Source organism: Shewanella scandinavica (genome assembly GCF_031932065.1).
GTDB lineage: Bacteria > Pseudomonadota > Gammaproteobacteria > Enterobacterales > Shewanellaceae > Shewanella > Shewanella baltica.
Map to the genome: position 1 here is coordinate 57,672 of NZ_JAUOES010000017.1, position 45,479 is coordinate 103,150.

At 42.7% G+C, this 45,479-nt stretch carries 33 protein-coding genes and 1 pseudogene (1 of these 34 only partly in view); 17 read left to right on the forward strand and 17 right to left on the reverse strand.

The window, feature by feature from the left end:
* Both Q4Q50_RS14845 and Q4Q50_RS14850 read right to left on the reverse strand, forming a co-directional pair.
* A protein-coding gene (locus Q4Q50_RS14845; protein WP_311899975.1) for a hypothetical protein crosses the window boundary here: on the reverse strand, positions 1–493 show its start. The gene continues 1,046 nt to the left of window position 1, outside the view; the window shows 493 of its 1,539 coding nt (coding positions 1–493); the start codon lies at positions 491–493; its stop codon lies off the left edge, out of view.
* A gap of 225 nt (positions 494–718) precedes the next feature.
* Positions 719–1,705, reverse strand: coding sequence for a TerC family protein (locus Q4Q50_RS14850; RefSeq protein ID WP_311899977.1), 987 nt, complete (start codon positions 1,703–1,705; stop codon positions 719–721).
* A 685-nt stretch (positions 1,706–2,390) separates the two neighbouring features.
* Here Q4Q50_RS14850 and Q4Q50_RS14855 point away from each other — a divergent pair.
* Positions 2,391–4,010 carry a peptide MFS transporter gene (locus tag Q4Q50_RS14855; protein WP_311899978.1) on the forward strand — a complete coding sequence of 540 codons (1,620 nt, stop codon included), beginning with the start codon at positions 2,391–2,393 and terminating at the stop codon, positions 4,008–4,010.
* A gap of 38 nt (positions 4,011–4,048) precedes the next feature.
* Here Q4Q50_RS14855 and Q4Q50_RS14860 read toward each other — a convergent pair whose 3' ends face one another.
* The 6 genes from Q4Q50_RS14860 to Q4Q50_RS14885 all read right to left on the reverse strand — a co-directional run bounded on the left by Q4Q50_RS14860 (position 4,049) and on the right by Q4Q50_RS14885 (position 11,369).
* Entirely contained in the window at positions 4,049–4,285 is a 237-nt protein-coding gene (locus Q4Q50_RS14860) for a DUF3624 domain-containing protein (RefSeq protein WP_259520934.1), read from the reverse strand.
* Between the two features lie 105 nt (positions 4,286–4,390).
* Positions 4,391–5,536 (reverse strand): 2-alkyl-3-oxoalkanoate reductase, encoded by a 1,146-nt coding sequence (oleD, locus tag Q4Q50_RS14865; RefSeq protein ID WP_311899981.1) that lies wholly within the window; start codon positions 5,534–5,536, stop codon positions 4,391–4,393.
* 149 nt (positions 5,537–5,685) lie between these two features.
* Positions 5,686–7,575, reverse strand: coding sequence for an olefin beta-lactone synthetase (oleC, locus tag Q4Q50_RS14870; RefSeq protein ID WP_311899982.1), 1,890 nt, complete (start codon positions 7,573–7,575; stop codon positions 5,686–5,688).
* Entirely contained in the window at positions 7,575–8,483 is a 909-nt protein-coding gene (locus Q4Q50_RS14875; RefSeq protein ID WP_259529671.1) for an alpha/beta fold hydrolase, read from the reverse strand. Before Q4Q50_RS14875 ends, oleC begins: the two co-directional genes overlap by 1 nt.
* 170 nt (positions 8,484–8,653) lie before the next feature.
* On the reverse strand, positions 8,654–9,703 hold the full coding sequence (locus tag Q4Q50_RS14880) for a 3-oxoacyl-ACP synthase III (RefSeq protein ID WP_006081078.1): 1,050 nt from the start codon (positions 9,701–9,703) through the stop codon (positions 8,654–8,656).
* A 253-nt stretch (positions 9,704–9,956) separates the two neighbouring features.
* Positions 9,957–11,369 (reverse strand): methyltransferase, encoded by a 1,413-nt coding sequence (locus Q4Q50_RS14885; RefSeq protein ID WP_311899985.1) that lies wholly within the window; start codon positions 11,367–11,369, stop codon positions 9,957–9,959.
* A 164-nt stretch (positions 11,370–11,533) separates the two neighbouring features.
* Between Q4Q50_RS14885 and Q4Q50_RS14890 the strand changes: the two genes are divergently transcribed.
* Complete coding sequence (locus Q4Q50_RS14890; protein ID WP_006085323.1) at positions 11,534–11,767, forward strand: DUF1289 domain-containing protein; 234 nt, start codon at positions 11,534–11,536, stop codon at positions 11,765–11,767.
* A gap of 55 nt (positions 11,768–11,822) precedes the next feature.
* Here Q4Q50_RS14890 and Q4Q50_RS14895 read toward each other — a convergent pair whose 3' ends face one another.
* The 3 genes from Q4Q50_RS14895 to Q4Q50_RS14905 form a co-directional block, all read right to left on the reverse strand.
* Positions 11,823–12,185, reverse strand: a complete 363-nt coding sequence (locus Q4Q50_RS14895) for a YajD family HNH nuclease (RefSeq protein ID WP_006081075.1) — start codon at positions 12,183–12,185, stop codon at positions 11,823–11,825.
* Between the two features lie 174 nt (positions 12,186–12,359).
* Positions 12,360–14,336 carry a BCCT family transporter gene (locus Q4Q50_RS14900; RefSeq protein WP_006081074.1) on the reverse strand — a complete coding sequence of 659 codons (1,977 nt, stop codon included), beginning with the start codon at positions 14,334–14,336 and terminating at the stop codon, positions 12,360–12,362.
* 396 nt (positions 14,337–14,732) lie between these two features.
* On the reverse strand, positions 14,733–15,314 hold the full coding sequence (locus tag Q4Q50_RS14905; RefSeq protein WP_311899987.1) for a DUF502 domain-containing protein: 582 nt from the start codon (positions 15,312–15,314) through the stop codon (positions 14,733–14,735).
* 187 nt (positions 15,315–15,501) lie between these two features.
* Here Q4Q50_RS14905 and Q4Q50_RS14910 point away from each other — a divergent pair, with 187 nt between their 5' ends.
* Both Q4Q50_RS14910 and Q4Q50_RS14915 read left to right on the forward strand, forming a co-directional pair.
* Positions 15,502–15,897: a VOC family protein gene (locus Q4Q50_RS14910; protein ID WP_006085321.1), complete on the forward strand. Its 396-nt coding sequence runs from the start codon at positions 15,502–15,504 to the stop codon at positions 15,895–15,897.
* Between the two features lie 484 nt (positions 15,898–16,381).
* The gene (locus Q4Q50_RS14915) at positions 16,382–16,978 is read left to right on the forward strand and encodes a tyrosine-type recombinase/integrase (RefSeq protein WP_006083692.1); all 597 of its coding nucleotides are present in this window, start codon (positions 16,382–16,384) and stop codon (positions 16,976–16,978) included.
* A 288-nt stretch (positions 16,979–17,266) separates the two neighbouring features.
* Here Q4Q50_RS14915 and Q4Q50_RS14920 read toward each other — a convergent pair whose 3' ends face one another.
* Complete coding sequence (locus Q4Q50_RS14920; RefSeq protein WP_311899988.1) at positions 17,267–18,205, reverse strand: diguanylate cyclase; 939 nt, start codon at positions 18,203–18,205, stop codon at positions 17,267–17,269.
* Positions 18,205–23,094, reverse strand: a complete 4,890-nt coding sequence (locus tag Q4Q50_RS14925) for a PAS domain S-box protein (RefSeq protein WP_311899990.1) — start codon at positions 23,092–23,094, stop codon at positions 18,205–18,207. Before Q4Q50_RS14925 ends, Q4Q50_RS14920 begins: the two co-directional genes overlap by 1 nt.
* A 111-nt stretch (positions 23,095–23,205) precedes the next feature.
* Here Q4Q50_RS14925 and Q4Q50_RS14930 point away from each other — a divergent pair.
* Positions 23,206–24,280 (forward strand): annotated as a pseudogene (locus Q4Q50_RS14930) (IS3 family transposase).
* 202 nt (positions 24,281–24,482) lie between these two features.
* Here Q4Q50_RS14930 and Q4Q50_RS14935 read toward each other — a convergent pair.
* Genes Q4Q50_RS14935 through Q4Q50_RS14945 form a run of 3 tightly spaced genes read right to left on the reverse strand, consistent with a single transcriptional unit; the run spans position 24,483 to position 30,197 of the window.
* On the reverse strand, positions 24,483–25,922 hold the full coding sequence (locus tag Q4Q50_RS14935; RefSeq protein ID WP_006083689.1) for a sigma-54-dependent transcriptional regulator: 1,440 nt from the start codon (positions 25,920–25,922) through the stop codon (positions 24,483–24,485).
* An 8-nt stretch (positions 25,923–25,930) separates the two neighbouring features.
* Positions 25,931–29,350: a PAS domain S-box protein gene (locus Q4Q50_RS14940; protein ID WP_311899992.1), complete on the reverse strand. Its 3,420-nt coding sequence runs from the start codon at positions 29,348–29,350 to the stop codon at positions 25,931–25,933.
* Complete coding sequence (locus Q4Q50_RS14945; protein ID WP_006083686.1) at positions 29,295–30,197, reverse strand: phosphate/phosphite/phosphonate ABC transporter substrate-binding protein; 903 nt, start codon at positions 30,195–30,197, stop codon at positions 29,295–29,297. The genes Q4Q50_RS14940 and Q4Q50_RS14945 overlap by 56 nt, the downstream gene beginning before the upstream one ends.
* 321 nt (positions 30,198–30,518) lie before the next feature.
* On the opposite strand from Q4Q50_RS14945, the gene Q4Q50_RS14950 reads away from it, so the two are divergent.
* From Q4Q50_RS14950 to Q4Q50_RS15005, 12 genes are all read left to right on the forward strand, one after another.
* Positions 30,519–31,757 (forward strand): SpoIIE family protein phosphatase, encoded by a 1,239-nt coding sequence (locus Q4Q50_RS14950; RefSeq protein WP_006083685.1) that lies wholly within the window; start codon positions 30,519–30,521, stop codon positions 31,755–31,757.
* On the forward strand, positions 31,750–32,145 hold the full coding sequence (locus tag Q4Q50_RS14955) for an ATP-binding protein (RefSeq protein ID WP_006083684.1): 396 nt from the start codon (positions 31,750–31,752) through the stop codon (positions 32,143–32,145). The genes Q4Q50_RS14950 and Q4Q50_RS14955 overlap by 8 nt, the downstream gene beginning before the upstream one ends.
* Before the next feature lie 284 nt (positions 32,146–32,429).
* Positions 32,430–32,786: an STAS domain-containing protein gene (locus Q4Q50_RS14960; RefSeq protein WP_006083683.1), complete on the forward strand. Its 357-nt coding sequence runs from the start codon at positions 32,430–32,432 to the stop codon at positions 32,784–32,786.
* A 23-nt stretch (positions 32,787–32,809) separates the two neighbouring features.
* On the forward strand, positions 32,810–34,051 hold the full coding sequence (locus Q4Q50_RS14965; protein WP_006083682.1) for a polysaccharide biosynthesis/export family protein: 1,242 nt from the start codon (positions 32,810–32,812) through the stop codon (positions 34,049–34,051).
* 13 nt (positions 34,052–34,064) lie between these two features.
* The gene (locus Q4Q50_RS14970) at positions 34,065–35,480 is read left to right on the forward strand and encodes a GumC domain-containing protein (protein WP_006083681.1); all 1,416 of its coding nucleotides are present in this window, start codon (positions 34,065–34,067) and stop codon (positions 35,478–35,480) included.
* Positions 35,435–36,688: an O-antigen ligase family protein gene (locus tag Q4Q50_RS14975; RefSeq protein ID WP_006083680.1), complete on the forward strand. Its 1,254-nt coding sequence runs from the start codon at positions 35,435–35,437 to the stop codon at positions 36,686–36,688. Before Q4Q50_RS14970 ends, Q4Q50_RS14975 begins: the two co-directional genes overlap by 46 nt.
* A gap of 211 nt (positions 36,689–36,899) precedes the next feature.
* The gene (locus Q4Q50_RS14980; RefSeq protein WP_063883078.1) at positions 36,900–38,240 is read left to right on the forward strand and encodes an oligosaccharide flippase family protein; all 1,341 of its coding nucleotides are present in this window, start codon (positions 36,900–36,902) and stop codon (positions 38,238–38,240) included.
* Entirely contained in the window at positions 38,237–39,292 is a 1,056-nt protein-coding gene (locus Q4Q50_RS14985; protein WP_063883077.1) for a glycosyltransferase family 2 protein, read from the forward strand. The genes Q4Q50_RS14980 and Q4Q50_RS14985 overlap by 4 nt, the downstream gene beginning before the upstream one ends.
* 277 nt (positions 39,293–39,569) lie before the next feature.
* Entirely contained in the window at positions 39,570–41,507 is a 1,938-nt protein-coding gene (locus Q4Q50_RS14990) for a WecB/TagA/CpsF family glycosyltransferase (protein ID WP_311899996.1), read from the forward strand.
* A 10-nt stretch (positions 41,508–41,517) separates the two neighbouring features.
* Positions 41,518–42,963, forward strand: coding sequence for a sugar phosphate nucleotidyltransferase (locus tag Q4Q50_RS14995; protein ID WP_006083677.1), 1,446 nt, complete (start codon positions 41,518–41,520; stop codon positions 42,961–42,963).
* Between the two features lie 2 nt (positions 42,964–42,965).
* Positions 42,966–43,397, forward strand: a complete 432-nt coding sequence (locus tag Q4Q50_RS15000) for an adenylyltransferase/cytidyltransferase family protein (protein WP_006083676.1) — start codon at positions 42,966–42,968, stop codon at positions 43,395–43,397.
* A gap of 8 nt (positions 43,398–43,405) precedes the next feature.
* Complete coding sequence (locus Q4Q50_RS15005) at positions 43,406–44,653, forward strand: CDP-glycerol--glycerophosphate glycerophosphotransferase (protein WP_006083675.1); 1,248 nt, start codon at positions 43,406–43,408, stop codon at positions 44,651–44,653.
* On the opposite strand, the gene Q4Q50_RS15010 is transcribed toward Q4Q50_RS15005, so the two are convergent.
* Entirely contained in the window at positions 44,646–45,083 is a 438-nt protein-coding gene (locus Q4Q50_RS15010; protein ID WP_006083674.1) for a hypothetical protein, read from the reverse strand. The two genes, Q4Q50_RS15005 and Q4Q50_RS15010, sit on opposite strands and share 8 nt — an antisense overlap.
* Positions 45,084–45,479: the final 396 nt, after the last annotated feature.

Sequence of the window (45,479 nt, forward strand, 5' to 3'; positions counted from 1 at the left end):
GGATAAATTCCCGTCCACTCATGGGATCATAGGTTTGGTAGGGAATATGATACCAAGAGCGTACCTTGTTATTACACAGATCCCAGTCCTTACTGATATCACCTTTGTCGATATTTCCCTCTTGGATGTACTTCATCACAGCCCAAAGGTATTTCCACGCTTGGGTATTTTTATCACTTTCACTCAGATTTTTATCGAAGGGATTAAATTCAAGCCAAGGTGCAGCACTATCTGGTTTGGCACTCGCATAAGCATCGCTCAAGCTAAAAATAGGTCCCTTCCAGCCCGAATAAGCTTGGTTGATGATGACTTGATTGTCCCACATACCTGTTTTATTGAACGCGGGGTCTTGGAAGTAACTTGGATAGGCTCCAGTACAGGTTGAATTTGCATTAGATGTAATGTTCGTCGATTGTTTATCTGCAGCTTTTACGTTGACAGTAGTGAACGAACAAACGGTGAGCATAAGTATGGCGGCAATGTTAAGTTTCATAATATCGTCCTTGAAGAGTATTAGTCCTAAAAACTCCCTTTGTGAGCCTCGGCACCAGCGGCGACTCAAAGTAAGCATAGACTAATTTTTAATATCCTCATTTTTTAACATTCGCTGTAAAGCATAACGATTCGGATAGTAAGAATATAAAAAGGCCGTTTAGCATTAGCTAAACGGCCAAGAGATTCGTTATTGGACTCGCCACGAGTCACGCAAACTATTTCCCTATTTATCGATTTCTTGGCCGCGCGTCTTCCACAACGAATACAAGACCCCGGCAACTAACAGGCCGAACGTCACCCCAAGAGACAGTGCGGTTGGAATAGTAAAGTCCACGATTCCCTCGTGATTGAAATACACTAAGCCCACTTTTACCCCGATAAACACTAATACCACCGACAGCGCGTATTTAAGGTACTCGAAACGATGCACCATGGCCGCCAAGGCAAAATACAAGGCACGTAGCCCCAAAATCGCGAAGATATTCGAGGTATAAACGATGAAAGGATCTTGGGTAATCGCAAAAATGGCTGGAATACTGTCGACAGCAAACACTAAATCTGCGGTTTCCACTAAGATCAACGCTAAAAATAACGGCGTCGCCCACCATCCTTTTGATAACTGATGGTCTTCACCCCGTACCCAGAATTTCTCCTGATGCAGTGTCGGCGTAAAACGCATCTTAGTGCGTAACCATTTATAAAACTTATTATCTTGGATATCACCGTGCTCATCGTTTGAGAAGAGCATTTTCACGCCAGTGAAAATCAAGAAGAGTCCAAATAACACAAGTACACCTTGATACTGGGCAACGAGCACGGCGCCAAGGCCAATCATAATCGCGCGTAGCACTATTACGCCCATAATGCCCCAGAAGAGCACTCTGTGTTGGTATAAACGTGGGATACCTAAGCTACTGAAGATTAACGCGATAACAAATACGTTATCCATAGACAGCGATTTTTCAATCAAATAACCCGTCAGGTATTCCATACCCGCGGTTGAGCCCTTATACCACCAGAGCCAAGCCCCAAACAGTAAGCCCATACAGATATAAAAGGCTGAAAGCTTTAAACTTTCGGCCACGGTAATTTCATGCTGTTCCTTGTGTAGTACGCCAAGATCGAAGGCCAATAACGCCAGCACAAAACCGAAAAACATCAACCAAACCCAAAGCGGGTAACCCACAAATAGGGTGGTAAAAAACTCCATAAGTCTCCTTAATAACCAACATAACGGCTGAGCGAAATCAGTACAATTGAGCAGATCGACATTAACTCATTGTAGAAATATAAACTGTGAAATCCTATATGAAAAATGCAACTATCAAGATTAAAATTCTTTTATAATCAATATGATTACGCTACTTATTTACACTTATACTCAGAATAAGGTCACAGTCAATCACAGCGCTTCCCTAAGCAAATCATCTACCCCATCCATTCGTAACATTCATTTAGAAAATGGCCTCGAACGAGTACGAAGATGTTCTCAAATAGTACAAAATCGCCACACCCTCTATAGAACGACGAACAACAGCGAAATCAAGGCTAAAGGCGCTAACATAAAACTGCCACAGTTGAATTCTGGCCACTATTTAGCACTCATTTCTTAACTGAAAATGAATTAATTGAGCCACTTAATCTGACTTAAAAGCAGGTTAACCACAGTTTCAAAGAACGGCAAAATGGTGAAATAAGCAAAATATTCATCAGTTTCAAGCCCCTTGGCTGTTCCATAGCATCCGAGTGTGATTAACTGCAGCTACTGCGGCGTCTTTTAGCAATCAACAAGGCTGCAATAACCACTAATAATGAAAAATAATTAATAAAATTCATGACGATAAAATGAATCAATCGATGCTCGGTGCATGAAGCGCCAGCAATGGGAGTCTTAAGTGTCAACAGAACAACATCCTCCACATGCTATGCAAGGCCCACAGGGTTCGCCCCCACCCGAAATGCTCTTTGGGCATCCTAAGGGCTTGTTTGTCTGCTTTTTTACCGAAATGTGGGAACGCTTTTCCTTCTACGGCATGAAGGCGTTACTGTTTCTTTATCTGATTAAATATCATCTGTTTACCGACGAATTTGGCTATAACGTCATTGGTGCTTACGGTGCCTTAGTGTACGCCATGCCCGTGGTCGGTGGTTTATTGGCCGACCGCTATATCGGCATGCGTAAAGCGGTGATCTTCGGTGGTATTTTGTTGGTCCTCGGCCACTTAGGCATGGCCTTTGAAGGCCATCAAGCGGTTATCGTCGCCGGTGAAGTTCAGCGCGATGAACAAGCACTGCAGGTATTCTATTTATCCCTCGCCTTGATCATTGTCGGTGTGGGCTTTTTAAAACCCAATATTTCCACCATAGTCGGTCAGCTGTATCCCGAGTCATCTCCAAAGCGGGATTCAGGCTTTACCATTTTCTACGCTGGCATCAATTTAGGCGCCACCTTGGCCCCGCTGATTTGTGCTTATTTAGGTGAAACCTATGGCTGGAAGTACGGCTTTGGTTTGGCAGGTTTAGGAATGTTAGCGGGTTTATTGGTGTTTATTCGGGGTAAGAAACATTTGCAGGGCTTCGCCGAACCCAGAGATCCCGCAAGAATTTTAAAGAAAACCGCCGGCATCACCACAGAGCAATGGATTTATTTAAGCGCCATCGGCAGCGTAGTGCTGGTCTGGGGCTTAATTCAAACCCACTCCCTTGTGCTTTCTATTAGCAGTTTATTACCCGCTGTAAGTCCAGTGATCTGGTTCTTGCACTCAGTATCTCTGGTGCTCGCCATCGGGATAGGCTGGTTTATGGTGAAACACTGCAACCCGATTGAACGTCAACAGATGTCGGCCTTACTGCTGTTCATCGTTGCAGGTTTGGTCTTCTTCGGCTTATATGAGCAAACCTACGGTTCTTGGGTAGCATTTTCGGACCGCGTGATGGACCGCAACATGCTCGGCCTCGAATGGAGCGCGGGACAGTTAACCTTCCTCGGCGCCTTCTTTGTGATCAGTTTATCGCCCATCTTTGCTTGGCTCTGGCCTGCCCTCGCCCGTAAACATTGCGATCCGAGTAAACCAGTTAAAACGGCACTCGGCATTTTGTTCGCAGGTTTATCCTTTATGGTGCTAGTACTCGGGATCCAAATGCCGCTAAGCAGTGGCTTAGTGAGTATTTGGTTTTTAGTCGCGGCTTATTTTGTATTAGAAATCGGCGAGTTATTGCTGTCACCCATAGGCTTATCTGCGGTAACTCAGCTGTCGGTAAAACGCGTGGTCAGCCTGATGATGGGCGCTTGGTTCCTCGGCACTTCATACTCTGAAATCTTAGCCGCCGAATTAAACAAACTCGCCGCGATTGATACCCAAGGCGGCGTGATAAGTGACGTACCGAGTGCGATGGCGCTATACGAGCAACTGTTTATCTTTTCGGCGCAAATAGGCGTGGTAATGGCGTTAGTCTTCTTTGCCCTTGCGCCATTAATGAAGAAAATGATGCACGAAAAAACAGCGACAAATTAAGTCTAAGCCCAAGAGTTTAAAAGGAAAGGAAACTTGGCTTACTCTCGCCCTCTGAGGCGACGGTAAGCCAAGACAATAAGATGTAAAGCCAATAACCCCGTAAAAGCGGTGCAGAAAAACAGTAAGGCAATAGAGTTTACATCCCTAGGCGCATCATAATAAAGCCACCACAGCGGCCAACCTATTGCCGACAAAGCGGTAAGCTGCCACATACAGCGTTTGCAGCGACCAATTTTTTGCCTGAAAATCGACGTTTTACAATCACCGCAACTCATAAGTCCCCAGCTAAACTATGCCCACAATAAGAGTGCCAATAAGAGTGCAAATAAGAGCAGGCATATTGAATTTCAAGCACACTCCGAAACTCACGCCTAATAACACTATAGTGACGCTTTAAGTCTTGCCATCCCTTCATTGATAGAGATAAGTGCACGATAGCCTAAATCTCGCTTGGCAGCGCTGATATCAAAATAATGGCTGCAGGATAACTGCCGTGCCACGAAGCGCGTCATCATGGGCTCTTCTTGCTTCTTTAGTAGAAAATACACAGTTTCCAACACGGCGCCTGCCACATAGGCCACAGATTGCGGCACGCGCTTAGTGACTGGCGGCAAAGCATCGCAGGCCAAAATAAGATTGAGCATTTTGGCCATAGTGATGGGTTCATCGTTACTCAAAAAATAAGCTTTTCCCTGACACTTAGGCTTTGCTTGGCACAGTTCAAGCGCGGCCAGCACATGGGCATAGGCGGCGTTGTCTATGTAGATGGTATCAACCAGCTTATCTTCACGGCCAACCAGTTTAAGCTGATCTAAACGGCCGCGCGCTAACACCCTAGGCACAAGATGGGGGTCACCAGGACCCCAGATCAAATGCGGCCTGAGTGCGACAGTTTTTAACGCGTAGGGTGCAGTGGCTTTAGTCGTCACTTGGCTAGATAATTGAGTCACATCAGGATTCTCAACCGATACGTCACCCACTTGATTGGCATCAAGCATCATCTTTTCGGCGATGGCTTTGGAATGGGCGTAATAATTAAGGAAGGATGTGGCATAGGGAGTGGATTCATCTATACCGGATTCATCCTGCCCCGCAAAGGTTACACTCGGGGTACTGGTGTAGACTAACTTATTTATTTTTAATGTCTTACAAGCAGCAATCACATTTGCGGCGCCCTTCACATTCGGGCAAAAATAACTGTCCCTATCGCCCCAAACGCCAGCTTTAGACGCCACATGGAACACGATATCGCAGCCTTGCATCGACTGTTGCAACTGGTCTTTATTGACTAAATCCCCTTGCAACATGACTACGCCCAGCGCTTCAAGTTCGGGATAATGCCCACGGGCAAAACCTGTGACCTTAATGCCCGCGGCTAACAATCTCAAACAAATCGCTTTACCTAAAAATCCCCCCGCTCCCGTCACAAAGGCGTGTTGCACCTTAAGGGCGAGCTGCGCGAGTGCAGTTTGTTCAGCCGCATCAAATTGTGCAAGTGTCGTGCTCTTGATTGGGTCTATCGTCATTTAGGCATCCATTTCAGCACATTTACATGAACTTAAAGTCGGTGTAAGAAGTTAAAAATAAGCTCAAGAGCTTAAAAATAAGCGAGTTTGTTCAAATGAACACAGAATATAACGTAAAAAATGCAAGAAAAAAGCCGCGGAGTTTTAAATCAACCTTTCGTTTGCGATTGTGCCCAAACGGCTAATTTTTCTCTAAAAATCTTGGCATTATGTCGCACATCCACTGGGAAATCAGGATGGATAAGAAAACGTCTTATGCCCTGCGTCTGGGCAAATTGCTCTGCGATGGTAATCAAATCTTGATACAGCTGTTGGCTCTTATTGCACACCAATGATTGGTCGAGTTCGATACAGATCAAAGGCTCTATCTCGTTCGCCACTTTCACTCCAACCAAGGCAGAGCGCTTCACATTGGGATGGGTATTAAAAATGCGCTCGCAGGGAATAGAATAATAACGCTTTACCAATTGGCCTTTACGGGTGGCATCGACTCTGTGGGCCTTTCGACCACACATCCACAGTCGGCCTTGATCATCGATATACCCGAGATCGCCCATGCGATGTCTAAAACTATTGGTGGCGGAGTCCCACATCTTGGCCGCAGCAGTCGCGCTATTACCTTGGTTTTCGTTTTGGCTATCGTGCTGACTATTATTTAGATAATAGGACTGACTCACCATAGGCCCTTGCACCACGATTTCGCCGATTTCACCGTTATTCAGCACTAAGGCCTCATCCCACTCGGGGATAACGGCTTCACTGATGCCGATGATACGAATCGTCACGCCATCGATAGCGCCGCCGACACAAATGCCGCCGCCGTTATCTGTGATATCTGTGGTGGCAAATAACGCATCGCTAGCAATCATGCTGATCGGTAAAGATTCGGTCGCACCGTAGGAATTTAAAATCGGCACACCTTGGCTCAACATTTTGCTAAATCGGGCAATCGAAGCAATGGTCGCTGGCGCACCCGCGGAAATCACCCGCTGTACGCTGGGCAGTTTATGTTGTTTCTGTTCACCTGCGCGGCCCAAACGTTCAAGCAAGGCGGGATTAACAAAGATATTGCTGCATTGATATTTCTCAATCGCGGCAAACAGGAATTCGGGATTCGCAGTAATGGGTTTGCTGGCATCCATTTCAGGAACGATCGACGCCATACCCAGCGCGGGGCCAAAGAGTGAAAACAGCGGAAACGTCGCTAAATCGCGCTCTCCATGGCAAATGCCATAATCGTTTTTTAACGCTTTAATTTGCGCCTCAAACATCCCATGGCTATACACTACGCCCTTAGGCGTGCCGGTACTGCCACTGGTGAATAAAATGGCCGCCATCTCATCAGATTTGAGCATCACCATGGGATATTCAGCATGTTGCGCTGATGCATGTTGCGTCGAGGCGTTTAGTGAAGATGAGTGTCGTGAAGAGCTGTTTTGCAGTAGAGTCGATAAACTGATGGCGCCAGTAGCGATGCGGATTAATCTTGCCGGTAAGCCAGTTTTACCGCCATCAACATTGAGCAATGACTTAATGCTACCCTTACCCCAACCAAATAACCGTCTGGCGATATGGGCTTTAGGAATACCAATAAAAGCATCGGGCGCAGCTTCGGCAAAACACTGCTTAAGATTGTTAATCCCCATGCCGGGATCAACGAGGATAGGAATAATCCCCGCTTTAAACAGCGCAAAAGTGAGCGCAAAAAAATCCAAACTCGGCGTGACCATAAGCACAGCTTTCATGCCACGCTCAATGCCATGGGCGTTCAGCGCAAAGGCTATCGCATCGCTTTGTCTATCTAGATTGAGAAAGTCCAACTCGCTGTAACGCAAATTCGCCACAGAAGCGCCCTGAGCGCTTTGTACTGCTACCGCAAGATGATGGGGAATGGCATGGGCGGCTTGCTTAAGATGACGACAAATATTGGCGTCACTGGCCATTGCTGACGCAGAAGTGCCCGTTAAAAGTGACGTATCCAACGGCGTCACTACAGCAGCCAACAAAGGAGTCACTTCAGTCTCAAGCAAGGTCGACATTAACCTGCGGCCTGTTCGGACGGCGCCGCTGCTTGATCGTCGGCCATAAAGCCCTTGATATGGGCAATCACTTCATCGCTGGCATCTTCCAGAATGTAGTGACCACAATCGGCAAATTCATGCACGGTCGCATGGGGCATGTGCTGACGCCATTTTGCTAAAAAGTGCTTATCGAATACAAAGTCTTTGAGACCCCAGCAAATCAAAGTCGGCACTTTGGCAAACTGCGGTAAACTCGCAGCGATATCAGAGACTAATTGATAGTTTCTATCGCCTTCACGCAGCGGAATATCCTGCACAAAACGCAGCGTCGAAATGCGATTGGCCCAAGAGTTAAACGGCGCGACATACGCCTCACGAATGTATTTGGACATAGGCTGACGCTTCACGCCCACATATGAGGCGATAGACGAAAAGGCATTAAAACCACGCACCAGCACTGTGCCTAGCAGGGTATTACGACAGATCCACAGCGGCCAAGGAAACGGCTTAGTCTCAGGCAGATGGAAAGCACCCGTGTTCAAAATCACTAGGCGTTTGATACGCTCAGGATAACGCGCCGCATAACCCATACCTATCATGCCGCCCCAGTCGTGTACAACTAAGGTAATGTTTTCTTTCACATTCAGGCTATCGAGCAAAGCTTCGAGATCGTCGATGCGGTTCTTAAGGGTATAGTCATAGCCGCTATCGTCTGGCTTATCCGACAGACCACAGCCGATATGATCTGGCACTATGCATTGATGCGTGTCTTTTAAGGCGCTCACGAGATTGCGGTAGTAAAACGACCAGCTAGGATTACCGTGAACCATCACCACAGGTTCACCTTGGCCCTCGTTGATATAATGCAGCTTGTTGCCATTACGGCTAAGAAAATGACGTTTAAAAGGCAACAGAGTGTCTAACATGACGCTTCCTATCTTTTGTTCTATTTATGAGAGCGAATAATGGTTTATTTTTAGCAGGCTTAGCTTATCGACTGAACGACAGACTGAGCTATCAACTGAATCATGAACTGACTTCATTTACTCGAATGTATGCCAGCCATCAAGCGAAAACGTGAAAGGTGCACTGCACCCTACCACTTAATGCCTAACATCATGCAATTCAATCCACTGCCTATGCCTAAAAAGCTCACTTGATCGCCCACTTGTAAAAAGCCTTGATCGTGCGCCATGGCGGCGGTCACAGGTAACGACACTGTGCCCATATTGCCCAGCAGCTGATACGTAGGAAATTCTTTCTCGGGGGGAATATTTAACGCGCTAAGCACTTGCTTACGGTTTGAGGCGCCCACTTGATGGCAGATCACTTTGTCCACTTGCTCAACCAGCCAATTACGCTGCTCAAGGAAATGCTCCCAAGTGTGTTTAGCTAGCTCAACGCCTTCTTTGAGAAGCGTCACCGCATCAGTACGCATAAACTCGCGGTACAGATTGTGCCCCACTTCCTGCAGACCCCATTGACACAACTGGTGATGCTCAGGCGCCGATAAGTGCGATGCGCCCAGCAATTGATGCTGACGCACATTTGTCAGCGGCAAACTGCCGTCGGTAAGGATAACCGCCACTGCGCCAGAGCCACCGGTTAAGGTCGCCAGCGACTGGGCAAAATTCTGCATAGTAGGATCGGCCAGCATGTTATCGATAGTGACATCGACAATATCCCGCGCCGATTCACAGGACACCACCATGCCCGCCTTGATTTGACCCAACTCAATTCGGTTAGCGATATCTAAAATACCCGATAACACCCCAAGACAAGCGTTGCTGATATCGTAAATGGCGGTGTCTTTTGATACGCCCAATTCGGCAGCAACGCGACACGCAGTCGCGGGCTCATGTTGATCGCGGCACACGCCGGTATAGACAACAGCACCTAAATCGGCGACATCAATCCCAGTTTCAACCATGGCTTTACGGGCAGCTTTAATCGCACCGTCGGACAATTGATGTCCTTTTGGCCACCAGCGGCGTTCAGTAATCCCAGTCAATGCGGCAAGCTGTCCCATTGGAATACGGAACTTTTGATACAAAGGAGCAAGACGAGACTCTAGCTCACTACTGGAAACCACAACAGGCGCCAGTTCATAGGCCAGGCTATTAATAAATACGCGGGAATATTTCATGAAACTGTTTTATTCGCTCACTAGAATGACTGACCAACAGGTCAGCTTTCAGTTGTTATTCGTCATTAATGCGACATTTGAACAAGAAAAGCCCGATGATTCAATAAAAAACCATCTTCAGTGTAAGACTTGTCTCACTGCGCAGGTTCCAAACACGACGGCCCTGAATTCACTATCACTAAACTTAAATGCGCTAATATAGAAATACTTCATAAAAAACATCACAGTACAGCATATTTTCAGACACTCAAAATTATACTGACATTTTTTGCGCTAAAATCAGCGAATTTCTTGGTGTGACGCTGTTTGCACAAAATTCACCCACGCAAACACCATATCCTTGTTCCTGCAAAAAACAAGCGCGATCTAAGATTAACCATTGCTCGAGTACGCTACGAAACAAATGCGCCACTAAATCGATGCGGCGAGTTAATTGTTGTCTTTGTCGCCCTATCTCAAGCCAAGCCTCAAAATCCTTGTTTTTGGCTAAATTAACCGCCTTAATCTCAGCCGCCCACAGGCAAAAATCAATAAAACTGCCGCTCAACTGACTCTGCTTTAACGAGGGCAAAGGTAAATATGCGTCGATTTGTCGACATTGACGTTGCAGTGCATCAAAGCCTAAGCGCCACGCGATTTCTTGATGGCGCAGCGCCTGCTGTTTGGGATTGGCGATCACGCTCTGCTGCAGCGGTAACTGTAAATCATGGCGACTGAGTTTTAGGCTGCTCTGCTGAGCAAGATTGGATAACGGCTGATAATGGCTCGCTTGAATTAAATGATAACAACAGGGAGAAATCGCCAGCGCCTGCGTGCCCGCCTCGGCCGCCAGCGTTAACAGCCGAACATGCAAATCACCGCAGGCATGCAATGCAACCGCTTGCTGCCTTGCGATTAACGGATTGGCTTTTGCGGCGTGTTGAGCTGGTGCTTCAACTGTAGTAATGGATGTGGTTATAGATGTCGTTGTAGATGTGTTTGTCGCAGCATGTTCTGCACCAATAGCAAAGGCATCGGCACAAATAAAGGTTTGTGACAACTGCCACTTATCGGCAAAGGCCTGCCCTGCTTCACATAGTTGTGCTTGCCACTCTAAGCTCAGCACATCGGCACCGCGGGCTTTGGCAATTAAGCGGCCCAAATGCCCTTTACCCGCACACCATTCCAGCACAGGTAAATTAAGCTGGGGTAAATGCTGCACAAAGGCGGTAATTTGCTGCCATTTACGGCCTTTGATGTGCGCACTGAAATGCGCCTCATCGTCAAAGGACAAGCCGCCTTGCTGCGCTGCGGTGCTATCCGCAAGCGACGGTTCAGCCACGCCAGCCTTATCATTAACTGTCTTATCATTAAAAACCGTGCGTTCGGCAATGGATGCGGTGAGCAATGACAAGTCCCAATCTTGGCCTAATGCCTTAAGATCGTGGTTTAATGCCGGTGACAATGCCTTGACCAGCAAAGATTGCTCGGCGTCGAGTCCATCAAGCTCAGCGTCGGCCAGCGCCCACACAGCTTCGGCCAACTGCGGAAAATCCTGTGCCCAAGGTAAAGCGTTCACTTCAAATGCACGCACTTGCCACAGGGCTGCACTCTGTTCAAGCAACTGATTAAGTTCGCTAAATTTCTGTGAGTAAGTGAGTTGTTGCTGCAGGTTATCTTGGTTCACGTCATGCCCAGTGTAAAAAATACTTGTCTCACCTTAGGCCAAGGGAATGCGCCCTAAAGATGACTTTATGCGAAAAAATGTTAGTATCGCGGCCTTTAAACACTCAACCATATCGTTAACTGAGAAGACTCGGTTAACTAACCATAAGGCTCCAAAGGACACCTATGCTTTCACCTTGCGTCGCACGCTGCGGTTTAAATGACGAAGACTACTGCATGGGCTGCTTTCGACATATCGATGAAATCGTCAGTTGGCGCACGAGTAGCGAAGCGCAACAGGCGGCCATTTGTCAGCAACTCCCCGCCCGTAAAGCTTTATTTGAAGGCAGTGAAAATCAGCATATTTTAAGCCGTGATAAATGGTTAGCTGCCGAGGCGCGTTTAACCGACAAGGACTAAACCCACCGCTAACGCCATCCTCTGCGCAATCTCATCCTGCTAACAGCCTACAAGACTATTTTTTCAGCATTGATTTCAAGTCGGCAAAGGGATTGTAGGTCGCCGCCGCTTGCTTGGTTTCTGTGGTGCTGCCGTAACGGATGAGTTCTTCGAAACGAGAATGTTCGTTATCGTGGCAGTACAGGCACAATAACTCCCAGTTTGAACCGTCTGACGGGTTGTTATCGTGGTTATGATCGCGATGATGCACTGTCAGTTCACTTAAGTTTTTTGGAGTAAACTCGCGGGTACAACGGCCGCACACCCAAGGATAGAGTTTTAACGCCTGCTCACGGTAACCGCCCTCACGCTTAGCTTTGTACTCCCGCGCATCGGCTAATACTTTGTCTAACTTACTCTGGCCTGGCACTGACGACATAGTGTAATCCCTAAAACAAACCCTAAAAAAATTGCCCCAAGGATAATCCGAGTTATCACTTGGGGCAATATCTCCCGCACTTTGCGGGTTAATGGTGCGCGATTTGTAGACGCAAATGGCTAAACCGACTTACGTTACTGGCTTACCTTGCTTAACTTACCTAGCTTACGTTACCTAGCTTATGTGGGCATGATCGGCATTCGACAAATGCAAGTAGTGTAAGTATTTTTCATACTGAGTCACCACATCCGCGAGGATTTGCTCTTCGGTATAACCCATCACATCGTAATGCTGACCACCTTGTTCAAGGTACACTTCGGCGCGGTAATACAAGGTATTGCCCTGCTCGATTTCAGTCCCTATCGGGTTAGTGATGTCAAAACAACGGGTGCGTACTCCGTAAACAAAGGGCAAGTTCACCTCGTTGCTGATCACCAAACGTACGCGGCCATCTAAGTATTCGAGATCGGCCACTATGCCTTTGGCCATAAAGTGTTGACACACCTTAGACAAAGCAGGCGTAGCAACATTATTCAAGAACACTTGCGCTTCTTCATGGGTAGGATGCGAGACGAGAACGCCAATGCGCTCTTCCCAGCTCATGTTGGTTTTGGCGTACTGCACACTGGTATTGTGCAATTGCACGCTGTTGATCTTAAGCCAGTCATTCTTCAGGGCTTTAAATAATCCCAGACACATGAATAACATCACCACGAGGAACGGCATGGCGCTGGCGATAGCCGCCGTTTGCAGCGCCTGTAAACCACCGGCTAACAACAATACCGAGGCCACAACCCCTTGCAACAGTGCCCAGAAAATCCTCTGCCATACAGGCGCATTGTTATCGCCGCCCGAGGTCAGATTATCAATCACTAAGGACCCCGAATCCGACGAGGTCACAAAGAAGGTCACGACTAAACAAATCGCAATCCCTGAGAGTAAGGTCGGGAACGGCATGTGCTCGAAAAACACAAACAAGGCCACTGACACATCGGTATTCACCGCCTCGGCAAGGTAGGTCGCGCCTTGATTCATAATCGAATCAATCGCCGAGTTACCAAACACTGTCATCCACAGGAAGGTCAGCGCCGATGGCACAAATAACACACCAATCAAAAACTCACGGATAGTACGACCGCGGCTCACACGCGCAATAAAGGTACCGACAAAAGGTGACCAAGAAATCCACCAGCCCCAATAGAGTAAGGTCCAGCCGCCAAGCCAATCTTCCTTATGTTGATAGGCGTACAAGTTAAAGGTCTTGCCAACTAAATCACTTAAATAACTACCGGTATTCTGCACAAAGGCCTGCAACAGCATGACTGTAGGGCCCAAGATCAAGACGATAAGCAATAAGATAATCGCGAGGCCAAGATTGAGTTCGCTTAAGCGTTTGACGCCTTTGTCGAGGCCAGAAAACACCGACAGCGTCGCGAGCAAGGTAATGCCGATGATCAAGCACACTTGCACTACAGCATTATTAGGTAAACCTTCAAATAGATAACTCAGACCCGAGTTAACCTGCAACACCCCAAAGCCCAGTGATGTCGCCACCCCAAACATAGTGCCGAGCACGGCAAAGGTATCGACAATATGGCCAATAGGACCATAAATGCGTTCACCAATTAAGGGATAAAGGGCACTTCGTGGCAGTAGCGGTAACTTATGACGATAGGAGAAGTAGGCCAGACTCAATGCCACTACGGCATAAATCGCCCAAGCATGCAGTCCCCAATGGAAGAAAGTAATCTTCATCGCCTCTTTTGCGGCGGCGAGACTCTCAGGTGTAGCATCTGGCGGCGCCAGATAGTGCATTACAGGTTCGGCGACCCCAAAAAACATCAGGCCAATACCCATACCTGCCGAAAACAACATGGCAATCCAGCTTTTATAGCTGTAATCCGGCACAGAATGATCTGGCCCGAGTTTGATATCGCCAAAGCGACTGACCATGACAAAGATGATAAAAATCAGGAAAAACGCCACGCTCAAAATGTAAAGCCAACCGGCTTTCACTTCTATCCATGACTGTATTGATCTAAAAACGGTGTTAGCCTCTGTGGGCCATACTGCACAAATCATCACCATCAAGATGATGAAAAAGACCGACGAATAAAATACCGGCGGATTAATACTCGACTTGATCGACATTGACTCTCCCTATTTCTAGCGGGTTCACTCTCCAAATATCTCAGCGCACCAACGGAGAGATAGAACAAAACTTATACTCAAAATATGTTTAATGCTGCGGGGCTCATCTATGACCAGTATGGGCTCAATCCCACAGATCAATGCAACGACTGCTATGGCTAAACGTGACAGGATCTGAAAAACGGGATTAACAACACACGACTTTGACAGCCGATGATTGATGGATAAATAGCGTGAACACTACTAAGGCAGTCAAAGCATGCCTTTAGCATAAAACAAATTTATAATTAGAATATTCAGCACAAAAAATGGCGACCATATTGGTCGCCAAAAAATTATACCACAAAAATCATCAAATTTAATTTTAAACGCTAAATCGCTTGAACCAACATCCGATTACTTAGTCGGTGTTTGCGAAATGCCAGCGGTTAAATTAAAGCGCATCGCCTCTTCAAACGACCAGTCGACCATGATTAAATCGTCCCGTTTGATCAAGCTAGTCACGCCCGCCATTTGGTAACTCAATTGGAACAACACAGGCACCCAATCGCCCTCAGGCAACGCATCTAACAATGGCTGCGGCGGCGTATCTGTCATGATAAATCCCACCACAAAACTGCCATTCGCCTGTTTAACTAACACTGTCTTTTGGCTGGTCGGCTTGCCATCACGATTCATCAAAGAGGCAATATCACGGATACTGCCATAAACCGACTTAAACAGTGGGAAACGCATCAACTGGCGCTCAAGCCAACCATAAAGCCACACAATAGGACTGACCGAAAACAGCAGACCCACGGCAAAAACTAATGCCACCACCAGCATAAAACCGGCGCCGACAAAGTATTGGTTAATCCCTACCAACTCTAAAATCACAATTCCTAAACCATCTAACGATACAAACAGCGACCAAAACAGCCACAAACTCAAGGCCATAGGTAATAGATTCATCAAGCCGCGGGCTAAGGTTTTCTTCATCACACTCTCATTCGGTCATAGGGATATAGTAAGCACAAAATATTTACGCAAAAAAACGCCACAAATGCTACCACAGAGTCACTTTTGCACCAGCACATGATGTAATGTATCTGACTCTTATTCGTCTCAAGTGTAGAGATAGCGTTCAAAATCAGAGCCCACTCTGAGCCATTCTAAGGAAAGTAAAATGCGCGTAACCCGCTTAGATCATTTGGTCTTAACCGTAAAAGACATCGCCGTCAGTGTCGAATTTTATCAAACCGTGCTCGGGATGAAAAAAGTGGTATTTGGCAATCAGCGTATTGCGTTAAGTTTTGGCGATCAAAAGATTAACTTGCACCAAGCGGGCGCCGAATTTGAACCTAAAGCTGCAGCAGCCACGCCCGGCAGTGCCGATCTGTGTTTTGTAGTCAGCCATAACATAGAAGAAGTGATCGCGCATTTAAACGCACTTCAGATTGAAATCATTGAAGGCCCAGTGCTACGAACCGGCGCCACAGGCCGGATAAACTCAGTCTATATCCGCGACCCCGATTGTAACCTGCTTGAGTTATCAGAATATCTGCCCGCCTGTACTGGGTAAGCGAATTGGGGTAAAGGTAAGCGAAGTTAGGAGAGTATAATCAGTCAGTTCTGCTAGCACGCTGCAGCCAGAACTGCAGCGGCCGTTATACTGGTTCACTCCCATTTGAGATAACAGTCTCGACAGTTGAGTAGCATTTATTGTCATTACTTCCCATGTGACTTGCCGTCCTTTCATTTAAAAAAGTATCCCTATAGGCTCGACGGCGACATCTGCTGTACAGGATGTACGAATGTTGCGATCACATGGATGTGAATGAGCAACCATATCGCCAACGGTACAGTTGCAACAATGCCAATATTAACTAACCCTTTCGCTGTTAGTTTAGCTAAAAAGCTAATGCCCCAAAGCAATTCAGCGCTTCATTTTTAGACTCCGCTTTAATTTTATTTATGCATGAGATTTTATAATCCATATTTGTTCAGTTAAGAGCGCTATTTCCTATACTTCAAGTGTCTATTCATTACAACCTGAGGAGGTTTGTATGGACGCTTGGAATAAAGGTCATCCAATGGGACAAAAACGACCTTTTAAATTGGAAGAGATTTGGCGCATTCGTACTCGTTTGGAGTTAGAACATAATATTGCTGAGTTAGCGTTACTTAATCTGGCGATTGATTCAAAATTGCGAGCCTGTGACTTATTACACTTGAAGGTCCAAGACATTACCTCATCTGGCATAATCAATCCGCGAGTGCGATTAACACAGCGTAAAACCCATCGTGACGTTCAGTTTGAAATTACTCCAAAAACTCAGCACAGCCTGACATCTTGGTTGCTCGAAAAGGGATTAACCGCTGAGGATTATCTATTTCCTAGCCCAAGGTGTATTCATCAGCCGATGAGTTATAGCTATTACCGCTCGAGGGTAAAAAACTGGGCGAGTCAATTAGGGCAGAATAGTGAATTGTATGGCACGCACTCGTTGCGTAGAACCAAGGTGACATTGATTTATCGTCGAACCAAGGATATTCGGGCGATTCAAATCTTGCTTGGACATGTCAAGTTAGATAACACCGTACGCTATTTAGGTGTCGAGATTGAAGATGCACTGCGGATTTCAGAAGCTATTGAAGTATAAATTTATCAAGTGTGATTATGATTAAACCATCATAGCTGCACTGTTTTGAAAGGAAAATGAAATTAAACAAAGTGCTTTCACTTTGTTGCTAAGGTGTGTTTATTTTTATCCAGAAATGAGTTAGTGAATCAGACTTACCTCGTCTGATTCACACGCTAACATCTTTAATGTTATGTATTTTTGGGTTTATAAAGCCGTAGCCGAATTCAGTCGAACACTATGAATGTTAAATTTCAGTTTTTATAATTTCAAAAATCAAAATTTACAATTTGTACTCAATAATGCTGTTTACCGTAACAGGCTAACCCCGCTGACTTGATTACGGCCATGTTCTTTCGCAAGGTACAATTGCTTATCTGCTGATTCAATAAGTGTTTGCCATTTTAGATGCCGATGGGGCTGCATGCTCGCAACGCCAGCACTAATCGTGACCTCTTGGAAACTGGAGCCTAAATGCTCGATGTGCAAGGCTTGCACTGCGTTAACGATGAGTTGTGCGATGTGCATCGCGCCTAAATGCTGAGTGTCTGGTAATAGGCAAATAAACTCCTCACCACCATAGCGCGCCACTAAATCGTTCGGGCGGTGTATCGCTGTGCGTAGTGCTTTTGCAACGAGACGTAGACATTGATCTCCTTCCTGATGACCATAGCGATCATTGAAAAGTTTAAATGAATCGACATCTAACATCACCACTGACAATGGTGCACTATTTCTGCAGCAGTACTTGCATATTTCGGGAAGTCGTTGCTCAAACAGGTGCCGATTTGCAACCCCTGTTAGCCCGTCCAGTAAAGCAATCGATTGGAGTAAATCGGCTTGTTGTTTGAGGATAAACTGATTATTCACCCTCGCGTTCGTGATAATCGGATTGATGGGTTTATGAATAAAATCAGCGGCGCCAAGCTGAAAGCCTTTAACCTCTTCTTGTTCATCAAAATGCGCGGTAACAAAGATAATGCAGATATTGGCTGTCGCGGGATCGGCTTTGAGCCGTTGACACACTTCATAGCCCGTCATACCGGGCATTTCTATATCCAAAAGTACTAAATCAGGCAGTTCATTCTGACAGACGTTGATGGCTTGCTCTCCGTTTGTGGCCATAAACATTTCATAATCTTCATGAAAAAGCTGATGCAATATTTTTATATTGAGGGGTTGGTCGTCAACGACAAGAATTTTTCCCTTCATGCGATTGGCTTGCGGGATGATTTCCGTAAGATGCATTATTTATTCTCCAACATGATGATGCGTAAAGTGTCTGATGCCTTATCGAATTCGAGTGCTTGCACTTGTCCCTGTAGTGTTATCCACTGTGGATGGTGTGGTAATTTTTTGATTAATCGGTCAACGAAAGTCATGGCTTCTAAATTGTTCGCTTTTAAGAGGAGCATGAGGGCGTTCAGTTCAGTCCAAGCACTCGGCATTAACGCTTGAGAATCGATGGCCTGTGTCATTTTATCTTGAGCTAACACAGTCGATTCAGGTTGAGGGATGTAGGTAGATAGTTGCTGAGTACTTTCATTGATTAATAATTCTAATTGTTCGGTCCACACTTTTATCTCAATAAACTCAAGGTCATTTTGTTTGAGTTGTTTCTCTAAAAAAGCAGCATAAGCGGCTAAACGCAGTGCACCAAAATTACTGGCAAGACCTTTGATGCCATGTCCCACGGCCGCCGCAGTGGCATACTCAAATACTTTAGTAGACTGCTTGAATAGATTTAGTTGTTTCAACATTTCAGGTGCAAAACCTTTCGCCATTTTCTGGAAAAAAGCCTGATTACCGCCAAAACGACGCAGTATTAGCTGGATGTCATCCAGTAATGGCATATTGTCGAGTGGGACTTGTAACTCCGCTGGTTGATGCTGTTGTGCTAATGAAGGGGCTTCTTCCTGTCCTACTAAACGTAAAATGCTGGGGAGTAATATTTGCATGTCGATTGGCTTACCCACATGATCATTCATACCTGCATCGAAGCAATCCTGTTTATCGCTTTGGGATGCATTGGCAGTCATCGCTAAAATGGGTAGCTCCGCAAATCGGCTATCAGCGCGGATAAGCCGTGTTGCGGCTAGGCCGTCCATATCGGGCATTTGTATGTCCATGATCACGATATCGAATACGTTTCCACTTTCTAACACTTGAAACACTCCTTCAACGCCACCGTTGGCAAGTTGCACGTTTGCTCCTTCATAACTCAGCAGCTCATCAATCACTTGTCGGTTGAGTTGGTTATCTTCAACCACTAAAATGGCGAGTGTAGATAACCGTCGTTGCGAGTGTGGCGTAGGATTCACTGTCATCGTTTTGCCTTCGATAGCATTGATTATCGCCTCGGCTAAAATCTGTGATGTGACCGGTTTAGTTAAAAAATTCACGAAGGGGACATTTTTTATATGCTGACTTTCGCTAATCACCTCATGGCCGTAGGCGGTGAGCATAACGATGAGCGGAATAGGGCTATCTGAGTGAGAGTTACATATCAAATCAGCCGTTTGTAGCCCATCAAGATCTGGCATACGCCAATCCATTAGTACGACATCGAATGGTCTTGCGTTTATATTGGCTTGTTTTACTTTTTCAAGCGCTTGATATCCCCCCGAGGCGGTTTCTGCACTGCAGCCAAAGTCAGTCAAAATCTTATGCAAAATTTCGACAGTAAGTTCGTTATCATCGACAATTAAAATATGATACCCACTGAGGTCAATGGCCTGAGTGGCTTCAACTTCCATGACGCAGAACGTTACATCAAACCAGAAGCGGCTACCCACACCTACACGGCTGGTGACGTTTAACTGGCCTCCCATGAGTTCGACTAACTTTTTGCTTATCGCTAATCCTAGCCCTGTACCGCCAAATCGCCTTGATGTTGACGATTCGGCTTGTTCAAAGCCCGTAAAAATGCGCTCTATTTGCTCTTCGCTAATACCAATACCGGTATCTGAAATTGAAATCTGCACCGTAACGGTATTGGCCTCATGACGTAAGCATTCCATGGTGACGGTGACTTGACCGTGGCGTGTAAATTTAAGGGCATTACCCGCTAAATTAACCAAAATCTGTTGTAGCCTCAGTTGGTCGGCTAAGAGCCAGGCGGGTAAAGCCGGATCAAGGTCAAACATGACCTCGACATTTTTGTTGCCATGGTTGCCCGACAGCACTATTGCAAGATCTCGCATAAGCAGTTCGATTGAACAAGGGTGTAGGTCGAGTGTTAATTTACCTGCATCGATTTTTGAAAAATCGAGAATATCATTCAGTAATCCTAGCAATGACTTCGCCGCGGTTTGGGTTTTGGTCACATAATCCTGTTGTTGCACAGACATTGAGGTATGTTGCATTAATTGCAGCATCCCTAAGACAGCATTCATTGGGGTGCGGATTTCATGGCTCATATTGGCTAAAAATGCAGACTTTGCCGCATTAGCTGCATCAGCCTCATGTTTAGCCTCTCTCAAGGTTTCTTCCAATTGCCGCTGTTCGGTAATATCTAAATTGATACCGATGACTTTTGTAACCTGCCCCGTGACATCGCGTTCGATTTGGGCGCCAGCTTGCACATAACGAATGGTGCCATCGGTTCTGACGACTCTAAAAATGGGGTCATATTGGTCTTTTTCTTCTACTGCCGCTTTTAGCTTCGCCTCGGCGAAGTCAATATCATCTGAATGGATCCGCATACGCCAATGTTCATAGGTTAATCCGATATCCTGTAAACTTAGGGGTTGATCGTAAATAGCAAACATCCGCTCATTCCATTCGAGGGAGTTATCGCGTAAATCCCAGCTCCAAATCCCAAGCTTGGCGACTTCCGCAGCCTTACTTAAGTGATTACTCGCAGTGATAAGTGCTTTTTGTTGTTGTAGTACTTGGGAAATATCAATCGCAATGCCTAAATAACCAATAATCTCGCCGACATTATCCAGCATGGCCGTGACAGAGAGAGAGACTTGGCATTGACTGGTGTCTTTTCGCACATATGTCCAAGTGCGCGTTTCAGAACCGAGGGTTCTCGCTTTATAGACGAACACATCAAAGCCTTGAATATCTTCACCATACTCACTGGACAATTCAGCTGATCTTGCCGCGACTTCCTCGGGCAAATGTAGCGGTGCCGGTGTTGATAGCCCGATCATATCCACGGCGGCGTAACCGAGTAATTGCTCAGCCCCACGATTGAAAATCGTGATCACGCCCTTTTTGTCCGTTGCAATAATGGACATTTCGGAGGCGGCATCGAGTACGTTCGTTAATAACGAACCTAACTTATTTTTTTCAATTTGCGCCAATTTACGCTCTGTGATGTCGGTTCTTAATGCGACAAAACGTTCTATATTGCCGTTTTCATTAAAGACAGGACCAATCACAGTATCAAACCATTTCAGCATTTGGTGTCGGTCACGATTACAAATCTCACCATGCCAAGATAGGCCCGATTTTATTTGGGTCCACATGGTGCGCCAGAATGCAGCATCATGCTCACCAGAGTTCAAAATGGCATGGGTTTCACCTAACAATTGTTTGCGTGAATAACCACTTACGTGACAAAAATTATCATTCACCTCTAAAATGACGCCATTCGGGTCGGTGGCAGAGTAGAGCAGCTGTTGATTGATGGTGTCGAGCAACGTCTGGTTTTCGAGTAATGCTTGCTGGAGCGCATTGGTACGCTTGGTGACTTCTTGTTCTAAACGTGCATTCAAGCTTAATATATATCGTTCTGCTTCTTGCTGCGCCGTAATATCGCGGATCGTTTGGCTAAGTCCCACAATGGCACTATCCTCATCATATATAGGCAGCGACGTTGTCGAAGTCGATACATGGCTGCCATTCTGTCGTTGATGGGTTGATATTTGATTTAATACCGTTTTTCCTGAAAACACCTCAGCAAACAACACCTGCTCTTCTAAAACAATGCTTGGTGGGATAATCAAATCGCAACTTGAATGACCAATAACGTCTGTCTGTGTATAGCCAAATATCTCCTCAGCACCTTGGTTCCAACTAGTAATATTGCCCGTTAAGTCATAGCTGATAATGGCATCGAGGGAGTGCTCCAGCATGCTAGCGCGCCTTGCCTGTTCAAGTTGCACTTGCTGCTTACGCTGTTGACTGATAGACCATATAGCGATAAAGGCCGCAAGCAATAAGCTTAATAAACTGCCGCTCAGTAATACTAAGCTTGGTTGATTAAGGTGTAATGACTGAATAAAGGCCGGGTAGGCAATGACTTCGACCTGCCATTTGCGGCCAAAAATTTCTTTCGTCAGTGTGTGGCTATATGCCGATAATGGAGACGCATCATCAGGGTGTGTTTCAAAAAAACTGATGGGACGCTCAGTTTGGGTGATATCGCTAAGCAGTAGCTTCGTCATCTTTTGATTTAATGCTAACCCTGTGAGCACTTCATTTGTCACTAAGGGCGCATAACTCCAACCATACCCTGCTGCAAGTCGTTCTTGTGGTGTTTTAGGCACAGAAATTGTTCGATAAATAGGTTGTAGTATCAAAAATGATTGTAGGGGTTTCCCCGTAGCCTGCACTAAAGTAATTGGCGCAGACAAACGTACTTCACCGGATAACATAGCTGCATCTGCCGCTGCTTTACGATGTGCCTCTGATGCAACATCTAACCCAATGGCAGCACGGTTTCTGTCTATCGGCTCAATGTATTCAATCACATACTTTTCGCCGCTATGGGGGGTCAGTTGCCGAATATTGAAGTCCGGCCAATCGTCATTTTTGGCTCTTGTTAAAAATGCGGCTTCATCTGAATTGGGCACTCGGCGAATAAAGCCAAATCCACGGGCTCCGGGGAACTCTTGATCCACATCCCTCGATAAACTATAGCGATGGAAGCTAGCACGACTAATACCATACTCGCCTGCGGTTAGAATCGAACCTCGGGCACCGCGTAAACCATATTGATATAAGGTTATACGATTAAGCACGTTCTCACTGATTTGCTCCGTGTTTTCGCGCAATGCTTGGCCAATCGTTTGGGCGTTCATGCGTCCTGTCAACCATGTGAATAGTGCGCTTAGCAGTAATCCAATCAACAGGACTAATAAGCTCCATTTCGAAGCATTTTTATAATTCATAGAAAGGAGCATAAATGCCTAATAATTTATAATCAGAGAGTTATGATTTTGGACTAAGAAGATTTTTTTTTCCACTTGTAGTAACACACTAATTTGGGGCACCTAAATAGAGGTGATATTTAGATGACTTTAGATGAACAGATGAGATCGACAACCCCAAAAACATTTAGTGCTGAATTTAAACTTAAAGCAGCCTAATTAGTCTCGATAAAACCATACTACCGGCGCCGCGAAGGCGATAAACGTGGGTAAATCAACTATGGATAAATGGGTTAGGTAATTAAAACTAAAGCATCAAGGTAGCCCTCTAAAAGCCTCGCCCATTATCCCTGAATAAATTGAAATTCGTGAGATGACGAAGCAAATTAACCGTCTAGAGGAACATAATCTCATCTTAAAAAAGGCTACACCTCTTGATGTCAGACTCTATGAACAATTTACGCTAATCATCTAACTCAAGCTGAGCCATTTTATTTCCGCTATTTGTTATGCATTCAATATACATAGAAGTGGCTATAAATATTGCCTAAACAGAAAAGGTTATATTGATGCTTATTTTACTATTTTATGCTGTGAAGGCTGCAAATGGTATTAGTCATCGCTCTGATAGCTCAATTAGTAACGAATAAAGGGATTAATCAGTTGCCAGCAGCCAAAACAGGATTATATGAAAGTAACACAAGAGCATTTAGCGATCCCCAACACGGTCAACCGAGAGTTTGCTGTTCATAGCCCGGACAATCATGATGTGGCGATGTGACGTATACTGGGGGGAATCGTTGGGAATATCTAACCGTTGTTCTGGACTTATTTCCCCGTAAACCTATTAGTTGGGTGTTGTCATTATCGCCTGATAGCGAATTGACATGTAAAGCATTGAATAAGGCGTTTGAGTTAAGAGGGGAACCAGAAAATGTGATGTTTCACAGTGACTAAGGCTTGAATTACACAAACGTAAATTTCAGACAAATTATTATGGCGTCTTCTGATTAAGCAAAGTATTAGTCGTCGCAGGAATCGTTGGGATAATTCACCCATGGAGCATTTCTTTAAAAGTTTGAAATCTGAGTGGGTACCTGTAAAGGGTTGTTGGAATTTTACAGAAGCAGATTAAGCGACAACAAACTACATAACAGAATATTACAGTGAATCAAAGCCCCATAAAAATAATGGAGGGTTAACGCCAAATGAGTCATAACGATTATATTGGGATTACTCAATTTTACTTTACAACTACAATGGTAAATATAAAAATTCTACACTACTAAATTTCATCTAGAATTACCTAAAAAACTTACAACTCAATGTAATGCTCTGCCACTAATTGTAAAACATATAATAGTATAGAACATAAAATCATGTCTAATTGCTACCAGAAAGACAGCCTATATACTACTTATTTATTGTTGAGTCTCTAGCTCCTCCCAACTCATTCGTTTCCTGTAAATTGTTGATGGGCTAATATCCAATAATGCGGCAGCTTTGGGAATGTTTCCATCACACATAGCAATTGCACCTTCAATAGTTTGTTTTTCAACTAGCCATAGAGGTTTAATGGAATGACTGCTGGATTCATTTAGTAATAAAGTTGATTCACGTCGAGTGTCATTCTGTTCATATATCAAACTATCATTATCGCATTTATATTGTTTTTCTGCTGAACTAGATTGAATCTGTATCAATGGATGAGGAAACATTAAATGCTCTACTGTAGTCCCTTCGTTGAGTACGACAATTTGACGAATGACATTTTGCAGTTGGCGCACATTACCTGGCCAAGTATAGGCTAAAAGTGTATTCGTGGCAGCAGGACTAAATTCAGTAAAATTTTTACCTTCTTCCTTACTGTAGGTTTTTAATATTTTTTTAGCCAGCAGTAAAACATCATTTCCCCTTGCTCGTAATGGTGGCAATTCTATTGGAATCACATGTAAACGATAGAATAAATCCTCACGAAAATGTCCAAGTTTTACCTCCTCCCACGGCTTGCGGTTAGTCGCACTAATCAAGCGAATATCCACATGCTCCTCCTTAGTGCCGCCTACTCGTTGGAAGGTACCCGTTTGAATAAAACGTAATAGTTTGCTTTGTAAGTCTAAATCCATTTCACAAATTTCATCGAGGAATAAAGTACCGTTATCGGCCCTTGTTGCAGCGCCATCACGGTTACTGTGTGCCCCCGTAAATGCACCTTTGCAATGACCAAAGATCTCACTTTCAATTAATTCCTTGGGAATAGAAGCACAATTAAGAGCGATAAACGGCTTATCTGCACGATTTCCCGTTTGATGTATTGCTTGCGCACAAACTTCTTTACCTGTACCACTTTCGCCCGTAATAAATACAGAAGCTTTACTTTTTGCGACACAATCTATTGTTTTATAAACACTTTGCATTACTAATGAATCACCAATAAAACCTTGATAGCGCCCTTTAGGTAGACTCTTTTCGTATTGTGTTACTAGCTCAAGCAGATGTTTCTGCTTGAGCGCATTTCGCACTGTAATTGACAAACGCTTGCTATCAAAAGGTTTGACCAGAAAATCAAATGCACCTGATCGCATAGCATCAATGGCAATATCAATGCTGCCATGAGCGGTGATCATGATAGTGCTAATATTTGGATATTTCCCGTACACTTGTTTTAAAATATCAAGCCCTGATATGTCAGGCAGTTTAATATCAAGGATCAGTAGATCTGGTTGCCACTTTACCAACTCTCGTAAGGCATCTTCACCGTAATGCACATGAGTCACATTGATACCTTCAGCGCGTAAATACTCAGTGTATAAAGCCCCTAATGACATGCTGTCTTCAACTAATAGCGCTGAATATTCCATATATATCCCTATTGAATAAAACGTTCCATGAAGGCGTCATGTGTCTCTTTACCTATAATTGCCACTTGTTTAATTAATGTATAAATTATTTCAGTCTGTTTGTTACGCGCACTAGATTCAAGTTGTTGTGCTAATAAAAATAAGGCAGCAGCACCAAAACTACCAGAACTACTTTTTAAAGTATGGGCTTGGTCTTCAATCAACTCAAATTGTGTAGGGTCCAATACTGTAAGAGTTGCTACCCTTTCTAATAATTCTTCACAGAAAACCGCCATCATATTCGACAGACTGTCTTTTCCAAGTGCAGTTGATAATTCTGACAATATTATTTCGTCCAATAAATTTTGAGAAAAACTCTTAACCTGCGAAGAAATGATAGGCAGTGTTATGCTGGCATTAGGTAGCCACTTTTGGATAATGCTTAATAGCATTTTTTGATTAACAGGCTTAGAAATAAAATCTTTCATACCAACGAGATAACATTGCTCAACTTCCTCTTTCATCACATTCGCGGTCATAGCAAGAATGATTTGATTAGGATTAGTAGACAGAATAATATGGCTAGCCTCGAGCCCATCCATTTCAGGCATACGAATATCCATCAGAACCAAATCAAAGGCTCTTTCATTCATTAATTTAACAGCTTCAACACCGTTACAGGCATAAGTGACATCAAAGCCAGCTTTTGTCAGCATTGTTCCCGCAATTATTTGATTCGCAGGACTATCTTCAGCTAGCAGAATATGACCTTGAAATAAACTTTCTGCCAAATACACTTCTTCAAATTCATTACTAGGTGCATCTTGACTGAGCAACGCAAACTGCATTGAGCGACTTAAAGGCTTATTAACAACTTGGTCTAATCCTATATTCGATAAAGATTGTGAAATTTCAGAGCTCATCGCCGAGACTAAAGCAACTAAGGTCCCCTCATCACTAAGGTTGGTTTGCTTAAGCCAATTAATTTCATTTTTATCCACTTCAAATAAAAAAGTTTCATCAAGAAGAACAAGATCAAACCTTCCAAGTAGAATACTTTCTTCTTTTATCTCACCCCAGCTATTAACTACAACAGTTTCAATGCCATACTGTGAATATTGTTTAGAAACTATGCTTAACCATAATAAATCTGTGTGGGCTAACATCACCCGTGACTTGGTGGGAGGGCAATAGCTATGGCAATAGTTAGCTTCATGTGGTTGCAACGAAACATAGAAAGTAAAACAGCAACCTTTGTCAAGTTCACTCTCTAATTCAATTTCACCGCCCATCATAGTGATAAGTTCACGGCAGATAGCTAACCCTAAACCAGTACCTTTATAGTTTGTGTTATGGGTATCATGCACTTGACTAAACTCTTTAAACAATTTGCTCTGCGCTTCCTCAGAAATGCCAATACCAGAATCCGTGACTCGACAAAAAAGCTGCATCAACGACTGCTGGTTATCGGCTATCCACATTTCGACGGTGATTGTTCCTGATACTGAAAATTTAATCGCATTATCCACTAAATTATGGATGACTTGATTTAATCGCTGCCGATCACCCAGCAATGTCTGCGGAACATTACGATCTACAAAGCTAACGAGCTGCAGTCCCTTATCATAGGCTTTTGGCTCTAAAATTTGCAGAACTTGAGCAACAAGTTTATCTGGCTCAAATTCATTAGACTCCAACACCATTTGTCCAGCTTCAATCTTAGAGAAGTCTAAAATATCATTGATTGTATTGAGTAAAGCACTACCAGCCTCTCTAGTAATGTTGGCATGGATCCGCTGTTCTTTATTTAGTTTAGAATGGAGCAGTAATTCAACACCGCCTAAAATAGCATTGAGTGGAGAACGAATTTCATGACTCATTGTTGCCAGAAACCGTGATTTAACTTTATTGCCCAGCTCTGCTTGCTCTTTAGCTAACTGGAGCTTTAATTCGCTGGCTTTACGTTCGGAAATATCTCGTAAAAAAGCGGTAAAAAGGATTTCATTACCTAACTTGATTGGCACAACCTCCAGCTCTATTGGGATTTCATTACCAGCTTTACAAGTGGCCAATAACTCGATACGTTTATTGATTATGTTGCCAGAACCAGTCTGACGATAACGCTCCATTCCTCCTCTATGGCTTGAATGTTGGCTTTTGGGAATAATTAGTTCTTCAAGGTACCGTCCAATTGCTTCATGTCGTGAATAACCAAATAATCGCGTTGCCGCAAGGTTAAACTCAACAACACGGCCATCTATATCAATGGTTATCAAGCTATCTAGGCTTGCAGCTAAAGTCGCAAGTAGCACTGATTCGGTTTTAGCTGCTGCAACTTCTTTACGTTTTACATCAGATAAGTCTTTGACTAAACCTATAAACATTACCTTATTATCGATTTTCATTAGCGAAACCGATAGTGCAATTGGAAATAATTGTCCATCTTTACGTTGTGCCATCAATTCTCGGCTTGTGCCAATAATCTGAGTGACACCCGTTTCTAAATATTGATGAATAAAACTATCATGTGAAGAACGCATTTCGAAAGGTAAGAAAATAGCAACATTCTGGCCAATCAATTCATTGTGAGCATAACCAAATAATCGACTAATTGCGGGATTAATGTCCGTAATAGTACCTTTATCATTAATGATGACGAAACCATCAACGGCAGAGTCTAGAATGGTGTTTAACCGAATATTAGCTGCTTCTAGCGCTTTAGTTCTAGCGTCCACTTTATCAATCATATTGTTAAATGCTTTGCCCATTTGAGCGATTTCATCTTTCCCTTTAACAGGAATTCGCACCCCAAGCTCACCAGCCAATATTCGTTTAGACGCATTGGTAAGAATGGTTAAGTTTCGGGTCAAGTAATGGCCAAGGAGTAATGAAAATAACGCCACCAATAAAATTTCAATCCCAGCAATTGAGAGGATTTTTGTGGTTACCAACTGAATAAAATCATCAAGACTGCGAGTCTCAAAACCCATATTAATTGTGCCAAAACGATAACCATTATCTTCTATCTTATATTCTAAGTCGAAAATACCATCTTGTACTTGAGCTAATTCGGTATCGGGTTGATGTGAAACTTGAACATACTTGTCTGCCCCACCATAGGCTAAAATATGACTAGGGTCAGACACCGTGACATACAGTACCTCACTTTTAGTTAACAACTCTTCCACTAAAGCTTGCAATGTTGCTATATCATTACTTATAACAGCATCCTTTGCTGCAATCGAAAACAAAGTCAACGTGGTCTGAGCCCGCTTCTCAATTTGAGACTGATTAGATAGTTTCAGGTAATTAATACTTGTGTATACCAACAAAAATAGCAGCAAAGCTTCAATCAGTGCTATTCCAACAATCGTCTTCAGCCTAAAGGACACTTTATTTCTCTCCGAGCGGTTTAGATAGCGACCCGAGAGATAGTGACCGAATATCATCCCAATCTTTATCCTCACCCGCAGTAAAAGCTGAAAAATCCACTGAACTAAGTAATACTTGGCCTGCTGGGGTTGTAGATAGTTTTAGAAATTGTTCAAGTAATGCTTGTCGATGTACTTCAGATACCCGCGGGTGAGTTGCAATAGCATGTGGAGTATATTCAGGCGTTTTCCAAAGTATGTTAAGTTGCTGCTTCTGTGTATCGGTCAAATTATTAAAGGTACGCTGTACTCCTCCGCCAGCGTCTACAAGCCCTTGTATAACCGATAAATATACAGAATCGTGTGACCCCACGTATTTTACGTCGACATTAATTTTCGCATTTTTTAGATACGCCCTTGGCAAAACACTTGCTGCAAATGATGCTGGCGCAGGAAATGCCAACGTTTTACCTTCAAGTTGTTCTAATGACTTAATAGGCGAGTCCTTCCGAACAACAACGATGCCTTTGAGCTTCTTATTTTTCTCTCGCGCTAGAGCTTGGTAGCCAGGGAATTCATGAAATACTATGTAGTGATAAGGATTTAGGTAAGCGACATCATAAACCCCTGCCTTTAATCTAGCCTCAAAGGTTGGAATGTCGGGGGCTGTTGCAAATTGCAACTCATAATTAGCGCCTTGAGACAAGGCGGCCAAAATTGGCGGCCATAGCTTTGCGAGTTGAGCAGTTGATTGCTGAGGAACAACGCCAAAAATGAGTACCTGTTTAATATTATTGCTTGCTGGTGATTCTGACGCCATTACTCTTGGTGTATTGGTTACGCCTATCATTATCAAAGCGATAACGGAGAAAGATGTTAAGCGAGTTAGCCAAGCATGTGGGAATAAAGCAAGAAAGCTATTCATTCTAAATATCCTTTTATCAATGAAGTGCATAAAATTGTATGGTTGATGTATTTCACCAACTCAATACTGCATTAGCAACTCACATGCCATTAGTTAAAAAACATTAAAAACAATGGCCTAAATATTATTATATCGCATTAATTATTTACTATGGATGACAGTTTTGCATTTTGCAACTGAGTCATTTCAACCTGAACTTTTGACTCGCCATAATTGAGAATCTAACGAATTACTCAGCCTATCATCTTAAATTTATAGTCATTTATTATACAGGCATAGATTTTGCTCATCTTGAGCATCCCTTATGAAAGGAGGCGTACTATGCCATTATCCTCAATAACTACGCAGCAGCCTGAAATCTTATCTGTGTTGGTAGTGGAAGATACTGAGAGCGAGCGATTATTTATTTGTAACTTACTGAGACAATTTGGTTGGCTGGTCGAGAGCTGTAACAGCGCATACGCAGCACTAGCATATTTAAAGCATAGTTCTGTTCATGTAGTGATTAGCGATTGGCGTATGCCAGGTATGACAGGGATAGAACTGTGTCAAATATTGAAGAATGTAAACCTCCCACCTTTTGTCATTTTGCTAACCGCTAATAATCAAACAGCAGATATCGTACTAGGAATTGAAGCTGGTGCAGATGACTTTATTTGTAAACCATTCAATCCCGCATTGCTAAAAGTAAGAATGCTAGCTGCTATGCGGATCATGCAGTTACAACAAAACTTAGCAAAAAAAAATCAACTTTTACATCAAGGGCTTGAAAAAGAAACCGCGTTACTGAACACAATACAAAAAGATTTAATATCCGCAGCAAAGGTTCAACGCGAGCTATTACCCCGAGTGCAAGAGCTCCCAAATAATTGGCAGTTACATCATCGATTTCAACCTGCTAATTACCTTGCTGGGGATACTTTTCAATGTTTTGACTTAGGTGAAAATCAACTAGGTTTTTATCTCATCGATGCAGCCGGACACGGTATTACAGCTGCACTGCAAAGCGTGAGTTTAGCGCAGCGTTTATCGATGGAAAGAACAAATTGGCACCAACAATCCCCAAATGAAATCGTAAATGCATTGAACCAAGAACTAAGCGATCCAGATAATACTGGGCGATTTGTCACTTTGCTTCTAGGCAAGATTAATACTTCAAACGGCGAAGTGCAGATTTGTAGTGCCGGACATCCTTCGCCTCTCCTGTTAACTAACTCCGATTGTGAATCTCTCGTTCTCGAAACTGAGTTGCCCATAGGAATACACAGTGCAATACAGTATAAAAATCAAAATTTTAAGATGAAACCAGGTACACGATTAATACTATTTTCCGATGGCGCCTACGAATGCAAACATGAAAAATTTGGCATATTTGGTCTAGACCGTTTACAACAATTATGTGAAAAAGCAAAAAATCTGAGCAGTGAGCAATTACTACACCATCTAAGTCATGCATTAAAACTGTGGCAATGCAACAACATACAAGACGATATATCAATGATGTTAATTACTTATCCATCACAACTTATGCCAAGACTACACTGGAGGTATTATGAATAGTTTACAGCTCAAACTTACCCAAGAACAATGGCGTATTCAGCAGTTTTGCCCTGAGTTAGAACAGTTTATGCTTTTGCAGAATGTACATGAACGCCAAAGATTTAAAGTAATTATTTGTGTACTTGAGGCTATTAATAACATACTCGACCATACTGAAGCGGGCTTAGAGCAAATAGTGCTAATTATGCATTGCAATGATGATCGCATTATTGTTGACCTGCTTGACCACTCGACCGTTTTGCCTAAGATTGAGCCTCATCATTGCCCAGAACAAATGAATGAACATGGCCGTGGTCTATGGATTATGTATAACTGGATGGATGAAGTTCGATTTCAGCCCACTGTGCTTGGTACTCATTTAAGGTTAATTTTACTCCGCCGACATTAGTTTTGTGGCGAAACTATTCAAAAAATCCTATTCACACTTACTACAGTGATGTGATGACCATTATTTAACAGGTTAATCAAACAAGAATAATCATAGTAGAATTGAGTACTACTTTTATATGGTTAGCAATTTGCAATGCAAATTGCTAACCGACCATAAACAGAGTTGATAATTTAGAAAATCAATTAAAAATCAATTAAAAATCAATAGTTAAAGTATTGGCCTAATAAATGCTTTCCCAATATGCATACTAAATTGTTAACAGCCTTAAAGAGGAAAGCATCATGAAATTCTCCCCGATAGAAAAACAGAATGCGAGCATAGTGACATTCCCAACTGAAATGATAATGGCCAATACTCCAACTCATAGAGCAGCTTTGTTGCGGCATATGGAAAATGGTACCAATCGGCTAATTATTAATCTTGAAGAGGTGAAGTATATTGATTCAAGTGGATTATCAGTGCTTATCTCAGCCCTTAAATATGCACAGTTACACGATGGTGAGATTTTACTCTTATCCCCATCTGATAATGTTAGATCATTAATTGAGCTCACTCGACTACATCAAATCTTCACTATTTATGAATGCCAAGATGCTGCTATCGCACATCTAAGCCATAGTTCGATGCAAGTTAATTAAGCATCAATATCAAGGGGAAGCTCATGAATAACCGTCAAGGTAACCAATCATTAGTACTGAACTGCAGCTCCGCACTGCTTTGCTTAGCCTTAAGTGCCTGCACCACCCCTATGCACTCACAACAAGATAAGCTGTGCCAGCAGCAGTCAGATCAATATTGTCATTACTTCGGTACACAAGTTCCTTATCAACGACAGGCAAATCTCGCACTACTCAATAGTCAAACAGAGGGCGTGGTACTTAATTCTGATGAAAATCAGGTGATTAGTGCGGACTTTTATCAAGAAACCGTCCTTAACTTACAGCTTTCTGTGGGGGATAAGCTACATATTAGTATTTTTAATGGGGATGATTTCAATGCCGACGTTGAGATTGATGCAAACGGACAAATTTACTTACCTTATTTACCGCCGATTTTAGCTAAAGGCAGTAATATTAATACGCTTAAAACAAAGATCGCTCAAACCTTGGTAAACGAGCAACTAATGCACCCTAATAAAATTAGGATCAGCATCAGTCCAATCGCTTGGGCTCCTATAGAGGTCACTGTACTTGGTGCCGTGTTTGAACCTGGCCAACATTTGATAAATAAAAAATCCGATACCGAAATCAAAGACGACGATAAAATTCATAGCGGAGATCAAGCACTAGACAGAACTATTAGTGCCGCACTGCGTTCATCTGGTGGTGTGCGCCCAGATGCAAAAATAAATCAAGTCTGGGTTATCCGAGGAGATAAACAGTATTCTTTTGACTTAACGGGCGTAATGAACGGTGAACCAGTTCCCGATTTTTTATTAAGTGCGGGAGATCAAATCCTCGTTCCCAGTTCCCACAATTTTCAAGACAAACTAGTACGGCCTTCACAAATTACTATACCAGGTATAAGAGTTTTTATTTCAAATTTAACACAGCCAGCCAGTAGCAATTCTCAATCTGGGCTCGACACTGAAGCAACGCGTTTCCCCTATGGCACACGCTTACTCACAGGAGCGATAGCGGCAAATTGTATAGGTGGAGCTCAAAGTACTAATGCTAGCCGTCATGTACTTTTAGTAACCCGAAATCCCTTATCCGATGAAACCGATATTGTTGAGCGATCAATGGATAGCTTGATCCGTCAGTCTTGGCAACCCCAAATGAATCCAGTGCTGCTGCCTGGTGACGGCATAGCCTGTTATGACTCAGGTATAACCAATATTCGAGAGATAGCTCGCAGCCTGACCGATGTGCTGATTCCCACCAGTATTTTGGGTTTACTCTAATACTGAGGACATTATGATGAAAGCACGTCATGAGACACATCAACTGTTGTGGATAAAACGCGCTCTCGTCAATGGCAGCAATTTATCTCCAATAGCGCGCCGTAAGTTATACATAAAAACCGTACTATTAACTTTAGCTTTGATCTGGCTACTTGTACTCGTGATACTGTTCATTACTCCAACGCGCTACACCAGTAAATGGGTATTAATTTTACCCGGCGCAGGTGCTGGCGCCATGGTAAGTTTAGATAGTATTGGTCAAGCAAGCAGTTCAAGCAGTTCACCTTATTTAAGTTCGGCAATTGATCCTCGCGAAAACTATAAGGCTATTGCTTTGAGCGATATTTTACTCAGTACAACGGCTAAAGAACTAAATATCACGGCTTCGGCATTAGGTATGCCTAAACTGAAGTTACCCAGTCAAACCGGCTTAATGGAATTCACTATAAATGCCGCGACTCCAGAGCTAGCCGAGAAAAAAGCATGGGCACTATATCAACATTTACAAATAATGTTGTCACAGCTCAGAACAGATGAAATCCTTATCCGGGAAAATGGGGTCAGAATTGGACTCGAAGGATTCGCCAGTAAAGTAAAACAGAGTCAGTCAAATATTTTAGCATTCCAATCAAAAACAGGGCTGGTTTCTCTCGATCAATTTAAAGAAGTGGCACTCACAATAGAGCGCCTTCGTCAAAGCCAAGTCAATCTCAGAGCCAAACTTGAAGGCGGGCTAGCCAGTCAACACCTATTGGAGTCTAGCCTGTCGCTTACTGCCAGCCAATCTGCGGATCTACTCAAACTTAAGAATGATCAATTATTCCAGCAGTTATTGCTCAAATATACTGAGTCCAGCTCACTCTTAGTCAGTTTAAGCGGTAATTTTGCTCAACAACATCCCCAAGTTTTAACTGCAAAAACTGAACAAAAAGTCATGCTAAATGCACTTAATAGTCGTTGCCAGAAACTCCTTTTACGTTGCGATCCACAATTAATGGTGATCCTATCTGTGGATGATATTGATGGCCGAGCCGAATTGATGCAAAAACTAATTAATTTCGCCACTGAAAATGCAGGGTTTAGCGATGAACTAGCATCATTAACTGAACAAATTGACCTATGGGAAACTCGCTTAAAACACAGTAACGATGATGCCGCTAAATTAGAAGATTTACATCGAGATCATCAACTGGCGACGGCAGTATTTACCTCTGCAATTGCTAAAATAGATGTAGGTAAAGCTGATATTTTCTCTGCATATCCTTTATTACAACTATTTTCACCGCCCAGCCGTCCAGAAAAAGCCGATAAGCTAGGGTTTATTTTGACTCTCATTGGTGGCATTGCCGCCTCTATCATGGTAATTGCAGGATTGAGTATACTATGGATACGCAAACCCTTACTCCAGAGAATCCTGACGAACGAGTAGTTTGGCTAGCAATTACTGGGACCTACATCTTTTGGATCCTTGGCGCTATGTATTTAATAGCACCAGTAATTGGTTGGATTTTAGTTCTTAAGATCATTGGACGAGTACTCTTCCATGCCGAAGGTATACGCATTTCTTTTCCCGTAATAAGTTGGATTGGCGCGATGCTACTCATGTTATTTGCCCTAGTCATTGGGCATTTAATAGAAGGGTTGGGTCTTGCTCAGCTGATAAAATCCTCTATCGGCTGGGCAAAGGGCTGGGCATTATTGGCTATTTTCCCACTCATAGGCGGAATGCAAATAAGACCAGAATTAATTTATCGGGCTAGCTGTGTGGTCGGTAAACATACATTAATACTATTTCCATTATTCATTTTAGCTTGGAGAGTAGGTTTACCAAGTACGCTCTATGTCTCACCGTTAAGTATTATTGGTGGTCCTGGTCCTGAGTTTTTCAGCGTAAGCTTATATGAAATCGACCCTGGTAGCGGAATTCCACGCTGGCGCCTATTTACTCCATGGGCTCCTGCTCTTGGGATGGTGGGTAATCTGTATTTTTTATTTGCTCTTCAGGAAACGGATAAACGCTATCGTTTGTACGGGATCATTGGGAGCATAATCATGGTACTCATTTCCCAGTCAAGACTTGCGATACTTTGCTGTTTTGCACTAATCGTTTATTTCAATTTTATTCGTTATGCTAAATATCCTTGGCTTTATCTGCTATTGAGCCCAGTCTTTTTATTGGCCGGGGTGCTCGGAGAGACTGTGCTATCCACGATAGAATCAAGCATTCATAGCGTCAAAGCTGCCAGAGCAGATTCAACTCGTGTGCGCGAAGCTCTTGGGAATATTGCCGTCGAACGCTGGGCAAATGAGGCCGTAATATGGGGTCATGGCATAGTTGAACGTGGTCCCCATATGGTTGAATACATGCCAATAGGCTCACATCACACTTGGTATGGGTTATTATTCGTAAAAGGTATTGTCGGTGCTATAGCGCTTGCATTACCACTGATAGTAAGCGTTTGCTGCCTACTATCCTCTGTTATGCAATCACGGCTTTCTGCCGTTGGTATGGCAATTATACTCATACTACTGTTATATACTTTTGGAGAAAATCTCGAGATCCTTGCTTACCTTTTCTGGCCTGGATTAGTTATTCTCGGCGCCGCTCATACTCAAACTAAATACCCCACCAATTAAGCCTTATTTTACGATACCGGCCTCTTACGTGTTATTTGCATCTTGATTTGCATTTTGCAACCAACAAATGTTTATAACAAAAGCATCGACTATACTCATTATCACAAGCAAACCTAAGATATTGTTATTTAATAAAATAAATAAAATTTTGAATTATGGCACAGAAACTGTATTACCTCATCAGGACAAACTCAGTTGAATAGGTTGTTTGATGAAAACGTTAGCGCAGATAGGTGCCATATGGCACATACAAGGCACTAAACGCCTTGCAACTAATATGCTTTGGCTTGGTTCAGCACAGGTATTAGGGCGTGTCGTTCGTTTAGGCAGCAGTATTATTCTTGCGCGTTTACTCACGCCAGATATCTTTGGCCAAGTGGCAATTATTCTAACTTCGTTTGAAATTATAAGTATTTTTATTCGCAGAATAACCTCTGCACCATTAATAAAAATGCAAGACTCTGATTTCATATCCCATTTAGCCAGTGCCAACGGACTTAACTGGTTTGTGTGTTTATCGTCTTTTGTTGCCTTGAGCTTACTCAGTGGCCCCATCGCTATTTACTATCAAGATATGTCGATAGTTAAGCCTATGATACTCATGGCAACAAGCTTCTTATTACTCCCCTTTGGTATGATCTATGCCACAGCAAACTTAAGAAACAATAGAATGCGCGTTGTTGGTAGAGCAAGTCTTTGGCAAACCATTGCTGATAGTGTTCTTACTGCAATATTGGTACTTTGTGGTTTTGGAATATGGGGAATAGTTATTCCCAAAGTGTTGGTAGTATTAATTTGGATAGGGATCCATCGTTATCACAATCATCTCACCATCAGTTCGACATCAATTTTTGATAGACAAGGGAAATATTTTATTAAACATTCCTGTGCACAAAAATGCCGGAATTTATTGCACTTCGGACTTATGGTAGGTATTGGGGATTTTAGTTTAGCATTAAGACAGAATATCGATTATTTATTAGTAGGTTATTTTTTAGGCGTAGAAGCACTTGGTGTATATTTTTTTGCAGTAAATGCCAGTTTAGGTGTAAGCCTTGGCCTAGTACAAAGTTTTGGTACCGCGTTTTACTCCCACCTCTGTCATCCCGATAGTGAAAACGCATTACAGAAATACCGTCACGCCCTGCTCAGTATCATGTTAGTTACACTTCCCATTATTAGCTTGCAAAGCATACTCGCACCTTGGTATTTACCGATTGTTTATGGCGAACATTGGCTTGATGCTGGCGCTTTGCCTATATTTATTTTGCTGTGCTTAAGTGGTTTAACGCGCCCATTAGGTGAAGCTGCAAGCCAACTGCTCATCTCAAGCGGCCTAAATCAATTAAATCTCTTGTGCAATTTTGGATTTGTTGCGCTTCTCACTCTTGCTATAAGCCTAGGATCACTGTGGGGACTTACAACTGTCGCCATGAATATCTTCGTTTGCTACCTGATTTACATGCCACTATTTGCTTATTTTGTTATGAAACCCACGGCCAAAAAACTTGGCTTAATCACTCTATCTCCCTCATTAGGAGGTTCATTATGATCCCTTCAGTTTCAGTCATTATGCCTGTTTACAATGTTGAAGCCTTTGTGTCTAAGGCGATTCAGTCCGTGTTAGCTCAAAGTTATACTGATTTTGAACTCATCATAGTGAATGATTGCGCAACCGATAACAGTTTAGCTAAATGCCAGAACTTCTCCGATAGTCGCATAAGAATAGTGACCCATACTGCTAACAAAGGGCTGGCCGCGGCGCGTAATACTGGAATACGCCACGCAATTGGTCGCTATGTGGCTTTTATCGACTCGGATGACCTTTGGCATCCTGATAAATTAATGCTCCATGTTGAGCACCTGAAAAACTCTCCAAAGGTAGGGATCAGCTTTTCACGGTCTAGTTTTATTGATTACCATGGAAATCCTATTAACTTTTTCCAAATGCCACAATTAACCAACATAAATCCTGGTCATCTACTGTGCAGAAACCCAGTTGGTAATGGTTCCGCCCCTGTGATCCGCCGCGAAACATTGAATGAAATCCGTTTTCAAGCATTGAATCATACCGAAAGCTACAGTTGTTATTTTGATGAAAATTTTCGCCAGTCAGAGGATATTGAATGCTGGTTTCGTATTTTGGCCACCACACAGTGGAAAATGGAAGGTATTCCCGAACCCTTAACTTATTACCGATTAAATCATGGTGGTTTATCGTCAAACTTAACTAAGCAGCTCGCGTCTTGGGAGCAAATGATAACTAAAGCACGCCGTTTCGCGCCTAAAATCTTAAAGATTCACGAAAATGCAGCTAGAGCCTATCAACTTCGCTATTTAGCACGGCAAGCTATTCGCCTTGGGGATGGGAAAATGGCAAAAAATCTAGTTAATCAAGCTTTAATTACCTCGCCGACAATATTGATCACAGAGACGAGTCGCACACTAACAACGCTATTTGCAGCTTATTTGCAGTGGTTACTACCCAGCAGTATCTACAAAATCTGTGAAACTGCGGGGCAGTATTATATAGGATACCGCCAAAAAATGCGGATTAAACGTGATGGTGTAAAGCCTTCAGTATTGTCATCAAATCTTAAGTAATCTTTATCGACCTTATCCCGCATATGCACATGCGGGTTAATAACCCTAACGTTAAACTTTATCACTGTAGTTCGTTTGATTTATTCCGACTTTTATTTGCAGCTTGCATTGCAAACTGCAAATAAGAAATTTTCTTTGTAAAAAAATAAGTTAAATCAATGATTTTCAATGAGTTTAAAGTATGGCCTACATTGTGCATTGTTAGGTAAAGGCTCTGAGTTAAATAATAAGTAGCAGTAACTCTTGAGCAACCAATAAAGTCAGTTAGGAGTTAATGATGAACACATTGAACCTGAGTAAAACATGTATACCAACTCTTTGGTCAATACAATTCGCAGATCGCATTATCGCACTAGCTGCATTGCTGCTTTTCTTCCCTCTAATCTCATGTATTTATCTTTATCTCAAAGTCATGAATAAAACTAAGCTAGAGCGCGTTTATATTCATGGAATCGATAACCTGGTCGGTTTATATCAATTCCCCTATCAAGGGTGGACTCATCAACTACCTGTTATTATTAATATTATAAAAGGTGATATAGGTCTACTGGGTGATGAAGTTCATTTTTCGTTTGAACCAAAACCAGTGCTTTTTTGCCGTCCAGGCTTAGTGTCAATTTCATCGATGCAACGCAGGATAGGCATCGACTTTGAAGACAGTTTACCCTCTTTACGGAAAGCATATTCAAGTCTGTGGAATTACCTTTTAGCTTTAGTCAGAGTCACAATTAATAGTGCATTAACTTCCAACAAGACATCACAAGCAGAGCGAATTTCACTATTTGGGTTGTCACTACACAATGCAACGATGAATGGCATGCTAAATCTTATTGTGTCGAAAGCAAAAACACCGGCGAAAAGCCTAACTCAATTTGCTTTTGTTAATGCTGACTGCCTCAATAAAGCTTACACAGACAGTCAGTACCATCGTGAGTTAAATAACTGTGAAGCGATTTTTGCCGACGGAATCGGCGCTAGAATAGCTTGCCGTTGGCTAGGTGTTGGATTAAAAGCTAATCTCAATGGCACCGATATGCTCCCACTACTTTGTGAGCAATTGATAAAAGAAGAACTGTCCCTGTTTTTATTAGGCGGCGCACCAGAAGTGGCACATCAAGCTGCGCAACAATTACAACTTTCACATCCTATGCTTAAGATTGCGGGAACTCATCATGGTTTTTTCCATGAAGCCGACACGAAATCGGTTCTTAAAATCATTAACTCATCAGGTGCAGCAGTTTTACTGGTTGCAATGGGTGCACCTAAACAAGAACTGTGGCTTGCAAAATATCATTCTAAGTTAAGCCCCGCCGTTGGTATTGGTGTAGGTGGTCTATTCGACTTTTATTCTAATCGCATCAACAGAGCACCACTCTGGTTAAGACAAATGGGTATGGAATGGATTTGGCGCCTAATACAAGAGCCTAGGCGCATGTGGCGTCGCTACATATTTGGTAATCCTTTGTTTTTATTAAGAGTAAGAAAAGAAGTACGCCAACTTAATAATAAGAAACCACATCAATCTGAAACAAAAACCAACGTAATCAACTATCCAAATTTGAGTAAATCCAGCACACAGCAACGCTGCGGCCGTATTCAACTGCGCTTATTACTTAATCGTATTGCCAAACGCAGTTTGGATGTGAGTGTTGCAGCATTTGCATTGGTGTTACTGGCGCCCTTACTTCTGCTTGTGGCGTTATTCATTCGCCTCGAATCACCAGGAGCGGTCCTTTTTAGCCAACAAAGGGTTGGGAAGTTCAATCACACTTTTACTATGTGGAAATTCCGATCTATGTATCAGGATGCAGAGGCTCGCTTAGCAAGCCTACAAAAGGCTAACGAAATGCAAGGTGGGGTTATTTTTAAAATGAAATGTGACCCCAGAATCACTCGCATCGGTAAATTTATTCGAAAAACCTCTATCGATGAGTTACCTCAACTTTGGAATGTCATACTCGGCGATATGTCCCTTGTTGGACCGCGCCCAGCATTACCTAGAGAAGTCGCTCAATATAGCCCCAGTGACCGCCGTAGATTACAAGTAAAGCCTGGAATTACTTGTATATGGCAAGTATCTGGACGCTCAAATATTCCTTTTGACAGGCAAGTCGAGCTGGATGTTGATTACATCTATCAACAGTCTCTAACTGAGGATATCTATTTGTTAATTAAAACAATCCCTGCAGTTATCTTCAGTCGCGGTGCCTATTAAGGAGAATGCTATGCAAGCCATTATTTTCGCGAATCGTCATGGAAATGAGTTATCGCCATTGGATGAGCAATATTGCCCTGCGCTACTACCAGTGGGAAATCGAGCCTTAATTGAGTATACGCTCGAAGATGTTGCAGATGCAGGAATCACTCAAGTTAAGCTGGTTATTTCAAGCCATGCTGAAAAGATAGAAGCTTATTTAGGTGATGGTAGCCGCTGGGGTGTAAAGATTGAATATTTCCTGACTAAAGTACAGGAATCGGTTACTCAAGTTATGTCACGAATGAAACTGGATTTAAATGAGGAAACCTTAGTTGCTCGAGGCGATATATTGCGCTCTCCTTGTATAAATTGCTTCGTTAATTATAGCAAAAACATAAAATTACGCTTAGTACGCCCGAAGCTAGCTGATTTAAATCCAGGATTATTAATGCTGCCAGCGGCCCAAAATCACTTACATTTACTCGATTGGCCATTAGACAACACCACATTATGTGCGGAAGCTATAACTGAAATTTTACATGGTCAATGCGCCATGCTCGATAGCTTTGAATCCTATCTTTACGCCAACTTGACAATCGCAGATGCAAGCTTTTACGGGCTGACAGCCTCGGGACGTCCGAGTGCCAGTATCAAACCGACTAAATATTTTTACTTAGGAGCCAAAACAAGAACAGGGTTACTTTCGCGACTACATGCTTGGGGAGCCATAGGTGAACAAACATGGATTGCACCTAACGTAAACATGCAAAATAAAATTGTTATTGGCAATAAGTGTCTGATTGAAAAAGATTGTAATTTAAATGATTGCTTAATTTTAGATAATAGCTTTGTTGGCGAAGGTCTCAATATTGATAACTGCATTATTAGTCAGAATGTACTTATTAATGTAGGGCTAAAATCCGCGATAAAAATCAATGATCCTAGATTAATTTCCACAAGTCATAAACAGATACCCCATACTGAGTCTTTTTTAATTCGGCTAATTTCCCTATTATTATTATGTTTAAGCCTGCCACTCTGGCCCATACTGTTTACTTGGGGAGTCATACATTCATGGCATGGCTTTATCAAAATGCAATTAATAAGTAATCAAAATAAATTGCTTAACAGTTGGCGCTTTAATATACCATATCAAGGTCTTGCATTATTACCTCAGCTTTACCATGTGTGCCTCGGAAAATTGCATCTAATGGGATTGAGTGCAAAAACAGAGCAATCACCATATACAGCACAAGAACCAAGTAAGCATGGCGTTTATGGCCCAGTTCAATTACTCGCACCATATGCTATACCAGAAGAAGAAAAAATCATTATAGAGCAAGACTTCAAGACAAAGAATAAACGTGATCAAGTTCGTCAACTATTAAAACAAAATTCTAGGGCTGTACATTCAGCCTTGGGTACACAATCAATACAAGCCCATATTGACTCTCACTCAAGCAAGAGGAATTAATCATGAAATCAATCATCACTTATGGTACCTATGATCTGTTCCACTATGGTCATGTGAGATTATTTCAAAGACTCAAAGCGATGGGAGATAAACTTATTGTTGGTGTATCAACAGATGAGTTTAACTCTCTCAAAGGAAAAGTGGCTTTTTTTAATTACCAGCAACGTATAGAGATGATAAGTGCCTGTAAATATGTAGATTTAGTGATACCTGAAACTCACTGGCAGCAAAAAGCTAAAGATATTGTAGAACTCAATGTGAATATCTTTGGTATGGGTTCTGATTGGCAGGGGAAATTTGATTATTTAAAAGAGTTTTGCCAAGTGATTTATTTGGAAAGAACAGATGCTATTTCAACCACTGAAATCAAAACCAACTTGGCAGTCCCTCGCTCAAACTGCATCAGATTGCCATCCTCCGCCTTGATTAAGTGAGGTTCATCATGAAAACAAACTTATTTACTTCATTATTAAAGAAATGTATTTATGGTCTTTCATGGTTTTTTCCGCGGCAAGGAAATAAAGCTGTATTTGGTTGCTATAAAAACCTTTTTGCGGATAACAGTAAATATTTATATCTGCACTGGCACAAAAATAAATTTATGCATGTAATTTGGATTAGTGGTGATGCATCACTAGTTAACGCGCTGAGGAAAAAAGGATTTATCGCCTATGAACGATGGAGTTTAGAAGGTGTTTATCATGCACTAACGGCAAGATTTTACATATATAATAGTTATATTGGTGACGTCAATCAGTGGTTTGCTAGTGGTTCAATTAAAATCAATCTCTGGCATGGTTCCCCGTTGAAAAGGATTGAGTTTGATATAGACCACGGACCTCTAGCGCATAAGTATCAATCCAATTCATATTGGCAAAAAACTTGGCATTCACTACTGTATCACCAAGAATATGTTCGACCTCAGTTGATGCTCAGTCCAAGTCCATTAGTTGACCGTTTATTTTGCAGCGCCTTCAGATTACAAAAAAAACAATTGCTCAGTTGCGGTAATCCAAGAACTGATTTTTATCGCCGCTATCCGGATAAATGTCAAAGTATCAATTCAAAACCTGATGGTACAAGCTATAAAAAGGTCATACTGTATGCCCCATCTTGGCGAGATGCCAACTTAAGTAATACTGAAACAGTACAATCCCCCTACGAAAAAGCCTTCAACTGGGGTGTGTTATCCCAGTTTTTAGTCAATTCAGACTGCTTGTTTTTGTTAAGATTACACCCGAATGAAAGACATTATGCTAAACACTTTAGTGCATACCCTAATGTAAGAGATATCAGCAGTTGGGAGGATGTCTACGGTATCTTACATCAAGTAGATCTGTTACTTACGGATTATTCATCTTTATTTATTGATGTATTACCGTTAAATATCCCTATAGTTTTCTACCTTTTCGACCATGAAAGCTATATTAAAAATAGCCGTAATTGTTACGAATATAGTCAATGTCTACCACAAGCTGGGCTAATTGCATATGGGTTCGAAGAATTAATAAACATATTAAAAAATAATACATCAAAAAAACAGACAGAAACGTTACATCTTGCCTATACACAATTACAAAAACTCTATTGGCAAGAAATGAATGAACATTCAGACTGCTTTGAGCTGCTTGAACGTTATATCTGTCGCCGCAATTTACTAAAGTCTCCATTAAATACACAAATTAGTTAAATAGGTCTTTAAACCAATCCCAAATTCCTAATGATATCTCGGGGAAAATATTAATACCTAGGGATGATTTCAGTAGATATAAGAGCAGCAGTCCAAACAGTACGCTCAGTAGCATAAAACCGAGCACTAATGTAGAGAAGGCCAGCAATGAAAACCGCTTTTCACGGCGAGTATAAGCGCGTTTATTTTTACCTAAGAGAAACACATAGTAAAAACGCCACTTAATAAATGGAAGCGAAAAAGTACCACGACTATCAACAAAATGCTTACCCCAAGTACGGTCACCTAAGGCAATTCTAATACCCATTAGTTGCTCATTCGTATAGCTATCACTTATCTCCGGCGGCAACTTTGAAAGTAACTTGGAAATAATGGGATCTTGTCGAATATTCGCTAGTTCGGCTATGTAAAACTCTTCTAATTTTTCCATTTTTTTTAAGAAAATAGTAACTCACATTATAGACCGAAAGCGATAAAGCCACAAAATACATAATGTTCTGGTCTAACACCATCGGACATATATGGGGTTCAGTCTGTGGTGGCTTAACAATATTAAGCCATTGCCAAGATTTGTTGAGGACGTGAAAGTAGAAAAAACTTCAAGCCGTTGCGGTCGAGTTCGACAGTGTTCCATGAATGGGAGGCAATCAAATCGACAAAATAGCGCTTCAAATCATCGGTAGTCAGGGTGTAGGGGCATCAGTTAAAATAAGTCGCAATGCGGCGTATCGCTCGGCTATAGGCATCAATGATTGCAGGCCGCTTGCCTTGCAAGGTTAAGTTGGTAAGATGTTGTTCATAAAGTAAATCAAAGCGTTGTTGTTCG

Excerpts from the sequence above, each read along its gene's own strand:
- Q4Q50_RS15000 (WP_006083676.1), top strand. The coding sequence starts at position 42,966 with ATGAAATCAATCATCACTTATGGTACCTATGATCTGTTCCACTATGGT.
- Q4Q50_RS14995 (WP_006083677.1), top strand. The coding sequence starts at position 41,518 with ATGCAAGCCATTATTTTCGCGAATCGTCATGGAAATGAGTTATCGCCA.
- Q4Q50_RS14950 (WP_006083685.1), top strand. The coding sequence starts at position 30,519 with ATGCCATTATCCTCAATAACTACGCAGCAGCCTGAAATCTTATCTGTG.
- Q4Q50_RS14985 (WP_063883077.1), top strand. The coding sequence starts at position 38,237 with ATGATCCCTTCAGTTTCAGTCATTATGCCTGTTTACAATGTTGAAGCC.
- Q4Q50_RS15005 (WP_006083675.1), top strand. The coding sequence starts at position 43,406 with ATGAAAACAAACTTATTTACTTCATTATTAAAGAAATGTATTTATGGT.
- Q4Q50_RS14910 (WP_006085321.1), top strand. The coding sequence starts at position 15,502 with ATGCGCGTAACCCGCTTAGATCATTTGGTCTTAACCGTAAAAGACATC.
- Q4Q50_RS14880 (WP_006081078.1), bottom strand. The coding sequence starts at position 9,703 with ATGAAATATTCCCGCGTATTTATTAATAGCCTGGCCTATGAACTGGCG.
- Q4Q50_RS14960 (WP_006083683.1), top strand. The coding sequence starts at position 32,430 with ATGAAATTCTCCCCGATAGAAAAACAGAATGCGAGCATAGTGACATTC.
- Q4Q50_RS14955 (WP_006083684.1), top strand. The coding sequence starts at position 31,750 with ATGAATAGTTTACAGCTCAAACTTACCCAAGAACAATGGCGTATTCAG.
- Q4Q50_RS14875 (WP_259529671.1), bottom strand. The coding sequence starts at position 8,483 with ATGTTAGACACTCTGTTGCCTTTTAAACGTCATTTTCTTAGCCGTAAT.
- Q4Q50_RS14925 (WP_311899990.1), bottom strand. The coding sequence starts at position 23,094 with ATGCTCCTTTCTATGAATTATAAAAATGCTTCGAAATGGAGCTTATTA.
- Q4Q50_RS14940 (WP_311899992.1), bottom strand. The coding sequence starts at position 29,350 with ATGATATTCGGTCACTATCTCTCGGGTCGCTATCTAAACCGCTCGGAG.
- Q4Q50_RS14965 (WP_006083682.1), top strand. The coding sequence starts at position 32,810 with ATGAATAACCGTCAAGGTAACCAATCATTAGTACTGAACTGCAGCTCC.
- oleC (WP_311899982.1), bottom strand. The coding sequence starts at position 7,575 with ATGTCGACCTTGCTTGAGACTGAAGTGACTCCTTTGTTGGCTGCTGTA.
- Q4Q50_RS14860 (WP_259520934.1), bottom strand. The coding sequence starts at position 4,285 with ATGAGTTGCGGTGATTGTAAAACGTCGATTTTCAGGCAAAAAATTGGT.
- Q4Q50_RS15010 (WP_006083674.1), bottom strand. The coding sequence starts at position 45,083 with ATGGAAAAATTAGAAGAGTTTTACATAGCCGAACTAGCGAATATTCGA.
- Q4Q50_RS14920 (WP_311899988.1), bottom strand. The coding sequence starts at position 18,205 with ATGCATCTTACGGAAATCATCCCGCAAGCCAATCGCATGAAGGGAAAA.
- Q4Q50_RS14990 (WP_311899996.1), top strand. The coding sequence starts at position 39,570 with ATGAACACATTGAACCTGAGTAAAACATGTATACCAACTCTTTGGTCA.
- Q4Q50_RS14895 (WP_006081075.1), bottom strand. The coding sequence starts at position 12,185 with ATGTCGTCAGTGCCAGGCCAGAGTAAGTTAGACAAAGTATTAGCCGAT.
- Q4Q50_RS14915 (WP_006083692.1), top strand. The coding sequence starts at position 16,382 with ATGGACGCTTGGAATAAAGGTCATCCAATGGGACAAAAACGACCTTTT.
- Q4Q50_RS14935 (WP_006083689.1), bottom strand. The coding sequence starts at position 25,922 with ATGGAATATTCAGCGCTATTAGTTGAAGACAGCATGTCATTAGGGGCT.
- Q4Q50_RS14975 (WP_006083680.1), top strand. The coding sequence starts at position 35,435 with ATGGATACGCAAACCCTTACTCCAGAGAATCCTGACGAACGAGTAGTT.
- Q4Q50_RS14890 (WP_006085323.1), top strand. The coding sequence starts at position 11,534 with ATGCTTTCACCTTGCGTCGCACGCTGCGGTTTAAATGACGAAGACTAC.
- Q4Q50_RS14900 (WP_006081074.1), bottom strand. The coding sequence starts at position 14,336 with ATGTCGATCAAGTCGAGTATTAATCCGCCGGTATTTTATTCGTCGGTC.
- oleD (WP_311899981.1), bottom strand. The coding sequence starts at position 5,536 with ATGACGATAGACCCAATCAAGAGCACGACACTTGCACAATTTGATGCG.
- Q4Q50_RS14850 (WP_311899977.1), bottom strand. The coding sequence starts at position 1,705 with ATGGAGTTTTTTACCACCCTATTTGTGGGTTACCCGCTTTGGGTTTGG.
- Q4Q50_RS14970 (WP_006083681.1), top strand. The coding sequence starts at position 34,065 with ATGATGAAAGCACGTCATGAGACACATCAACTGTTGTGGATAAAACGC.
- Q4Q50_RS14905 (WP_311899987.1), bottom strand. The coding sequence starts at position 15,314 with ATGAAGAAAACCTTAGCCCGCGGCTTGATGAATCTATTACCTATGGCC.
- Q4Q50_RS14945 (WP_006083686.1), bottom strand. The coding sequence starts at position 30,197 with ATGAATAGCTTTCTTGCTTTATTCCCACATGCTTGGCTAACTCGCTTA.
- Q4Q50_RS14980 (WP_063883078.1), top strand. The coding sequence starts at position 36,900 with ATGAAAACGTTAGCGCAGATAGGTGCCATATGGCACATACAAGGCACT.